This window comes from Propionispora hippei DSM 15287 (genome assembly GCF_900141835.1).
GTDB lineage: Bacteria > Bacillota > Negativicutes > Propionisporales > Propionisporaceae > Propionispora > Propionispora hippei.
This window is the reverse complement of the sequence record NZ_FQZD01000033.1, coordinates 1-41,093: the sequence shown is the minus strand read 5'-3', so window position 1 is coordinate 41,093 and position 41,093 is coordinate 1. Positions and strand designations below refer to the sequence as shown.

General features: G+C 49.0%; 37 protein-coding genes. 7 read left to right on the top strand and 30 right to left on the bottom strand.

Features of this window, described 5'->3' with window-relative positions; genetic code table 11:
- The 7 genes from F3H20_RS15295 to F3H20_RS15265 all read right to left on the bottom strand — a co-directional run.
- Positions 1–234, bottom strand: a 234-nt coding sequence (locus F3H20_RS15295) for a transposase (RefSeq protein ID WP_149733300.1), incomplete at its 3' end; no start/stop codon positions are given.
- Positions 235–481: 247 nt separating this feature from the next.
- On the bottom strand, positions 482–1,372 hold the full coding sequence (locus tag F3H20_RS15290) for an ABC transporter substrate-binding protein (RefSeq protein ID WP_149735775.1): 891 nt from the start codon (positions 1,370–1,372) through the stop codon (positions 482–484).
- 21 nt (positions 1,373–1,393) lie between these two features.
- Positions 1,394–2,035 carry an ABC transporter permease gene (locus F3H20_RS15285; protein ID WP_149735774.1) on the bottom strand — a complete coding sequence of 214 codons (642 nt, stop codon included), beginning with the start codon at positions 2,033–2,035 and terminating at the stop codon, positions 1,394–1,396.
- Between the two features lie 16 nt (positions 2,036–2,051).
- Entirely contained in the window at positions 2,052–3,161 is a 1,110-nt protein-coding gene (locus F3H20_RS15280; RefSeq protein WP_149735773.1) for an ABC transporter ATP-binding protein, read from the bottom strand.
- Positions 3,162–3,346: 185 nt separating this feature from the next.
- Positions 3,347–4,924: a ClC family H(+)/Cl(-) exchange transporter gene (locus tag F3H20_RS15275; protein WP_149735772.1), complete on the bottom strand. Its 1,578-nt coding sequence runs from the start codon at positions 4,922–4,924 to the stop codon at positions 3,347–3,349.
- 109 nt (positions 4,925–5,033) lie between these two features.
- On the bottom strand, positions 5,034–6,626 hold the full coding sequence (locus tag F3H20_RS15270; protein ID WP_149735771.1) for a nitrite/sulfite reductase: 1,593 nt from the start codon (positions 6,624–6,626) through the stop codon (positions 5,034–5,036).
- A 470-nt stretch (positions 6,627–7,096) separates the two neighbouring features.
- On the bottom strand, positions 7,097–8,383 hold the full coding sequence (locus F3H20_RS15265) for a globin-coupled sensor protein (RefSeq protein ID WP_149735770.1): 1,287 nt from the start codon (positions 8,381–8,383) through the stop codon (positions 7,097–7,099).
- A 292-nt stretch (positions 8,384–8,675) separates the two neighbouring features.
- Between F3H20_RS15265 and F3H20_RS15260 the strand changes: the two genes are divergently transcribed.
- Entirely contained in the window at positions 8,676–9,176 is a 501-nt protein-coding gene (locus F3H20_RS15260; RefSeq protein WP_149735769.1) for an HD domain-containing protein, read from the top strand.
- A gap of 54 nt (positions 9,177–9,230) precedes the next feature.
- On the opposite strand, the gene F3H20_RS15255 is transcribed toward F3H20_RS15260, so the two are convergent.
- Positions 9,231–9,410, bottom strand: coding sequence for a hypothetical protein (locus F3H20_RS15255; protein WP_149735768.1), 180 nt, complete (start codon positions 9,408–9,410; stop codon positions 9,231–9,233).
- 330 nt (positions 9,411–9,740) lie between these two features.
- Here F3H20_RS15255 and F3H20_RS15250 point away from each other — a divergent pair, with 330 nt between their 5' ends.
- Positions 9,741–11,513: a PAS domain-containing sensor histidine kinase gene (locus tag F3H20_RS15250; RefSeq protein ID WP_149735767.1), complete on the top strand. Its 1,773-nt coding sequence runs from the start codon at positions 9,741–9,743 to the stop codon at positions 11,511–11,513.
- A gap of 57 nt (positions 11,514–11,570) precedes the next feature.
- Here F3H20_RS15250 and F3H20_RS15245 read toward each other — a convergent pair whose 3' ends face one another.
- From F3H20_RS15245 to F3H20_RS15225, 5 genes are all read right to left on the bottom strand, one after another.
- Positions 11,571–12,557, bottom strand: coding sequence for a LacI family DNA-binding transcriptional regulator (locus F3H20_RS15245; RefSeq protein WP_149735766.1), 987 nt, complete (start codon positions 12,555–12,557; stop codon positions 11,571–11,573).
- A gap of 79 nt (positions 12,558–12,636) precedes the next feature.
- Entirely contained in the window at positions 12,637–13,686 is a 1,050-nt protein-coding gene (locus tag F3H20_RS15240) for an aldose epimerase family protein (RefSeq protein WP_149735765.1), read from the bottom strand.
- 2 nt (positions 13,687–13,688) lie between these two features.
- A complete protein-coding gene (gene galT / locus F3H20_RS15235; protein WP_149735764.1) occupies positions 13,689–15,188 on the bottom strand; it encodes a UDP-glucose--hexose-1-phosphate uridylyltransferase in 1,500 nt (499 codons plus the stop codon).
- A 23-nt stretch (positions 15,189–15,211) separates the two neighbouring features.
- Positions 15,212–16,201 (bottom strand): UDP-glucose 4-epimerase GalE, encoded by a 990-nt coding sequence (gene galE / locus F3H20_RS15230; protein WP_149735763.1) that lies wholly within the window; start codon positions 16,199–16,201, stop codon positions 15,212–15,214.
- Complete coding sequence (locus F3H20_RS15225) at positions 16,198–17,382, bottom strand: galactokinase (protein ID WP_149735762.1); 1,185 nt, start codon at positions 17,380–17,382, stop codon at positions 16,198–16,200. The genes galE and F3H20_RS15225 overlap by 4 nt, the downstream gene beginning before the upstream one ends.
- Positions 17,383–17,736: 354 nt before the next feature.
- On the opposite strand from F3H20_RS15225, the gene F3H20_RS15220 reads away from it, so the two are divergent.
- Positions 17,737–17,892 (top strand): DUF1540 domain-containing protein, encoded by a 156-nt coding sequence (locus tag F3H20_RS15220; protein WP_149735761.1) that lies wholly within the window; start codon positions 17,737–17,739, stop codon positions 17,890–17,892.
- A gap of 48 nt (positions 17,893–17,940) precedes the next feature.
- Here F3H20_RS15220 and F3H20_RS15215 read toward each other — a convergent pair whose 3' ends face one another.
- The 8 genes from F3H20_RS15215 to F3H20_RS15180 form a co-directional block, all read right to left on the bottom strand.
- Positions 17,941–18,645 (bottom strand): polysaccharide deacetylase family protein, encoded by a 705-nt coding sequence (locus F3H20_RS15215; protein WP_223191794.1) that lies wholly within the window; start codon positions 18,643–18,645, stop codon positions 17,941–17,943.
- Between the two features lie 147 nt (positions 18,646–18,792).
- Positions 18,793–21,909: an efflux RND transporter permease subunit gene (locus F3H20_RS15210; protein ID WP_149735760.1), complete on the bottom strand. Its 3,117-nt coding sequence runs from the start codon at positions 21,907–21,909 to the stop codon at positions 18,793–18,795.
- 19 nt (positions 21,910–21,928) lie between these two features.
- The gene (locus F3H20_RS15205; RefSeq protein ID WP_149735759.1) at positions 21,929–23,023 is read right to left on the bottom strand and encodes an efflux RND transporter periplasmic adaptor subunit; all 1,095 of its coding nucleotides are present in this window, start codon (positions 23,021–23,023) and stop codon (positions 21,929–21,931) included.
- 115 nt (positions 23,024–23,138) lie between these two features.
- Positions 23,139–23,723, bottom strand: coding sequence for a TetR/AcrR family transcriptional regulator (locus tag F3H20_RS15200; protein WP_188128361.1), 585 nt, complete (start codon positions 23,721–23,723; stop codon positions 23,139–23,141).
- A 330-nt stretch (positions 23,724–24,053) separates the two neighbouring features.
- Positions 24,054–25,247: an HD domain-containing protein gene (locus F3H20_RS15195; protein WP_149735757.1), complete on the bottom strand. Its 1,194-nt coding sequence runs from the start codon at positions 25,245–25,247 to the stop codon at positions 24,054–24,056.
- 27 nt (positions 25,248–25,274) lie between these two features.
- Positions 25,275–25,772 carry a peptide-methionine (S)-S-oxide reductase MsrA gene (msrA, locus tag F3H20_RS15190; protein WP_149735756.1) on the bottom strand — a complete coding sequence of 166 codons (498 nt, stop codon included), beginning with the start codon at positions 25,770–25,772 and terminating at the stop codon, positions 25,275–25,277.
- Between the two features lie 21 nt (positions 25,773–25,793).
- Positions 25,794–26,855: a histidinol-phosphate transaminase gene (gene hisC, locus F3H20_RS15185; RefSeq protein WP_223191793.1), complete on the bottom strand. Its 1,062-nt coding sequence runs from the start codon at positions 26,853–26,855 to the stop codon at positions 25,794–25,796.
- A 106-nt stretch (positions 26,856–26,961) separates the two neighbouring features.
- Positions 26,962–27,489, bottom strand: a complete 528-nt coding sequence (locus F3H20_RS15180; protein WP_149735755.1) for a hypothetical protein — start codon at positions 27,487–27,489, stop codon at positions 26,962–26,964.
- Positions 27,490–27,690: 201 nt separating this feature from the next.
- Between F3H20_RS15180 and F3H20_RS15175 the strand changes: the two genes are divergently transcribed.
- Positions 27,691–28,653, top strand: a complete 963-nt coding sequence (locus F3H20_RS15175; protein ID WP_149735754.1) for a permease — start codon at positions 27,691–27,693, stop codon at positions 28,651–28,653.
- Between the two features lie 16 nt (positions 28,654–28,669).
- Entirely contained in the window at positions 28,670–29,446 is a 777-nt protein-coding gene (locus F3H20_RS15170) for a TIGR03943 family putative permease subunit (protein ID WP_149735753.1), read from the top strand.
- Position 29,447: 1 nt separating this feature from the next.
- On the opposite strand, the gene F3H20_RS15165 is transcribed toward F3H20_RS15170, so the two are convergent.
- The 8 genes from F3H20_RS15165 to F3H20_RS15130 form a co-directional block, all read right to left on the bottom strand.
- Positions 29,448–30,575 carry a YibE/F family protein gene (locus F3H20_RS15165; protein WP_223191792.1) on the bottom strand — a complete coding sequence of 376 codons (1,128 nt, stop codon included), beginning with the start codon at positions 30,573–30,575 and terminating at the stop codon, positions 29,448–29,450.
- Between the two features lie 208 nt (positions 30,576–30,783).
- Positions 30,784–31,062, bottom strand: coding sequence for a hypothetical protein (locus tag F3H20_RS15160; protein WP_149735752.1), 279 nt, complete (start codon positions 31,060–31,062; stop codon positions 30,784–30,786).
- Between the two features lie 153 nt (positions 31,063–31,215).
- Entirely contained in the window at positions 31,216–32,385 is a 1,170-nt protein-coding gene (locus F3H20_RS15155; protein ID WP_223191791.1) for a sensor histidine kinase, read from the bottom strand.
- Complete coding sequence (locus F3H20_RS15150; RefSeq protein WP_149735750.1) at positions 32,375–33,073, bottom strand: response regulator transcription factor; 699 nt, start codon at positions 33,071–33,073, stop codon at positions 32,375–32,377. Before F3H20_RS15150 ends, F3H20_RS15155 begins: the two co-directional genes overlap by 11 nt.
- A gap of 37 nt (positions 33,074–33,110) precedes the next feature.
- Positions 33,111–33,785, bottom strand: a complete 675-nt coding sequence (locus tag F3H20_RS15145) for a TVP38/TMEM64 family protein (protein ID WP_149735749.1) — start codon at positions 33,783–33,785, stop codon at positions 33,111–33,113.
- Between the two features lie 354 nt (positions 33,786–34,139).
- Entirely contained in the window at positions 34,140–35,189 is a 1,050-nt protein-coding gene (locus F3H20_RS15140; RefSeq protein WP_149735748.1) for a galactitol-1-phosphate 5-dehydrogenase, read from the bottom strand.
- A gap of 389 nt (positions 35,190–35,578) precedes the next feature.
- Positions 35,579–36,199, bottom strand: coding sequence for a TrkA C-terminal domain-containing protein (locus F3H20_RS15135; RefSeq protein ID WP_223191790.1), 621 nt, complete (start codon positions 36,197–36,199; stop codon positions 35,579–35,581).
- A 535-nt stretch (positions 36,200–36,734) separates the two neighbouring features.
- Positions 36,735–37,328 (bottom strand): class I SAM-dependent methyltransferase, encoded by a 594-nt coding sequence (locus F3H20_RS15130; RefSeq protein ID WP_223191789.1) that lies wholly within the window; start codon positions 37,326–37,328, stop codon positions 36,735–36,737.
- A 208-nt stretch (positions 37,329–37,536) separates the two neighbouring features.
- On the opposite strand from F3H20_RS15130, the gene F3H20_RS15125 reads away from it, so the two are divergent.
- Positions 37,537–39,423 carry an exosporium glycoprotein BclB-related protein gene (locus F3H20_RS15125; protein WP_149735746.1) on the top strand — a complete coding sequence of 629 codons (1,887 nt, stop codon included), beginning with the start codon at positions 37,537–37,539 and terminating at the stop codon, positions 39,421–39,423.
- A gap of 195 nt (positions 39,424–39,618) precedes the next feature.
- Positions 39,619–40,737, top strand: a complete 1,119-nt coding sequence (locus F3H20_RS15120; RefSeq protein ID WP_223191788.1) for a tetratricopeptide repeat-containing glycosyltransferase family 2 protein — start codon at positions 39,619–39,621, stop codon at positions 40,735–40,737.
- A gap of 171 nt (positions 40,738–40,908) precedes the next feature.
- Here F3H20_RS15120 and F3H20_RS15115 read toward each other — a convergent pair.
- Positions 40,909–41,093: transposase (locus F3H20_RS15115; protein WP_149735745.1), on the bottom strand; the 185-nt coding region annotated here is incomplete at its 5' end.

Here is a 41,093-nt window from a genome sequence, read left to right as displayed (position 1 = left end):
CTGTCGCTCGGAACGGATGCCATAAAGATAGCCAATAAAGATCATTTTGAAAAGGACAATCGGATCTACGGGTGGTCGTCCATTATCTTGACAATAGTAGGGGGTGGTCTTCTCGTATATAAACGAAAAATCTATGTATTTATCTATCTTTCTAAGCAGGTGATCTTCAGGAACTAATTGATCAATACAAACTAATTCGAATTTCATCTGCTGAGGTGCTCGTTCTTTAAGCATACTCTACCTCCTAACAAAATTAGGTCCATGCAGAATTAATTCTACATGGACCCTCAAAAACCATTTTCATACTATATACTTTTTCAACAAGCTGAGGGGGTATCTCAATAGAAATTGAGATACCCCCTTGGGGGCCCGCTATATAACGATTGAAGCCTGTCCCCGTAGTTTCAAACCGGACTGAAAAAATAAAAACAGGAGCAGCCGGCCAGGCCAGGCTCCTCCTATCTCCTGTAAAGAATGCTGATTATTTGATTAGCCCTTTTTCTTTAAGCCAGGTTTTCGCAACGTCTTTGGCATCCTGTTTGTCCAGATCTACTTTTGCATTTAAAGCAGCCATATCCTTGTCGGTCAGGGTGTCACCCAGCAGGTTAAGCGCCTCGGCCACTTCCGGATGTTTATCCAGTAAATCCTTTCGGACAACAGGTGCCGCATAGTAAGGCGGGAAGAAATGTTTATCGTCCTTCAATATTTTCAGGCCAAAAGCCGGAATCCTCCCATCGGTGGAAAAGCCGTCAATCACATCGACTTTTCCGTCCCGGACGGCCGCATACGTAAGTCCCGGATCCATTCCATTCACGCTCTTAAAGTCTATATGATAGGCTTTCTGCAACCCTTTATAACCGTCTTCCCTTTCGGCAAACTCCTGGGTGCAGCCTAATTGCAATTCAGCTGCTTTGGCAACCAAATCACTGAAGGTGTGTACGCCTAGCTGCTCGGCTCTGTCGGCTCGCATGGTCAACGTATAGGTATTATTAAAGCCAAAAGGCTTGAGCCAAATCAGATTTTTTTCATCCTTATATATTTGTTTCACCTTATCGTAAGCACCCTGTGGATCGTTGATGAGAGGCTGACCGAGAATATTAATCAATGCCGTTCCCGTATATTCGGGATATATATCAATATCCCCCCGCTCGATGGCTTGAGCCACAACGTTAGTTCCTCCCAGGAAGGGTTTGGTTTCTACTGTAAGTTTGGTTTTATCTTCGATGATATATTTCATCATATACACCAGAATATCTTGCTCAGTGAAATTTTTCCCGGCAATTACCACCCGGTCACCTCTTCCAGTGCCGAAAAGTGAACATCCGGCCAGCATGACTGTTACCAAGCCCAGAAGAATTACCTTTTTCCACATATCCCCACTTCCTTTCAACCGTTATTTTTGTACTCCTTTGGGTTGTACCCATATTTCCAGTTTCTTTAATACATAATCAAAAACCAGCGCCAGCAAAGCTGCCGGCAAGGCACCTGCCAGAATCAGTTCGGAGTTTGCCATGGCAATCCCCCTAAAAATAAGATCGCCCAATCCGCCGGCACCGATCAGAGCCGCCAGCGTCGCAACCCCAATCAATAATACCGTGGCAGTACGTATTCCCGCCATAATGACCGGCAGGGCCATGGGCAGTTCAACCATCCGTAACACCTGCAGAGAAGTCATTCCCATACCGATGCCTGCTTCCACCACTGAAGCTGACACACCAAGTATGCCTGTGTAGGTATTACGCATAATTGGCAGCAATCCGTAGATAGTCAATGCTACAATGGCCGGCACCGTCCCTATTCCCAGCAGTGGGATCATAAACCCCAGCAAGGCCAGACTGGGAATGGTCTGAAATACGGCGGTAATGCCGATAACCAGTTCTGCCCAGCGCCGGTAACGGGTTAGAATAATCCCTGCCGGTATAGCAATTAAATTGGCAAGCAGCAGAGAAATGATGGTTAATTCAATATGCTGTGATGCTGCCAGTACAATATCTTCCCAGCGGCTTTGCATAATGCCCCAGAAATTGTAGAACATACCATCCCCTCACTTTCTAAAACTGTTCAGCCATAATATCCACCAGGCTGGCACGGGTAATAACCCCAAGTAAAATATTCTGCCGGTCAACCACCGGCAAATAGGCAATCCGGTGTTTACTGATCAATTGGATGGCTTCCGACAAAGGCTGTTCAACATGGACAACGTATTGCGCCTGTTGCATGACATCCTGTAAGGTTATGTTTTCCTCCTGGTAGCGGCTTTGGATATCCCACACGCTTGATTTACCGATAAGCCGGCCCACACTATCCACAATCAGCAGGGTGTCGACCTTTTTAATCCGCATGAGACGAATAGCGGCAGCTAATCCCCGCTCCGGATTCGAAACAATCGGTCTAACCATAACATCGGCAATCTCCGGATACGGTTCCGCCCGGCTTAACCGGTTTTCACCAATAAAATTTTTGACAAACTCATTGGCCGGATGACGGAGAATACGCTCGGGAGTATCGAATTGGACAATCCGCCCGCCGTTTAAAATACAAATCCGGTTTCCAATCTTAAGCGCTTCATCAATATCATGGGTTACAAATACAATGGTTTTGCGAATGGTCTCCTGTAAACGCACCAGCTCATCCTGAAGTTGTTCCCGACTAATCGGATCTAAGGCACTAAAAGGCTCATCCATCAGAATAATCGGAGGATCGGCGGCCATCGCCCGGATTACGCCAATTCGCTGTTGCTGCCCGCCGCTGAGTTCGGCGGGATAGCGGCCGCCATACACCTCAGGATCAAGATGTACTATTCTCATCAATTCACTGACTCGTGCCATATAACGTTCAGGCTCCCATTTTTTCAGTCTGGGCACAAGTGCCACATTTTCAGCAATGGTCATATGCGGCAAAAGCCCGATATTCTGGATGACATAACCAATGTTGCGTCGCAATTCTACAGGATTTTTTTCGCCGATATCCTGTCCATTGATATACACATGGCCACTACTTGGCGTTACCAGACGGTTAATCATTTTCATGGTAGTCGTTTTGCCACAGCCGCTGGGACCGATCAAAACAACCAGCTCGCCCTGCTCAATCTGCAGATCGATGTCCTGTAATACCCTTTGCCCGGTCCCATAGTCTTTGGAAACATGCTCAAAACATATCATCCAACTCCTCCTCTCAGGCGTTTACTAACAACTTTATTTAATTATAAAAGTTGTTAGTAGGTTTGTAAACCCCTTACAGTATATTTTTCCCGTTAACCAAATATGCCGCTTTTTTATAAAAAATAAAACAGAGCCCCTTTAGGGGCTCTATTCGTCGAAAACAAACGCTTTTTTAAATCCTTCAATTAAACTTCTGTTTTTTCTGAGGCCAATTCTTCCAAATACTCCCTCTGGGCCGTCTCGGTCAAAACATAAATATAGTCGCCAACGGCCAGCCGGGTATCTCCCCGGGGAATCAGTTCCATATCTCCCCGTTTAATGCTAACCAGCAGGGAATGCTCCGGCCAGGAAATTTGTTTGATTTGTTTCTTATCCAGCACAGATCCCATGCAAACCACCAATTCAATAATTTGGCGGTTTGTCCCGTTCAAGTCTGCAACCTCCTTGCCCTGCTTTCGCAAAGCCCGCTCCAGCAAAGCTTCATAAACCGGCTTGGATTTTCCCAGGTCGGCCACCAGATAGGCAATCATCGAAACAAGAGTGAGCGGTAGCAGATGGCTAAACGAGCCGGTCATTTCCATGATCAGCACACTGCCGGTAACCGGTGCCTTGACGACAGCCGAAAAATAGGCCGCCATTGCCAGGACGACAATATTCATCGTATATTGCGGCTCCAATTGCCCCAGATAAAGCATAGTCTGACTGACAAAGCTACCGGCCAACGCCCCTAATACAAGCATGGGCAAAAATATGCCCCCTGGTACTCCTGATCCATAGCTTAACATGGTAAAAAAGAATTTGCCGAAAAAAAGCAATAATAGCAACGAGAACCCTAAAGGTTTGCTTGCCAGTTGATTAACCAGATCATTGCCTCCGCCGAGAATGTCAGGCATAAAAAAGCCAAGTATTCCGGCCGTTATTAATGGCAAAGCAGCCTTTGCCGCACCGGACAATCTGGTTTGGTTTTCATAGAGATTCAGGGTTTTTAGTAAGCCGCGGTTAAATAAGTTTCCCAGCAAACCTACAACAATCCCGGTTATCAGCACAATACCGTAATATCGTACAGGCAGGCTGTACAACGTGGAAAACTGAAATATTGGACCATAGCCGAAGAAGCACTGCGTAACCACATCAGCGGTCACCGCCGCGGCAAGAGCCGACATTAATACGGCCGGCGAAAAATTCTTATGCAATTCCTCCAGCGCAAATACCACACCCGATAACGGTGCGTTAAAGGCTGCCGCCAGACCGGCGCTGGCACCGCTGGTCAACAGGTATTTCTCTTCCATTCTGGTCCGGCCTAAAAGCCGGCTGAGTCCTTGCCCCACAACAGCCCCCAGTTGCACCGAGGGGCCTTCCCGCCCCAAAGACAATCCGGCACCGATGGCCAGTATGCCGCCTAAAAATTTAGTCAGCAAAATACGGAGCCATTTCATTTTCATAGTCCCTAAAATGGCTCCTTTTACTTGCGGAATGCCACTCCCCCCGGCCATGGGTTCGATTTTAACAAGCCAATTCAAAATAAAGGCAGTGCCGATCAATCCAATAAACCAGAGAAAAACGAATTCACCCCGGCCCGCCTGAAACTCGTGATAGATCAGCCGCCGCAGCACTTCCGCCCGTTCCAGCGCAAAACGAAAAGCCACAATAATCAGACCGCCAATCAGACCGATCAGTATTCCTTCAACAAACAATTTAAGCCGGAAATCGTGCCAATTGGCCAGATAGGTATATACTTTACTAACTTTTTTATTCTTCTCCATAAAATCCCTTCTTAAAATACTGCAAATAACTATCGAGAATCTAAGTTAAAAACACACAGGGATGGGCTGTCGCCATGTCTGTGTGTTTTCTTAATTATTCGTGTCGGCCTTACTTACTCCATTCATTTACCGCTTTATCCAACAATCCGGTCCGCTTTACAAACTGTCCAAACGGTTCTTCCGGCAACCGCTCATCCCGGTACAGGGAAAGCAGGTGAGTCAGCGTAGCAGCCGCTTGATCCACAGGAACCTTGCCCGCTATTTTCCTTCCCAGCTCCCCCTGCTGATCTAAAGTTCCGCCGAGCCAGACTTCCGCCGCCTCTTTGGCTACCCCATCACTCATGACCATCGTACCCTGCAGCCCGATATCGGCAATCTGCGGCTGGGCGCAGGCATGGACACAGCCGCTTACATGAATGCGCAGCGGCAGTTTTTCCGGAAACGCTTCATCCAGCTGTGCCAGTAAGCCGGCAGCAAAAGCTTTGGTCTCAATAATGGCAAAAGGACAAAATTCCTTACCGGTGCAGGTAATCGCCTGCACCGTCATCGTTCCCTGCAGTTTATGCTGGTCTTTCACCAAGGGTTCCTGCTTGAGCGACGGCAAAACCGTTTCTGCTATTCCTGGAATGAGGATATCCTGCGAATTGGTTGTCCGCAGAGTTCCATCGCCGTAGCGCTCCGCCAGACCGGCCAGCTCCTGCAGTTTATCCGCTGTTAAACGGCCGCAGGGAATGGCCAGGCCCAGATAGTAAAAACCTGCCTGTTTCTGGGGATGGATGCCAAAAAACTTACCCCCATTCCAGGTTTCGGCAATTCTCTTGCCGCCCGACAGCAGCGAACCGGTACGGCTCAGCAGCTCTTGGGTAAATTTTTCCACGCCCCAGTCATTGAGCAAGAATTTCAGCCTGGCATGATTTCGCTTTTCCCGGTAACCATGATCACGGAAGATAGCGGCAACAGCCGCCGCCACGGCGACCACCTGCTCCGGCAGGACAAACAAATCCAGTTCGGTTGCCAACTGTGGCTGGCTGGACAAGCCGCCCCCCACCAATACATGAAAACCATACAGAATTTTTCCAGTTTCCCGCTTTTCGGCAGGCACGAAAGAAATATCATTCAGTTCGGCCTGAATGGAGTTGTGGGGCGCACCGGTAATGGCAATTTTAAATTTGCGCGGCAAATTGGAAAAATCCCGGTTGTTTTGGAAAAATTGGTACAAGGCCTCTCCCCAGGGAGCCGCATCCAGACATTCCTCAGCGTCAATACCGGCCAAAGGATTGACGACAATACCGCGGGGACAGTCGCCGGCCGCCTGCAGTGTGGTCAAGCCTGCCTGAGTCAGTCTCTCAAAAATATCCGGCAGCCTTTCCAGCCGGATCCAGTGAAATTGCAGCGAATGTCTGGTCGTTATATCCAGACTGTTTTTGCCGTAATCCCGGGAAAGCTCCGCGATGACCCTGGCCTGTGCAGCCGTCAGCAAACCGCCCGGCAGTTTAATCCGCAGCATAAAATTACCGTCTTCTTTGGGACGCTGCAAATAAAGGCCGACCCATTTCAGGCGTTCTATATCACCGGGTGTCAGGGCAGTCACACCTTGTTCGGCAAAACGGGCGATATCCTGCACCACATCAAGTCCGTCTTTCTCCAGTTTGGCCTGTTCGGCCGCATTCAGTCCTTGAGTCTTCTCTTTCTGTTCTCCCATAGGGTAACCTCCTTAGCCATGCGCGTGGACCACCAACTCTAAGATTACAATAACTTTACAGATCTTTTTCCGCAGGGCTTCGGTTTTGTTGACCTGCCCATTCCGACAGGCGCACCGCACCTTGTCTTATGAAAAAATCTCCACAAAATCAATTTGCACTTTCACAGATGGCGGAGCACTTGCCATTGTCTTGATATTGCACTTAGTCAATTCACTTGTTAGGTTCTTCACATAATCGACATATTCCTTTTTCCGGTTAAGAAATTGTCCGGCAAATTAACAGTCATCCCCTGCGCAGGAAATTGTTCCACTTAACAACAAAAGACCCGGCATGTATGCCAAGTCTTTCAGACAATAACCGGTCCGGGCTGTTCTCGCTTTGACAAAGTGAGCTCAGACCGCTTACCGAAAAAACCTATGCAATCCGTTTCCTTATTCGAAGCGCTTTTCTACCACCGTCTCACTACTTATCAGGACTGATTGTTTTCTACCATGGCAGTCAGCTCGGTTGCCGAACGGGCCACTTCATTGGATGCCCGTTCAATTTCCTGTGAAGTGACGGCCAGACTGGTCACGGATTCAGAGATATGATCCATATGCTCAAAATTACTTTCGATAGCAGCCATGATCATGGACATACGGGAAGAAGTCTCCTCTACTGCCTTACTAACCGTGTCAAGTACGGCCGCCTGCTCATTCATACCACCGACAACCTCTTTGGTTGAGGCGGTATTATCCTTGATCAGCTCAACAATCTCATTGGCGGCAGTCCGGCTTTGCTCCGCCAGCTTACGAACCTCGTCGGCCACAACGGCAAAGCCCCGGCCGGCCTCCCCGGCCCGTGCCGCTTCAATGGCAGCGTTTAGCGCCAGCAAGTTAGTCTGGCTGGCAATACCGGTAATGGTTTCCACGATCCGGGCTACCGAATCGGACGTTGTTTCCAAGGAATTAACCCGCACCTGTGTTTCCTGGTTGGTCCTAATCATAGCTGCCACCTGGCGGAGCATCTGCGTCGTCGCCTCTTCGCCCTCAGCGGCTGTGCCTTTAGCCACTTCGGCCTCTTGCTTGGCTGCAGTGGAAGCATCCTTGATACTTTCGGCGGCATGGGCCATCTGGGAAGCCGAGGCTGAAGTTTCCTGGGCGGTTGCCGCTAGGGTCTGACTGGATTCCTGGACCTGCGCCACCAGAGCCGCTTGCTCCCGCATGACCAGTTCCAGCGCATCCTTACGATCTACTTCTTTGAGCAAAGCGTCAATGAAGGCCTGATTGGTATGCGCTTCTACCAGCTGAATCATTTGTTCGGTTGCCGCAATCACCTTTTGCACATAGGCCAAATCTGAACCGTATTCCTGGAAAATATACGGAAACAACTCCAGCTTCAGGGCGCCCATGGCCAGGACAAACCATTTGGCCGGCAATTTAATCCGGTTGTGAATATGGCCGACCTGCTCCACATGCGCCAGGACTGCTTCATCCAAAGTAGTCCGGCAAAGAACATTTAAAAACTCACGGAAAGTTTTCTTTAACTGAGCCACGCTGGAATGCTGCCTGATAAACTGTTCCACTTCCGGCACCTGGGTTAAACGGGCATAAAAATTGGTGGTAATCACATCACCATGCTTGTCCACAATGGGCTGTAAACATTGCAAATATCCGATTGTTTCCTGATTCAGCCCTAAAAAAGCTTTTTCTACCTTTACAGCTACCTGAATCACTCCTGCCGACGGCTGTGCAAACGATTTGCTTTTACCGAACATGCTGACTCCTCCTAGTTTTATGTTGTACTAAATAATTGACGGTATATTTTCCGACTGCTCTGCTGCCTGTTCTTCTCCGGCGGTTTTATAAAACTCCGCATAAAGAAAGGTTGCTAGCCGATAAAAGTAATCTGTATCGCTGTCAACCGTTGTCAGACCGGAAAATGAAACCAACAAAAAATTACTCTAACGGACAATATTCGCCAGAATTATGACAAATCCTGTTATCTATGTCATAATAAAGAAAGAATATGCATTAGCCCCAACTCAATAGACAGGAGGAAGATGTTATATGGCGCAGTACACAGGCATCGCTATCCAAAAAATGATTACCTATTTTGACGGAGATACCAGGCGAATCAATCACGCTTTAAAGGTTTACGGCTTTGCCAAGTGCATTGCCGAAAACGAAGGGCTGCCTGCTCCTTCCCTGGAGATTGTAGAGCTGTCGGCGATAATGCACGATATCGGCATCAAAGTCAGCGAGGCCAAATATAACTCCAGCGCCGGGCCATATCAGGAAAAAGAAGGCCCTGCCGTAGCCGGCGAGCTGTTGGCTGACCTCAAGCTGCCTCAGCCCGTTTGGAAAAGAATTGCTTATTTAATCGGCCATCATCATACCTATTCCGCGATTGACGGCCAGGATTTCCAGATATTGATTGAAGCGGACTTCCTGGTAAATATTGAGGAAGATCGCCTGACCAAGCCACAAATCGAAAGTATTTACCATAAGTATTTCAAAACCTCAACCGGCCGTACTTTACTAAACAGTATGTTTTCTTTTTCTGCGTAACTGAATTTTAACTATTGCCTAACACCACTGCTATTATTATGCGGTGTCCTGGGATCAAAGCTGTTTTTTTAAAGCGGCAGCCATATTTCTCTTTATTTCATCAAAATATTGCTCATAAATCAACTCCAGCCGTTGGTATAATTGTTGTTTCTCCCCTGTGGGAATATCCTCGGAATTTATTTGATCACAAATACACTGTATTTCGTCAATTACTTCCTGAGAAAATTTGCCCATACCTCCAACCCTCCTCATCTCACATATCACTTTTTTGTCATATGAGCAGTTTTCTTCTGTCGATTTTTCACAAAACCTTATAATACGACAGTATTCTACCTTGCCCAAGCTTTACCAATAGAATTTCGTCAAAATACATTTTTTTCCTTGTTTAATTTTAACTTATACATTAAAAAATTCCATTTTTGTAAAATTAATCTTGCTGAGTAAAGTAATTTTTTTATAGCCTCAGGCAGCAGCATTTTCCTGAGTAACAAAGGATATCTGAAAAAGGACCACGAAGTGGTTACCATAATTGCTTTTGATTCTGACAAGAGGTGACAATACAGCATGAAGCCAGAGAGCCAATTCACTCCTATTCCGCTTTATAAATTGTTATTTGACCGTTATCCGGACGGCGTTCTGCTAATGTCTCCCACCGGACAACTTATGGATGCAAATCCGGCCATTTACGCTTTACTCGGTTACACCCAGGAGGAATTATCCTGGCTAGCAGCCGGTTCACCGGCTGCCGACTTTCATGCTTCCTTGCTTGCCGTTCTTACTCAACGGGATCAGGACGGGTCCTTTCAGGGAGAATGCCTTCTCAGCCACAAGAACGGTGCCCTCATTCCCTGTGAAATACATTGTGAGTCCCTGCCTGACGCCGGCACTCCCGCTCCGGTTATGATTCGGCTCCGCAAAATAGCTGAGCAAAAACAGTTGGAAGATCAACTGCAACATTGCAGACAAAACTATCAGACACTGGTTGAGAGCTGTCCTTATGTCGTTGCCCGTTTGAACCGTGAACTCCGTCTGATTTATTTGAATCGTCCCCTTGCCCAGACACCGGTAGACGAGCTTTTAGGAAAAACCTGGTCAGAACTTCATTCTCATTTTGAAAATTACGAGTCCGGCCGGGACCAGTTGCTGGATATCTTTCATACCGGTAAAGCAACCACTTTGGAAGGTCGTTACCGTGACAGCCGCGGAATTATCCGCTATTTTCATTTTAAAATTTGCCCGGAATACGGGGATAATCAGACGGTAACAAGCCTGCTAATTATTATCCATGAGACAACGAAGGAAAAACAGTTGGAGGAAAGATTCTGCAAGGCCTTTCGCAAAAACCCCAGTATGATGGCGATTATCTCCTTAACCAACCGGAATTTTATTGACGTAAATGAAAGTTTTATAAAAACAGTCAATCTGCCTTACGGCGAAATTATCGGCAAACAGCCTCACGACATCGGCCTGCGGTATGACAAAAAAAAAGCCGTCTATCTGCAAACAAGCCTGGAAGCAGGCAAAAAGATCCATAACTATCAACTGCAAATTACCACAAAAGAAGCCAGGACGTTTACCGTCTTAATTTCAGCCGAAATCATTACCTTAGGCCTTCACAAATGCGCTCTAACAACGTTTACCGATATAACGGAAATCAAAGAGCTGAAGTTTCAGGTCGCCCGGCTGGACATCCTCAATATTATTGGTAAAATGGCCGCCAGTATCGGTCACGAAGTACGCAATCCCCTGACTACCGTCCGGGGTTATCTGCAAATGTTTCACGGCAAGGATTATTTCCGCCAGTATCATGATCAGCTTGCCACTATGATTTCTGAACTGGACCGGGCCAATCAGATTATTACGGAATACTTATCGTTGGCCAAGGCTCCGACATTCACGCTGCAGCGCGGCAATCTGAATCAAATACTTCATAGTTTGCAGCCCTTGCTGCAAACCGACGCATTGCAGTCGGGGCACGATTTAGAAATTATCACCGAGCCGGTACCCGACATTCTTTGCAACGAAAAAGAAATACGCCAATTGCTCTTAAACCTGGTAAAAAACGGCCTGGAGGCTATGGCGGTCAAAGGCAGCCTGACCATCCGGACATATACCGTTGACGCAAGGGCCCTGCTATCCATTCAAGACCAGGGAACCGGTATCGATCCGTATGTGCTGGATAATCTGGGCACCCCCTTCCTTACTACCAAAGAAGAGGGAACCGGATTAGGCTTGTCGGTTTGCTATCACATTGCCGAAAAGCACCGTGCCTCGATTGATATTCACAGCACGCCTGACGGCACCACCTTTTTCATTTCCTTTCCGGTGCTGGAGTGATAAACAAATAAAACTGGCTTGCGGCATTCCTGCCCGCAAGCCAGTTTTATTTGTTTATCACAAGCTGCTCTGCCGGATCAGCAGTTCGGTGCCTAAAGTGACTTTCTTAGCCACCTGCCTGCCGCTTAACTGTTCCAGCAGCAAATCAACCGCCGTCTCCCCCATCAGCTCAGTGTCGATCCGAACCGTGCTTAGCGAAGGAGAAAGATATTTGGCAATACTGATATCGTTGACGCCGATAACGGAAACCCGTTCCGGCACGGCGATCTTGCCTTCGCCCAGTGCTTTCAGGCAGCCGATAGCCATCGAATCATTGCCGATAAAAAAGGCTGTCGGCAAATTATCTCCATGCTCCTCGATCGCCCTTTTCATCAAACTGTAGCCATCATTAACTGAAAACCGGCCGCCATAGACATAGGAATCGTCATACATTTTCTTGCCTTTCAAATACGCCTTATAGGCCGCCTCGCGAGGATCTTCAATTTCCGCCGTCCGGTCTTTAAAAAGCTCCCGGCCGCCGATATAGCCGATCCTTTGATGGCCTTTAGCTAAAAAATAATCCAAAGCCTTGCGGGTTGCCAAATCAAAATCAATGCCTACGGCATCGAACCGGTCCCCGGCAGGCAGAAAATCCACAAAAACCAAATGGGCGGTAATGTCTTGCAGAACGGCAATTTCACTTTGACTGAACTTTCCTACCGCGATGATCCCCTGAACATTCTCCCTGGCCAAATCGGCCGGGTCCTGCAACGGTCGGACTATCGTCACGTTCTGCTGCTTGCACCGCCGCTCAATGCCCAGACGAATCGACATATAGTAGACATCGTCTAATTCCTCTTCCTCGGTATACCAATGAATTAAGGCTATTTTAGTAACGCCGGACTTCCGGGGCGTCCGCTTTTCATAGGAAAGCTCCTCCGCTGCCTCAAATACCCGTTTTTTAGTCTCGTCACTGACCGACAAGGTCATATCATAATTCAATACCCGGGATACAGTGGCAATGGATACACCTGCTTTGTCCGCTATATCTTTAATGGTTGCCATCGTATCTCCTTTCTTTCCCTGTCAGTCGCTGTTCCGGCTGACTTTCTCTCTTTCCGGCAAATTAATACGCCCGGCGCGATTACCGGCTAAGGCGGAAGGCATAGGTAGTCGTCGACCGGAATAACTGTCCGGCCGGCAGCACAACGGAAGGAAACTGCGGGTGATGAATGGCGTCGGGAAATCCCTGTGTTTCCAGACAAACTCCCAGGTAACGCCGTGAATGGCCTTCCGTAAAGACAAGCGTATCAGACAGTTGATTGCCGGTATACACTACCACACAGGGGGCGTCGGTGCGTACCTGCAGAATTCGCCCGCTGGCGGCATCATAGAGTTCCATTTGAGCCGCAGTCCCGCCGTCTAAAGCAAAAGCATGGTCATAGCCATTCTTCACCAACCGGCTTTGTGGATGGTCCGCCACAGTTCCGTCGGCCAATACACGTCCCTGACGAAAATCAAATACGGTGCCTGTTACCTCCAGCAGGCGGCCGGTCGGCAGCGAATCAGCGTCCAATTCGGTGAAACGGCTGCTATTTAACCGCAGCGTATGCTGCAAAATATCCCGTTTCAGGCCGCCGCTTAAATTAAAATACATATGATTGGTGGGAACAAACAGCGTATCTTTATCGGACTGCGCCTGGTACTCAATGATCAATTCATCGGTGTCGATCAGGGTATAGGTCACCTGAGCGGCAAGTGTCCCCGGATATCCCGCTTCTCCATCGGGACTGGTATAGGCAAAACGAACGCCGCAGCGGTCTTGCTGCAGGAACGGCTCACTTTGCCACACAACATGACTGAAGCCGGGATGACCGCCATGCAGATGATGAGGACCGCTATTTGCCGTCACCTGATAAGTCGTTCCTGCCAATTCAAAAGCAGCTTCCCTGATCCGCCCGGCCACCCGGCCGACCACGACACCAGAGCAGGGAACATTCTCCTGATATCCGGCCAAATCGGCAAAACCGAGAATAACGTTTTCATAGTTTCCCTGCCGGTCTGGTGTGAAGAGGCTGGTAATGGCACAGCCATAGTTCAGGCAGGTCATTTTCATTCCGTTTCGATTGCTCAGGAGGTAGCGATATACCGTTTGGCCGTCCACTAAACCGTAGTCCTCTCTCTTGATCTGCATAATCAGCATCCCTCCGTTCCCAAGGTGGCAATAAATTGCTTGAACGCCGCCATTCCTGCCTCATTCCGTTTGAATACCCCGGCATCCTCCAAAACACGCAAGAATTTAGCCGCCACTTCCCGGCGAACAATGGCTTCGGCATTGTCCGGAGTCACTGTCCCCTTATACCGCTGCGCCAGTTCTTCAGCCCAGGCAAGATGGTAATCCGCCACCCGATGCTCCCGCCCCAGCAAAAAATGTTCCACTTCTTTCAGTTCCCACTCCAGCCGGGCCGGCAGTACAGCCAACCCCATAACTTCAATTAAGCCGATGTTTTCTTTCTTTATGTGCTGCACATCCTCATGGGGATGAAAAATTCCCATTGGATGCTCTTCGGTCGTCCGGTTATTCCGTAGCACCAGGTCAAGTTCCCACATTTTCCCTCTTTTTCTGGCAATCGGAGTGATAGTATTGTGGGGAGTATCCTGGGTATAGGCCCGAATATGAGCAGCCTCATCACTGTAAGCGCGCCATTTCGCCAGAATATGATCGGCAGCGCTCACTATATCCGCCATGTGCTCGCCACGCAGACGGATAACCGACATGGGCCATTTTACAATAGCGCTTTCCAGCAGGGGAAAGTCCCTCAGCATAAACCGGTATTCGTCCGCCGCTTTAGCCATGGCAAATTCATAACGGCCGCCCTGATAATGGTCATGGGACAGAATGGAGCCGCCCACAATCGGCAGATCGGCGTTAGAGCCGACAAAATAGTGCGGCATGAAGTCAACAAACAACAATAACCGCTCCATGGTCTGCCGGTCAATTTTCATATCCCGGTGTTCGCCGGCCAGAACGATACAATGTTCATTGTAATATACATAGGGAGAATACTGGAAATACCAGGGCTCACCGCCAAGCCGTAATCTGATCAGACGGTGATTGGCCCTGGCCGGGTGACCGGCCCGTCCTGCGTAGCCCTCATTTTCCACACATAACAGGCAGCGTGGATAGTTCGAACTCTTCATCAGTTTTTCCCTGGCAATATCCTTGGGGTTCTTTTCCGGCTTGGACAAATTAATGGTAATATCCAATTCCCCATATTCGGTCGCCGCTTTATAATTGATATTCCGGGCAATCTGCCTGGTCTGAATATAATTGCTATATTGGCTGAGTGCATAAAAGTAATCGGTAGCTTCCTGGGGGTTGCGGGAAAACTTAGCATAAAACCGCTCATTAATGACGGAGGGCAGGGTAATAAAACAATCCATAATCTGACTGGACAAAATATCCCGCTGGTCAAAAACATCCTCGATTAATTTATGGTCACAGGCATAACCGACAAGAAAATCCAGCAGTTCCGGAATGCTCCCTTCGCTGTCAGTACCCTCCGTTTCCTGAAAATCATCAATTTTTAACAGATGAAGAATTCGGTTGCGGGCATAGACAGTATCCTCCCGGGTGATGAGCTGCACGGCCACCGCACGGGCTACCAGCTCGTTTACAGCCTGATAGATATTCATGATATTACCTCCACACTACGTGCTTATTCATTGAATCCGGCCGGATGCTGCTTATGCCAGTTCCAGGCGTCGGCCACAATCCGGTCAATACTGGTGCGCTGCGGCTTCCAGCCAAGCAGTTGTTTCGCCTTAGATGAAGAAGCGATTAATTTACTGGGATCGCCGGCCCGGCGGCTGCCAATCTTAGCCGGAATGGTGTGGCCGGTTACCTTTCGGGCGGTGTCAATAATCTCTTTAACCGAAAATCCCTTGCTACTGCCTAAATTGATAATAGTACTTTCTCCCTGGTTTTTCAGGTAATTCATGGCTAACACATGGGCCTCTATCAAATCTTCCACGTGAATATAATCGCGAATGCAGGTTCCATCGGCCGTATCATAATCGTCGCCAAAAATCGTGATATAGTCACGCTTGCCTAACGCCACCTGCAGAACCAGAGGAATCAGATGGGTCTCTGTGGCATGGTCTTCGCCAATTTTGGCGTCCTGCCGCGCTCCGGCTACATTGAAATAGCGAAGCGACACAAACTTGATGCCATATGCGACATCACACCACTTCATCATTTTTTCCATCGCCAGTTTGGTCTCACCGTAAGCATTGGTTGGCAATGGTGGCATATCCTCGGTGATGGGGACAGCCTGCGGTTCTCCGTAGGTAGCGGCAGTGGAAGAAAACACGATATGCTTCACCTGGTATTCATTCATCACTTCCAGCAGCACTTGTGTGCCATAGACGTTATTGTCAAAATAGGCCAGCGGCTTCTCCATCGATTCGCCGACAATCGAATTGGCGGCAAAATGAAGCACCGCATCAATCTTCTCTCTGGCAAATACCTCTCGCAAAAAGTGCCTGTTCCGTATATCGCCTTGATGAAAAATCGCCTCTTGATGGATGGCTCCCCGATGACCGGTCTGCAGGTTATCCACCACTACTACGGTATGTCCCAGTTCGATGAGCTGGTAAACGGCATGGGAGCCGATATAACCGGCTCCGCCCAGCACTAATACGTTCATTGTTTATCCTCCTCCGTAATTTCCCTTGCTCCGTCGCCAATATTGGCCATATAAAAAGTGGCTTCATAGCCGATACGCTCGCTATATTCCTTGCCTACGGCGCTGACAAAAGCTTCGCTCCGGTTCTTTTCCACCAGGGCAATGGCACAGCCGCCAAACCCGGCGCCGGTCATCCGGGCACCTAACACGCCAGGCTGCCGCCAGGCCGCCTCGACCAGCGTATCCAGTTCCTTGCCCGTTACCTCATAATCATCGCGCAGCGATATGTGCGACTGATTGACCAATCGGCCAAACTCCGTCAGATTGCCCTTTTGCAGTTCTTCCAGCGCCCGGACGGTACGGGCGTTCTCATATACGGCGTGATTAGCCCGTTTGATCCAGATGTCATTGCCAATGAGCTGCTTATGCTTTTCAAACTCGCTCTCCGACAGCTCACCCAACGACTTCACCGGCATCACCGTCTGCAGCCTGGCCAAAGCGGCCTCGCATTCACTGCGGCGCTCATTGTACTTGGAGTCGGCCAGTTCCCGCCGCTTGTTGGTATTCATAATCATGATCACATGCTCGGTCAGGCTAAGCGGCGCGTAGGAATAGTCCAGGGTATCGCAGTCAAGCAAAATACCGCAGCCGGCTTTACCCATTCCAATGGCAAACTGATCCATGATCCCGCTGTTCACACCAATAAATTCATTTTCTACCTTCTTGCCCAGCTTCACCATGGCAATCCGGTCAATAGCAAGCTGGAATAAACCCTCCAGCACAACACCGGTGAGCATTTCGATGGAAGCGGAAGAAGAAAGGCCGGCTCCGTTAGGAATTTCACCGTAAAAAACAATATCCATACCGGTGGTAATGCCATAGCCTTCCTCCCGGCAAAAGCGGAGCATCCCTTTCGGATAGTTTCCCCAGTTATGGGCTGGTTGGTAAGACAAGTCGTTCAGGCTAAATTCAATAACTCCTTTATCAGGAAAATTCATTGAATACATCCGCACCAGCTCATCATTCCGTTTACGGGCCAGCGCATAGGTGCCAAACGTCAGCGCACAGGGAAATACATGGCCACCATTGTAATCGGTATGCTCCCCAATGAGGTTAATCCGTCCCGGCGCAAAAAACACCCGTTCCCCACCGCCGGGAAACTTTTCCTGAAACACCCGTTTACATTCTGCCAGTTTTTGCATCCTTATTCCTCCTCTTCCTTTTGCAATCTGTATGATCATGCTGCCTACCCGGTAAACACACCGGCTAGTGCCTCACTACGTAAATGACCGCCGCTATTTTACCCGTTTTTTCAATAGTTTCCTGCTGATGATAAGTCGCAGATTTCTTATACTCTAAGAGTAATAATCCTATCCGGAAAAGTCAATATCCCATAAAGTATTTTAGTAAAATATTTTCGTTTTCATCAGTTTTTTTACTAAAATTTATTTTTCTCCATGTGCTGCCTCCGGCCTGCCTTACAAAAAATTGCTCCGGCAAAACATCTTATATTCGCTACAAATCGGGTAATAATAATGCTCGGGAGGTGATCGTAAATGGCACGTGATGTAAAATGCAATGTAAAAAACTGTCACTACTGGGGACAAGGCCACGAATGTACCGCTTCGGCTATTGAAGTAAATGTGGAAGGCGGCGCGGAAAAAGCCAGCTATGTCGCAGAAACCAACTGTCATACGTTCAAGACAAAATAATAGGACAGCAAAAGAGGGACGGCAATTTGCCGTCCCTTTTGCTAACCCCTATTCAATCTGTTTTTTCAGATTGAGCAGTTCGCTTACGGTAACGAAGGAATAACCCTGACCGGCCAGTTGCTCAATAATGCGGCTGACGGCCTCCGGAGTTGCCCGTGCGCAACTCCCTTCGTGCAGCAGAATAATACTGCCTGGTTTCGTCTGCTTTAAAACAAATCTGGTGGTGGCTTCCGCTGTTTTACCTTCCCAGTCCCGTGGGTCTACCGACCATAGAACGGTAGTATATCCCCGCTTTTGCAGTTCCTCTACCAGCTTATCGTTATAACCGCCGCCGGGAGGACGAAATAAAACAGGTTTTGGCGCCACCTTACTGATGGCCGCTTCCGCCCGTCCTACCTGTTCCAGGAATTCCGCCAGGCTCACCCGGTTTAAAAAAACATGACTGTAATTATGGCTGCCGACTTCATGCCCCTGGCGGGTTATGTTAGCAGCCAGTTCAGGATAGGCTTCCACCTGGGAACCTAACAAAAAAAAAGTGGCTTTTACCTGCTTTTTCGCCAGTACCTCCAGCAAGGCCTGCGTGGTGACTGGGTCGGGCCCATCGTCAAAGGTAAGGGCGACGATCTTTTTTACCGTATCCACCTGCCCGACGATAGCAACGCGAGTCGGCAGAAATTCCGCCAAAACCAGTAAAGCAATGCCTGCACACAAGAATAAAGACAGCCAGCGAATCCGTACATATTGGATAACCATTTCCTGCTCCTCCTGTTTTACACCTTTACAGTTGCTACTCTATATTCTACTGGACCGGCAAAAAACACATGCCACTTTTGTATAAAAATAAAAATCCCGTCGGCAAAACGGCTATACCGCTTGCAGACGGGATTTTTCACTGCGTTCCTATTGCATGTTTTCAGCGTCACGTTTTCTGTGTTTTAGAAAACCCAGGGAAGGCAACGAAAACTTTACTGCCACCCGGCCTCTTTTCACATCGTCCAACAGGGTATACACCACAGGCACCACCACCAGCGTTAAAATAGTGGAGGTAATCAGACCGCCGATAATGGCATGCGCCATAGGCGCCCTGGTTTCAGCGCCTGGTCCGATGCCTAGGGCCAGCGGCACCATACCGAAAATCATGGCCATAGTAGTCATCATAATCGGACGCATCCGGACGGTAGCCGCATCAACCAGTGCCTGATTACGTGCCACCCCTTTTTCCATCGACTGCTTGGCAAAGTCGATCAGCAGAATGGCGTTCTTCGTCACCAGACCCATCAGCATAATTACCCCGATTAGCGACATCATGCTGATTGTACTGCCGGCAGCCAGTAAGCCAAGGATGGCGCCAATAATGGCTAATGGCAGCGCCAGCATGATCGCAAAGGGATCGATATAGCTTTCAAACTGAGCGGCCAGAACAAAGAAGATAAACAGCACGGCCAAGGCCAAAGCCATCACAATGCCGGTAAAAGCATCCTTCATCTGCTGCGACTGCCCGGTGGCCACAAACTGATAGCCCTCCGGCAAAGCAACGTTACTTAACTGCTTGTTCAGTGCCGTATTGAAATCGCCTAACGTTACCCCTTTGAGGTTAGCGGAAATGGTAACCTGATCCTGCCGGTCATATCGCTTAATCTGGGTAGGACTTGTGGCATAGACAGTTTGCGTCACCTGCGACAGCGGTACCATTACTGTCTGTCCGTCCTTGTCCCGGTTGGAACCGGCCAGATAAATGTTGTTTACGTCGGACAGGCTTTTCCGGTCACCCGGTGCCAGAATCAGACGGATATCATAGGCGTCATCGTCCTCTTTAAACTGAGACACCACGGTGCCATTAAACATAGTCTGCAGCGTACTGGCAATATTGGACGTAGATACGCCCAAATCAGAAGCTTGATCACGGTTAACTACAATCTGTACGTCCGGCTTGCCGGCTTCATAGCTGGAAGTAACATCGACGGCGCCCGGCGTGGACGCCACAATCTGTTCAACCTGTTCTGCCAGCTCGGACAACTTATCCAGTGAAGGTCCCTGAATGACCAATGATACCGGCTTGCCGCTGGACATGCCGGATTTCTTGGAAACACTGACCTGTACTCCGGTCATGCCGTCCAGCTTTTGCCGCAGGTCGACAATAATATCATTGTCACTGCGTTTGCGCTGCCCTTTATCAGTAAGCTTGGTCAAAATATTGATGCTACTGTTATCGGAATTGGCATAGGTCATTGTGACCTCCGGCAGAGACCGGATGGTATCGGCCATTTGATCGGCAATAACCCCGACAGCTTCCGGCGTCATTCCCGGGTCGACATCGGCGCTTACCGTAAGCTCGCCGCTATCGGAGTCGGGAATAAAACTCGAGCCCAAAAGGGGAGTTAAAACAAGGCTGCCGATAAACAGGGCCGCGGCGATCAGCATGACTTTTCCCCTGTGTTCCAACGCATAGGAAAGAAAGGTGCCGTAGCGCTCAGTGGCCCGGTCAAACTTACCATTCCAGTGTTCCCAGAACCGTCCCAGACGGCTGGTAGCCGCTTCCCCATGGCTATTGTTTAAATATTTTGCCGACAGCATCGGCGTCAACGTAAAGGCAACAAACAGTGATACCAGCACGCTGACGGCAACGGTAATCCCGAACTGCTTAAAGAACTGCCCGACAATGCCTGTCATCATCCCCACCGGCAGGAATACGGCCACTAAAGTCAGCGTAGTTGCCGTAACTGCCAGACCGATTTCGGCCGTACCTTCGGAAGCAGCCTTAAACTTATCCTTACCCATCTCTAAATGGCGCACGATATTCTCAATGACAACAATGGCATCGTCAATGAGAAGGCCGACTGCCAGCGACAGCGCCAGCAAAGACATGGTATTAAGTGTGAAGTTCAACGCCTTCATGGCCAGGAACGAAGTAATAATTGAAGTTGGTATGGCAATAGCGGCAATCATGGTGCTTCGCCAGTTACCCAAAAACAGGAATACGATCCCGACAGCCAATACCCCGCCGAAAATCAGGTTAAACAGCACATCGTGAATGGAATCGTTGATATTTTTAGAGTTGTCCCGCACCAGAGAAATTTCCACACCGGGAGGCAAATCTTTTTTGATCGTTTCCAGTTCTTTTTTGACGTTAGTTACCACTTCCACTGTATTGCTGCCCGACTGCTTCATGATATCTAGGCCGACAGCCGGGCTGCCGTTTAGCTTGGTAATGGAAGTAACACTCTTAGTGGTATCCGCCACGGAAGCAATATTTTTAACAAATAGTTGCACACCGTCCCGCCGGGCCACTGGCAGGTCCAGAATAGCCTGAGGCGAGGTTAAGCTGCCCATGGTCCGCAGGCTGGTTTCCCTGTTTCCGTCGGTAACCTTCCCGCCGGGAGTTTCCATATTCTCATTGCGCAGGCTATTTGTCACCTCTGGAATGGTCAGCCCATAGGCCGCCAGCTTGTTGCTATCCAGATTAATCTGAATCTCCCGGTCCAGACCGCCCTGTACATTGACGGCAGCCACGCCATTTACGGCTTCCAGTCGTTCTGCCACCGTATCCTGAGCTAGAATAGTCAGCTCACGCTGGCTGGCTTTACCGGTCAGCGCAATGGATGCAACCGGGGTTTCCGAAGGATCAAAGCGGGTAACCACCGGCGCTTCGGCATCATCGGGCAGCACGCCCTGCAAACGTCCCACTTTATCGCGGACATCCTGTGCTGCCGTGGCCGCTGAGGTTTCCATAGTAAACTGGATGACCGTTACCGAACTGCCTTCCTTTACAGTCGAAGTAATATGGTCAACACCCGGTACAACACTGACCGTCTCCTCCACCTTTTGGGTAACCTTTGATTTAACTTGTTCCGGTGAAGCGCCCGGATAGCTGACGGTAACTGCTACGACAGGAATCTCCACATCAGGATATTCATCTACATTTAACGAGATGTAGCTGAATAAGCCTAAAACGACAAGAGCTAAGATGGTTACTGTCGCGAACACCGGACGCTTTAAGCTTATATCAGTAATTTTCATTGTCTATCTCCCTTTACCTTTACTCCGTTACTTTTACCGCTTCATTATCCTTTAGCTGATTTACACCGCTGACAACCACCTTGTCTCCCTGCTGTAAACCGCTTTTAATCTGGATACTGTCCTGATCGGCCTTGCCGATTTCGATTTGATGCCGCACGGCCTTGCCGTCTTCCGCGGTAAATACATAATACAGCCCTTGTTTCTGGATGACTGCAGCCTGCGGCACGGTAAGCACTGCTACCGGGTCGCCGGTAGCCAGCTCAATTTTGGCGAACATGCCGGCCTTCAAGGCTTCGTCGGCATTATCCAGCTTAATTTTAGTTCTGAACATCCGGCTGGCCGAGCCTGCCTCGGGATTCATGCCATCCACGGTTCCCTCAAACACCCTGTCGCCATAGGCATCCACCCGCACTTGCGCCTTCTGCCCCACTTTGACCTGTCCCAGGTCCTTTTGCTCAATATTTACCACAGCCTGGACCTGGCTGATGTCCTGTACTATCATTAAAGCCGCACCAGGCGATACCACCTGGCCGACAGTGGCCGTTTTATTGGCAACAACTCCGTCTACCGGTGCTGTAATCACGCCATAACCCAGTTGCTGCGTTGCGTTGTTGCGGCCAGCCACGGCACTGGATAAATCAGCCTGTGCACTCTTTAGTTTGGCCGTTGCCGTATCCAATTGCTGTTGTGAAACGGCTCCTTTATCATACAAGGTTTGATAGCGGTTGTAATCGGCTGCAGCCAGATCATAGCTCACCTGGGCTTTGGTCACTGCATCCTCAGCCGTCCGCACCGAATTGGTCAATTCCACGCTTTCCAGCCGGACTAATGGATCACCGGCCTTTACCGGCTGACCTTCCTCAACCAGCACTTCTTCAATTCGTCCCGCAATCTTAGCACTGATTGTCGCTGAAGTTCTGCCCTCGATGGACCCATTTAAAGAGAGTCCCGGCACCACCTTTGTATATTGTACGTCCGCTACCCGTACGGCTACTCCGCTATCCGCCTGAGGCTGTACCTTTTCCTTGGAAAACGCGCCGCTGCGGAAAACCAGCGTCAAACCGACGACCAGCAAAACCGGCACCAACCAGTATTTGAGCTTAAACCCTTTCATCTTGCCTGCCTCCTTGTATTCTATATGGAAATTCCTGATCTGCCGCACACATACCTACCAGTCGGTATGTATGCGGCAGAAAAATAACCTCGCTCTAACAGGAGGCCTATTTCTTTCAAGCACAAATCAAACGCCACAGATTTTCTGTCATCAACTTGCGTATTTCCGGGCTGTTCAGCTTTTCGCCCAGGGATATCTGTCCGTTAAGCATGGCCAGAATCATGACCGCCAACGCGTGCGTATCGGCCTGGGGGCGGATTTCACCCTGCCCCATCGCGGCCTGCAGCTTTGCTCCAATAGCCTGGCAAACCGTCATATGGCTGCGATCAATCCGTTCTTGCATTTTGGGGAAATGATTCATAACTTCTAAAATAAAGCTAGCGTGATTTTCCCGGTAATCTCCTTGCTCCATACCCAACAAACTGCGGGCATACACCTCAAGCTCCCGCTCGACCAGCATAGAGTAGAGCGCCTGTTGCAAGCTGCCGTCCCGGCTGAATACATCAATGTACTTAGCTTCTATACGATCAAATAAGTAATGCACCGCAGTATACAACAGGTCTTCCTTGCTGGAAAAGTAGTGATAGATACCACCTTTAGTAATCCCCGCTTCAGCGGCCACGTCCACCAAAGACACATATTTGTAGCCTCGCTGTAAAAATAACCGCAGCGCTACATGGATGATATTGTCCTTTGTCACAGCATCGTCTCCTCGCACACCGACCTACCGGACGGTATGTGCTTATTATCATATAATTTTTGCTAACTGTCAATAAAAAAACCACTGATTTATTCGCGCTGTCTGTCCTGACAGATCTTCTTTTCGTCCGGCGTCTTCAGCAAAACCCCGCAAGAGTGCGGCTAACCTCCGGGTTTTGTGTTTTTGACCAATAAGAAAGACTTGGCTCGTGCCAAGTCCTGCCTGACGCAGCCGGCGTCATTCTCTTATACGCATCTTTTGACCTTGCAAATCTTCCGCCAGGCTAACAGTCCCATTAACCCGGTGGTTGACCGGAAAAATTCTGTTCTTTTATTTGAAGTAATCGAATAATTGGCCGAAATCCACACCGGCAATCTTCTTGTTTTGATAGACCGCATATAGCGTTTCCAGACCGTCACGCAAATGGCGCGACATGATGCCATGCGACCGGGATAAGCTCGCCTCCATATAGGCGGCCAAATGATCGCAGGCCTTGATAATCTCTCCGTCTATCGGTGCATATCGGTCCTCATTATACTGCCGGGAAATCTCCTCAGATGTGACCTTTTTGATCTGGCCCTGCAGCATAATTTTGCTGGCAAACTCGTCCTGCATAAAGTATTCCAGTTCTTTTTGCCAGGCTGTGGGAATCAAGGGGTACAACTTGGCCCTCACCTGGCTGTTTTCAATTTCTTTAATGAGCTCATCCAAGCCGGCAACCGAACGTTTGACCGGTGAGACAATATCCCGTGTGAGCACCTCCGGCAAATCATGGAACAGCCCGGCGAAGAAGTTGTTGACCGCCCGCTGATTGCAAGCCTTCAGTTCAATAACCGAAACCATATATGACAGCAAAGCCACAATCAGCATATGTCCCATAACCGAGGTCTCCGGCACCCGTGGCGACTGGGCCCAGCGTTGCTGAAAGCGAAGCTGGCCGACCAATTCGATAAAATGGTTGGCCTTTTTATGCAAAGCTATTTTCTGCACTCCGATCAGATCATAGTGCTCCTCGATCTCATTGGCAATGCGGGCTTCGGTTTCTTCCAGCCCGTATATGTTGGAATTCAGCTTGCGTATAATCTGAAACTCCCACTGCGTTGCCAGGAAGTGAGCGGCCTTTAAGATTTTCTTTTCCAGCAGGCAGCAGTCCGGTTCGGTAAAGTAGTCTTCCATCCTCCGGTAAAAATCACTGCCCAGGCAATCCACGCGGGGTTTTAGCTCAGCCAGCACCCAGGTATTGATCTGCTTGCCATGGCGCGCCATCAGTTCGTAATATACCGGCGGTTTTATATCGGTTAAAACAATCCGGTGCAAAAACTCAAATAAACCGCCCTCAATAATCGCCTGCCAGCTAACCGGTCCAGTACTTTCCTCCGTCTGAAAGCGGGCCAGCACATAGGCAATAACCATCTTTTGCGCCTGTTTATCCAGTTCGGTAAACCCCTTAGGACGGATATGGTCGTTCCAGCGTTGCATATGAGCGCTTTCATGGATAAACTCCAGCAATACCTTGCGAATCATCTTCTTCCACCTCTCCCTGCTTGCCGGTTATTTCCGTTCTTCTGGCCTGGCCACAGACAGATTGACATGGCAGTAGCCGTGCGGATTTTTATCTAAATAAGCCTGGTGGTATTCCTCGGCGGGATAGAAATTCCTCAGTTCCTCCACTTCCACAACAATAGGCCGGTTGTAATGCAGTTGCTGGCTGTAAAGAAAACCGGCAATGACCGGCTGATCGGCAGGATCGGTAAAATATACTCCCGTCCGGTACTGTGTCCCCTGATCGTGCCCCTGATAGTTCAGTGTGGTCGGATCAATGATGCGGAAATAGTGCTCCAATAGTTTGACCAATGGCAACACATTCTCATCATAAACCACTTCGCAAATTTCGGCATGGCCGGTCTGACCGGAGCAAACCGCCTCATAGGAAGGTGCCTCCGTCTTTCCCTGTCCATAGCCCACCATCGTGGAGATGACACCCTTCAACTGCTGATAATAGGCCTCAACACCCCAGAAGCAGCCACCAGCCAGCCAGATTTTTTTCATAATATTTCCTCCCTGTTACTGTTATTTTACGATATCCCGCAGGGCTGTCAAAAAGCAATCCATTTCTTCATCGGAACCGATACTGACCCGCAGAAAATTGTCAATCCGAGGCTTCTTAAAATATCGCACCAGCACGCCCCGCTCACGCAGTTCCCGGAAAATCCGTTCGGCCGGCACAATCGGATGACTGATAAAAATCAGATTGGCCGTCGACGGCACAACCTCAAAACCCAGTTTTTCCACACTGACCACCACCCGCTGCCTGGTAGCCATAATTTTTTGTCTGGTTTCTTCAAAATGGACTTCGTCCTTAAAGGCTTCCACTGCACCGGCCAAAGCAATGCGGTCCAGGGTATAGGAATTGATCGAATTTTTCACCCTGTCCAGCGCCTCAATCAGTTCGACGCTGCCCAGAGCAAAACCGACCCGCAGTCCGGCTAATGAACGTGACTTGGAAAGGGTCTGAATGATCAGCAGGTTGTCATAGTTTCGGAGAAGCTTTACGGCCGACTCACCGCCAAAATCAATATAGGCTTCGTCGACAATGACCACCTGATCCCGGTTTTTTCGCAAAATAGTTTCAATGGCGGCCAACGATAAGTAACGCCCGGTAGGGGCATTGGGATTAGGGAAAATAATACCGCCGTTAGGTTGCCAGAAGCCTTCCACCGGAATGGAAAAATCCTCATTAAGCGTGACCAGTTGGTAATCAATGTGAAATAGTGCCGCGTAAACCGGATAAAAGCTGTAAGTAATATCGGGAAACAGGATCGGTGAGCCGGGATCAAAGAATGCCATAAAACTAAAGGCCAATACCTCATCCGAACCGTTTCCGACAAATACCTGTTCCTTTTTCAGTCCGTAATACGCACCAATCGTATCCCTAAGCTCATCACAGGCGGGTGGAGGATATAATCTAAGCTTGTCGTCGGCCGCCGCCTGCATAGCCTGAACCGCCTTCGGCGAAGGCGGATACGGATTTTCATTAGTATTTAATTTTACATAAACTTTATCCTTCGGCTGTTCACCGGGAATATAGGGATCCAGTCCCTGCACTGCTTTACTCCAATATTTGCTCATCATCTACGACTCCCTTTACTATTGGTTACACGCTTATCTTTATTGTCTCTCGCGACACACTGTCTTAACCGCCGGCCAGTCATATTCGCCCGGACCGTGGCCCGCTGTCTTACAAATTAGTAGCTACAATGAACAGTCCCAAGCCGGCCAACTGATCTTTGCGCTTCTTGTTATCTGCCTTGGGTTTAACGGCGGCCCGCAGCTCTTTGTCATGAGCCTGGGCGTATTTCAACACAGCCGAATAATAACTTTCCTCCGCCGTTTCCGGCACCGGCGCCGTCCACAGGGCCGGATTATAATCCTTGGTGATTCGCGACAGGACACCGCCGCTTCTACTATAGTCAACCTGATCAAGCAGCATGATCTCCCGTTTTGTCACGCGGAACAGATAATGCTGCAATTGATAAGAATCTAACATATTGTCCGGCGTCGTCTTAAGCCAAACATTGACCAGCAATTCATCCCGGTAAGGATCCTTTTCATAAGCCAGTGTCTGTGTATCAAATTGTGCAATCACCGAACCGTCCTGTTCAACTGCCGCAAACCGCGCCGGCTCCATTGTAGCCTGCGCCGTACCCAGCAACAGCAAACTCATCGCCAGCACCAGGCTCTTGATCATTCGTTTATATCCATCCATGGAAGCACCATCCCTGCCTATTCCGTTTGTGCTAATTGCGCCGCATTTTCCCCTGCCCGATTAGCCTGTTATAGGTGTAATTCACCAAACTTTGCAAAGACCCTTTTTTCACCAGGAAGATACTCTTGGGGCCACATTAGAAATGCATATTTTTTATGCTGCTGAATAGTCATATAAAAGTTACCTGTTAGGAGGGAGATTATGCTGGACAACTTGGCATTTGCCGTGCAATACGGTTTGAGAAATTTTGATTTACAAAACCTGATTAATTTTAAAATCATCCTGCTAAGCATCGTCATCGAGGCTTTTCCCTTTGTCTTGCTTAGTGTGCTGATCTCCGCCGGAATGAATCACTTCCTGTCCGAGAACACCATACAAAAATGCATCCCCAAAAACACCTTATTCTCCTTGCTGATGGCCGCCCTCCTGGGTATGTTGTTTCCTGTATGCGATTGCGGTATGGTCCCCATCGTGCGCCGTCTGCTTTTGAAAGGGGTGCCGCTTCGCTTCGCCATTACCTTTATGCTGGCCGCCCCGATTATCAATCCCGTAGTTGCCACAGCGACCTGGTTCGCCTTTAACGGCAACAGCCTGATGCTTTTATATCGCCTAGCAGCGGCTTTTGCCATTGCCTGCTGTGCCGGTCTGACGGTAGATCTTCTTTTTGGCGACAAAGCGCTGCGGCAAACTTCCCATGAATCCCAGGAAACAGCCTGTTCCTGCGGCTGTCACGCCTCCCCGGTCCAGCCTAATGCCTCTTTTGCTGAAAAAATTATGTATACTTTCCGTGACGCCGGCGCTGAATTCTTTGACATGGGGAAATATTTGCTGCTGGGAGCCATGCTGGGGGCAGCCCTGCAACTCCTGCTGCCCCGGCAACTATTGTTAGGACTGGGGAAGGACCCACTGTACTCCGTTATCGTCATGCTGCTGTTTGCCTTCAGCGTTTCCGTCTGTTCCTCGGCCGACGCTTTTATTGCCGCCTCGTTCAGCAGCAGTTTTACGCCCGGTTCGCTGATCGCCTTTATGGTTTTCGGCCCTATGATTGATGCCAAGAACCTGCTCATGCTGCTCCATGTATTTAAAACCCGCTTTGTAGCCACGCTCACGGTTACTGTCATTTTACTCTGCGGCGGCCTGGCCTATTTGTTAAATGTTTTATAAGAAGGAGGGGCTTTGCATGAAGCCGAGAAAACGTCCTGCCACAGCATTTCACTGGGAAGCGCTTGTGCGCTTTCTGCTCTTGACAGGGTTGATCAGCCTGTTTGTCTGGCTGGATATGACCGACCAGTTTTCCTACTATATCAATCCGCGGTTCTCCCCGCTTGTCCGCTACGCTTACTGGCTGCTGCTTCCCTTACTGGTCATTCAGTTCTTTGATCTGCTGCTTCCCTCACCATGCCATACACATCATCACTATGGAAAGTACCTGCCTTTTTGCATTATTCTCCTCTTAGCCGTCCTGTTACCCGACCAGATGCTCAATGCCAGTCTTGTTGCCAGTAAAGGCTTAAACAGCCAGACATCTGTCCTGGCAACGGCCGTTGCCAGCCAGCCTCGCCCACTGAAGGAAGCGCTGCAGCAAGCGGAAACCATCGTGGCAGACAGTAACAACTATACGGAAGTCATGAGTGAAATCAACGATTTCCCCCAGGACTATATCGGCAAAAAGGTTACCATGACCGGCTTTGTTTTCCGGAGCCCCGGTTTGGAAGACCGCCAGTTATCGCTAGTCCGCTATGTCATGGTTTGCTGCGCCGCCGACGCCCTGCCTTACGGTGTCATGTGCGAAGTCACCGATGCAAAAAAATACCCGGACGGCACGTGGCTATCCGGGACAGGTGTGATTGCGATGGGACGCTACAAAGATCAAGACACACCGGTTATTCAATTAACCTCGGTGGAAAAAGTCGCCGCACCGGAAAAGCCTTATGTATTTCCCTACACCAATGAATAAGTTATCTATTTTTGCTTAAAAAGAACGCCGTAGCCAGTGCGGCCAGCGGAATGGAGCAGATAAGGCCAATACTGCCGGTAATCGTCCGGGCCACTTCCGTGGTAATCAGATTGAGGTTGACAATCCGCAGCAGCGGTACGTGTTCCTGGGCGGAAAGCAAAAGTAAGAGCGGCAACGAACTGCCCAGGTAAGCCAGCACCAGCGTATTGGACATGGTGCCCATAACATCCCGCCCCACATTGATTCCGGCCTTATACAACTCTTTAAAACCGTATTGCGGACAGGAGCTCTTGATTTCATATTGAGCGGAGGCGATGGATATGGCCACATCCATCACGGCCCCCAGCGCTCCCATCACAATGCCGGCAAATAGCACTTCCTGAAAATCAATATCCGCCAGATAAGTCACCTTTAACATGATAGCTTCCTCATTATCAAGGCCGGTCAAATGCATGGTTTGGATCGAAAGAACAGCCAGCAGGCCGGCCACAGCCACCCCGCCGACTGTACCGGCAATGGCTCCCCAGGTTTTTGCGTTCCAGCCGCTTACCGTAATCTGAGTTACTATGGCGATCAGCGCACTGGTCAGCCATGTCGCCAAAATCAAATTCAAATGTCTGCCCAAAATGAGCGGTATCATTCCCTGAAGAATGGTAAAAATAGCAAAACAGACAACAAACAGCGATTTGATTCCTACTTTTCCGCCAACAGCGATCAGCGTAAGCGCAAAAGCTCCCAGTAAAACATACACATAAGGCATCCTATCATAATCGGCTAAATGATATGTTTTTCCACCAGCATCCTGCGAAACGGCAACAATGACTTTGTCACCGGCTGCAGGATGCAAGTCAAAGCCAGGCCTGTCCATTTTATAATTGGTGACTTTAATTTCTTTGCCGGTCTCCTCGCCTGCCGTCAGGCGGATATCCACAAGCTCGGCCCCGCTCATCCCCTGTACCTTTTTCAATTGAGACAAAGGCTGTACCTTTAAGACCACACCCTGCAAATAATCAATTTGCGGAAGCTGCTTTCCCGCCTCGTCTTGGGTCGCTGCCAGTGCCTGCACCGACATAAAACCCAATAATCCTATCAGCATCACTATACATCGAATAACCCCTCTTATTTTCATGAACATCCTCCCATCAAGGTTCAGCCTGCTCTGCTTGCGGCAACTTTCTGCACTGTCCTTGCAGTTTTTTCTCTGCCGCTGAAGCCACCAAAGCTTCTTTAACAGAATGATATTCCATACCGACCGCCAGAGTCCTTTCCCGTTTTATCAAGCAGCAAAAGAAACAGCGTCAACACCTTTCGCCGCTGACGCTGTCCTACTTTTGCTGTTAGTTTACTGTTGCATCACTGCAGTGCTCAGGCGTTGCTCCATGGTGCGGCTCTTTCATCTGTTCATGCATTTGCGGTCGCGTCTGTTGCATAAGCGCATTCATTCTGCCGGCCTGCTCGGAGTTTATGATGCCCTGCTCTACCGCTTGCCGCATCATCCGGTCATGCCAGCCACAAGCCTCGGCAGCGGGGGCTTCCGCAGCCTGCGAGGTAATGGCAAACAACGACAGGGCAACTAATGCCGCCAGTGCCACTACAATCACGATTTTTTTATTCATAGGACTGCCTCCTTATATATATTCACAAGTATCTGCTTGTTATTTTTTAATCATAACAAAGAAATATGAATATCTTATGGAGAAAATATAAATTTTTATTGCTAGGACGTGTCTTCAATGCGCTCCGCGGGTCATCCAGTTGGAGGAGCACTACTACCCCGGCTCATTACCGCCAGTCTTGTCCAGCGGCAAAGACACCTGAAACAGACTGCCCTTTCCCGCCTCGCTCCGGACGGCAACCCACCCGCCATGGATTTCAACCAGTTGCTTGACAATAGCCAGTCCCAGGCCCGACCCGCCGCTTTTGCGGTCTCTGGATTTTTCCCCCCGGTAAAAGTGATCAAAAATCGAATCGATATCCTCAGGTTTGATGCCTGGACCATGATCCTGAAAGGAAAGGCACAGCCAGTGCTTTTCCTTATCCTCATTTAGTTCCGCCGTTATCTTCACTTGTCCTTCGTTTAGCGAATAACGGATAGCATTAACCAGGATGTTATAAAAAACCTGGCTTATCCGGTCATGATCGACTACGATGGGCGGCAGTTGCTCAGGCAGCTCCAGCACAATGTCCAGCCTTTTTTTATCGGCTAACGGCTTTAGTAATAAAACCACTCGCGCCAGTAGCAGCTTTACATCCCCTGTCTTCAATTCCAGCCCCAATTGGCGAACTTCCGCCAGCGATAAATCCCGTAAATCGGTAATGAGCCGATTCAAACGGATGGCCTCTTCATGCAAAGATGTTAACTGTTCTTTGCCAGGCTCGATAACCCCGTCAATCATTCCCTCCAAATGGCCCTGGATAACGGCCAGCGGTGTACGCAACTCATGAGCGATATTAGCCAGCAATTGCCGTCGCAGGTTGGAGTTCATCTGCAGCGCCTCGGACATACGATTAAAAATAGCCGCCAATTGCCCTATTTCATCCTTGCTCTCCACACACACCCTTTGATTGAAATTTCCCCGCTCAATCTGCTCGGCAGCTTGACTTAAATTGCGCAACGGTACGGTAATACTGCGGGCCAGCATGTAACTGGCCACCGAACCGGCCGCTAAAATAGCCAGTCCCACCCAAATAAGAGATTTGTGAACCGAGGCCAGGAAAGATTGCTCCAGCGGCCCCATGGTAAACGACACCTCATAGGCACCCTGGTGGTCCCGGTCCGGCCCCATCCGGTGATCGGTCACCCGGTGCTGAACTACCAGATATTCCTTAAATTGCTCCGTCATCTGCAAATTAGCCAGATAAATCAACAAAAAGACGGTTAACGCGACTGCCAAGAATACCAAACCTGTAATGCGATAGATAATGCTGTTATGATTCATACGTATCACCGGCAAACTTATAGCCCACGCCATAGACGGTTTGAATATATTGCAAAGCAGGGCAATGCACGGCGAGCTTGCGGCGCAGGTTTTTCACATGAGCATCCACCGTTCGTTCATACCCTTCAAAAGAATAGCCCTGAGTCCGCTCCACAATCTGCAGCCGGTTGAACACCTGGCCGGCATTAGCCGCCAATAGCTCCAGTATTTTAAACTCTGTTGGAGTCAGCTCCACCGGCATTCCTTCGTAAAGCACCTCATGGCGCAATAAATCAATCGTAAGTTTTCCTGCTATTACTTTTTCCGAAGCCTCTTTGTTCGGATAAACCCGCCTGAATATAACTTTGGCCCGTGCCACAACCTCCTTGGGACTGAACGGCTTGGTAACATAATCATCCGCCCCGATTTCCAGACCGATCAGGCGGTCACTCTCCTCATCCCGGGCAGTCAGCATGATAATCGGAGTATCCCGTTCTTTTCTAATCTGGCGGCATACCGTCCAACCGTCCAGACCGGGCAGCATCAGGTCCAGCACGATAATATCCGGATTCTTCTCCCGTACCGCGCTTAGGCATTCCAAGCCGTCATGAGCCAGATAAGTAAGGAAGCCTTCCTTCTTAAAATAGGTTTCCAGCAAAGCAGCCAGTTTCAAGTCATCATCAACAATCAATACCGAATGCTGAGCCATAGTCATCCTCCTGTCTCGCAGTTGAAATTACCATTCTTCAGTCATTTCCCTGCAGCCGCTTCCGTTTTTTATACCACAGTGTGCCATATATTACAACAATCACGCCGACAATCACCACAATACGCACCATATTATCCTCAGCTAAAGCCAAGTCATGCCCCAGTATAACCTTCACGACAACCGGCGGCAGTTTGCCCCAAAAAGTAGCCCAGAAAAAATCGGCAAAGCCCAGCCGGCTAACCGCGGCAATGGCCGTGATAATGCCGGACGGTGCCAGGGGCAGCAGGCGCGCCAACAGCAAAGCCTTAAAACCATTTGTCGCGCTATATTCATCTATTTTTACCAGATAGCGGCTCTGGGCAATCCAGAGAGTCACCATTTGCCTGAATAAGTAGCGCACCACGACAAACATGACTACCGAACCGGCCACTTCCCCCAGCCAAGAAATCAGCGTTCCCCAAAACAGCCCGTAAATCAGTCCGACCGCGCCGGACAACAACATAAACGGAAAAACAATCGTAAACGTCATAATGACGAAAAGGAGCAGGATCACGGCGATCGACCAGCCGCCAAAAGAGCGTAGATACTCTGTCAGAGCCAGAATGTCTCCTTGCCGGAGCAACTGATACACGTGCAGAAAAACCTCCGGTTGCCACAGGTATAATAACCCAATTCCCGTAAAAATAAGCAGCCAGCCCCATAGTTTATTCATGTCCGCTCTTCCTCTTCCTTATAGTTTTCAATACACCTGCATCCTTTAAGGAACCGCTGATCTCATGAGAGTGTCGGCTCTGCCAGACCCATTATACCGTAGGAATATGAATTTCTTATGGAGATTTCCTTTTATCCTACATTTCGCAACCAGTAAATGAAGTTCCTTTATTATATGCATACGGTCAAAAGAAATCAGTCAGCTTCTCTACCCTATGTCAGATTGATCCAGGGAACTACAAAATGCAGTCAACGGGCCATTAGAAAATTACTCCTTTCAGCTCGGCAATTAGCCATATGAAAAAAAGCCCCTCCGGTCAGTTCGCTACTGTCCAGAGAGGCTTTAACATACTTATTATTTTTCCGGATAAAATAAAACCTTACCGAAATGGCCGTCACGGTTTATGATTTTTTCAAACGTTGCCGGTCCTTCTTTTAAGCTGAGATGATGCGTGATCATCGGCGTTACGTTCAGTTTGCCTTCTTTCATGAAATGAACGGTAGTCTGCCACTCTTTGCCGGGGAACGGCGCTGAAATAGCATTCCAGGAACCGTATACGCTCAACTCATTACGCACAATCCGTTCAAAATAGAACCGTTTTACCATTACATCGCCGTAAGGGATGCCCATGAATACGACCTTGCCGCCTTTACGAGCCAGCGAAAAAGCTTGAGCAGAGGTAATCGGGCTGCCGGCTGATTCCACAACAATATCGACTCCCCGGTTGCCGGTCATTTCAAATAATTTTTCATGAGGCTCAATATCCTTGGTGTTAATCCCAAAATCAGCGCCAAGCTGTTTGGCCAGTTCCAGCTTGCTGTCATCGATATCAAGGGCATATACATGTCTGGCGCCAAAGATTTTAGCCCATTGCACCGCCAACAAGCCGATCGTTCCGCAACCGATGATAGCTACATCATCACCGGCTTCCATGCTGGTTTTATAAATGCCATGGACAACCACGCTGGAAGGCTCAACCAGACTGGCTACATCATAACCAACTTCATCGGGAAGTTTTACAACATTTTCTGCCGGCATTTTAACATATTCAGCAAAAGCGCCAGGATTCAGCGCCCCTATTACACTTAAATGCTCGCAGCGGGCAAATTCGCCTTTATTACAATATTCGCAAGTTCCGCAATAAAGCGCCGGACAGGCTGTTACACGGTCACCAACTTTGACATTGGTCACAGCTTTGCCCACCTCGGCAACTTCGCCGGAAAATTCATGACCCCAGGTCATTCCCTTAATGTAGGGTCCCAATTTGGCATAGCGGTGAATGTCGGAGCCGCAAATTCCCGCTACCTTTACTTTAATAATTACGTCGGTATCATGTTCCAATACCGGATTAGGTGCATCCTCAAAACGCAAATCTCTGGGTCCGTATAAATTTAATGCCTTCATGTCTAACCCTATCCCTTCTATTTTCTCTGATTTACTATGACAGTCACTGGACTGTAAAACAGTTCATTTCTGAATAGTTTTTTTACATTTTTTCAAAGGCAGTTACATTTTTCACAAATTACAGTATTATATGAAGTGAAATTCCTGCATTTTCTACATTTTACACCCTAAAAGCAGCACTGTCAAATCAAATCAAGGAAACCAATTTTTACATTTGTTCTTATACTTTTCATATATAAATCATATTTATCTTTCTTTTATTGGTATAACCCAAACAGATCAATTATATGTCCGGCACCAAAGCAGCCAATAAAGCTTCCTATCCATAACGTCAGGCCATAAAATAACCAGGGCGGCATTCCTCACCGAAACGCCGCCCTGGTTATTTTTCAATTTTCCTTATTAATAAAATTAGTTACTTTCTGCCATACATCGCCGGCCCCTACCACCACGATCCGGTCATCTGCCTGTAAAACGGCATGGGGTCCAGGGGAAACAATGATCTCCGTACCCCGCCTGACGGCGACAATCGTCGCTCCGGTATTTTGCCACATGCGAAGGTCCTGCAGCGGCTTTCCTATAACGAAAGAATGGTTTGCTACGCGAATGTCGACCGGGTTATAAGGAGAAAGATTTTTAAGCCGGTCCGAATAACGCATGATTTCGCCTACTATTTTGCGAAACTGTTTGTCATTTTCTTCTTTTTCGGCCATCAGTGCTTCCAGTTCCTGACTTAGAGAATAAGCCGATACCATTTCTTCATGATGTCTAACATAATAGCAAGCCTGCTGCGAAGACAGCACGATAATCTCTTTTCCCTGAGAAACGGATACAATATTTGACTCTTTCAAAATAGCTATTGCCTTGCGTATGGTCTCCGGTGAAACACTATACTGACTGGCCAGCACCGTCCGGCCCGATATCTTGGAGCCTACCGGAAATTCCCCATTCATAATTCGTTTCGCCAAATCCAAAGCAATTGACTGGTAAGATGCCATAGACGCTTTCACAAATCCACCCCGCATTTTTCTAAGGAATCGCTGATTTAGTGAACATAAGCCCGGGATTCTCCGCCTGTCAAAAAAATTACATTATGACTAATTCAATCAAAAAATTCCCCGGCTTAACGCACACTGTGAACCAATCAGCCTTTCCCAGGAGCCCCAAAATCTATCTATATACTATGTATCATACAACAAAATACCATGATAATACACTAAGAAAATACTTAAAGAACTTATCAAGCTTAATCCAGTGATATTGATGGTCTATTTTCAACACACCTTCGTTTCATCAGCCATCATACCACCCTATCAGTATTCCGTCCTCCCCGCCTTGTACTGCAAGAAAATAGCTTCGCCATTTAAGACTGACAAAGTACTGGGGCCTGTTTGTAAAATAACGGACCTGTAGCGAGTAATTTTTGCGTCAAACGGACCATGCTGCAGGAATAGTAGCCCTATTTCAAAACATGGTAGCGAAGTATGGCACAAAAATCACCGTCAGGGGCGTTTCGAGTATATTACAAACAAACCCTAGCCCACTTCAAACAAACCGATACCGGATCTCGGGAGCCTGCTGCAATTCCAGTTTTGCCTCCCTTGCCGGCTTCACCGCCCGCAGCTCCACCGTCATTTCCAGCACCACATTACGCAGCGTCATAATATCCGCCATAATATCCTCAGCTAATTCTCCCGTGTATTGTTCGGCGGAAATAGCCAAAATAATTTGTTCCGGCTGCCAATCGCCACGATAACCGTAATCGGCGCGCCAATAAAAAGGCTGAGAAAAATATCCGAAGGAATTCAAAAAATACTGCCGGACATGGGTCGGGTCTTCAAAAGCATCATCATTAGCACCATAGGGTACGGCAAATACTGCTTTTGCGTCAGGTCGAGCCACCCGGTGCAACTCCTGCAGCAGTGGCAGGGGATTTTTTATATGTTCCAATACATGGCTGGCTAATATCATATCAAAACTATCATCCCGGAAAGGGAGCCCATTCTCTGCGCAAGCATCCAAATCAAAAACCACATCCACTCCGGGCAAAGCTACGCAATCAAGATTTATCCACTCGGGAAGAATATTCCTGCCGCACCCTATATGTAATTTGGTCGACTGTTTCGAGATAATGTCCACCTCCTGGCAATCTGTAAATCTCTTACTACTTTATTCCTCCATAACTGAAATGTTCCATTAAAGAGCACAAATACAAAAACAGCAATTACATCGGTACAAACCGCAAATGTTCTGATGGGTTTGTTCCCTTTGGTGCCGGATATACATAGTATATTATGTAATGACTCAAAAAAATTGAACTGTCATCTGCCCAAAAGGAGGAAATGGAATGGATAAAAAAGATCCCTTAGAAGACCTGAAAGCAAGAAAAAGACATCGTCGCCGTTACCATCATCACCATCATTATAAAATCAAACATATTCAACATACACCCCCTCCCCCGTGTTGTCCCGATTATGATCATTGTAAAAAAAGCAGCGATTCCTGCAGTTCTTCCGATACAAGCGACAACTGTTGCTTCCCGTGTTTCCCCATTTGCACTCCCGGAATAACCGGACCTACCGGCCCCATCGGCCCTACCGGTATCACAGGTACTACCGGTGCCACTGGCGGTACCGGGTTGACTGGTCCGACAGGTCCGACAGGTCCGACAGGCTCTGTTGGACCAACCGGTATCACAGGCCAGACCGGGGCCACAGGGGCCTCAGGAACAACCGGCGCTACGGGCGCTACCGGACCAGCCGGAGGACCAACAGGCCCAACGGGAGCTACGGGCGCTACGGGCGCTACGGGCGATCCAGGGAGCACAGGTGCTACAGGGGCAACGGGCGCTACCGGCGCTACAGGAGCAACCGGTGATCCTGGCACTACAGGAGCCACTGGTGCTACTGGAGCTACCGGTGTTACTGGTGTAACCGGTGATACCGGGGCTGCTGGGGCTGCCGGCGCGACAGGCGCCACTGGCGCTACCGGCGCTACCGGCACGACAGGAGCAACCGGGGCAACCGGTGATCCTGGCACTACAGGAGCCACTGGGACTACCGGCGCTACCGGCATTACGGGAGCTACTGGTGTTACCGGCGATATTGGGACTACAGGCGCTACCGGGGCCACTGGCGTTACTGGCGCGACCGGCATTACGGGAGCTACTGGCGTTACCGGCGATATTGGGACTACAGGCGCGACTGGTGCTACCGGGGCCACTGGCGTTACTGGCGTTACGGGAGCTACTGGTGTTACCGGCGATATTGGGGCTACAGGTGCTACAGGCACGACTGGCGCTACCGGTGCTACCGGCATTACGGGAGCTACTGGTGTTACCGGCGATATTGGGGCTACAGGCGCTACTGGTGTTACCGGTGTTACTGGCGCTACCGGCGTTACGGGAGCTACTGGTGTTACCGGCGATATTGGGGCTACAGGCGCGACTGGCGCTACCGGTGCCACTGGCGTTACTGGCGTTACGGGAGCTACTGGCGCTACCGGCGATATTGGGGCTACAGGCGCGACTGGCGCTACCGGTGCCACTGGCGATATTGGGGCTACAGGCGCTACTGGTGTTACCGGTGTTACTGGCGCTACCGGCGTTACGGGAGCTACTGGTGTTACCGGCGATATTGGGGCTACAGGCGCGACTGGCGCTACCGGTGCCACTGGCGATATTGGGGCTACAGGCGCTACTGGTGTTACCGGTGTTACTGGCGCGGGGGCCATTATCCCCTTTGCTTCCGGCTTACCTGTTGTTCTCAGTACAATTGCCGGAGGCTTGGCAGGCACAGTCGCCCTTGTCGGTTTTGGCAACTCTGATAACTCTCTTACTATTGTCGGCGGAACTATTGACATTTCCGGAAGCGGCGGACTTCTCAACTTTGCTTTTTCCGCTCCCCGCGATGGAATAATTACCTCCATTGCCGGGTATTTTAGCACCGCAGCAGCTCTGTCACTCGTCGGTTCAACCATTACCATTACTGCCGAGCTATTTTCTTCACCGACACCAAATGATATCTTTACGTCGACAGGTGCTATAGTAACACTGTCACCGGCCTTGTCAGGCGTCCTTGCGATTGGTACTACAAGCAGTGGCATTACTACAGGCTTAGCCATTCCGGTAACTGCAGGAACACGTCTATTATTAGTATTTTCTGCAACAGCTGCAGGCTTAACCCTTCTTAATACAGTCCTGGGGTACGCCAGTGCCGGTATTGCTATTGAATAAATTCTAAAATAAATATCACTTGCAACAAGAAGGATTCCTCTTCGGGAAACGAAGAGGAATCCTTCTTGTTGCCACTATACTGCACAAACAATTCACGAGCTTTATTAATAGCTTATTCTGCTTTTCCTGTCACTCCCCCCGCTCAGGCAGCATAACATATGTAGTAATACAACACGACTTCAGGAGGTTAAGTACGTGGAAGGAGCAAAAGAAGCACTTCAATCACCAATCCTCATCAGTCTTTGCATGATTGTTAAAAATGAGGAGAAGGTGTTAGGCCGTTGCCTTGAATCGGTAGCCGGCATTGTCGACGAAATCATTATTGTCGACACCGGTTCCACCGACTGCACCAAAGAAATTGCCAGTCAATTTACCGAGTGCATCCATCACTTCCAATGGATTAACGATTTTGCCGCTGCCCGGAACTTTGCGTTCAGCCTAGCTACCAAGGACTACATTCTATGGCTGGATGCAGACGATATCCTGTTGCCGGAAGACCGGAATAAATTTTTGCACTTAAAACAAGTTCAACTAACGCCGGATATTGATACCGTCACCATGCTGTATAACCTATCCCGCGATCAATATGGCAAAGTAACCTCCCAACTCCGCCGTAATCGCCTGGTAAAAAGGTCCAATAATTTCCAATGGGTTGGTGCCGTCCATGAGTATTTGGCAGTTGCCGGCCGGGCTTTCCACAGTGATATAGCTGTTACACACAGTCCCTTGGAGCATGATGCGGACCGTAATCTTCACATCTACGAGCAACGGCAGAAAAACGGGGAAACCTTTTCACCCCGCGACTTATATTATTTTGCCAATGAACTGCTTGATCATCAATTATATAACCGCGCCATCGAATATTATCAGCGCTTTTTAGCCACCAAGCAAGGCTGGATTGAGGATAACATCGGGGCCTGCGGCAAACTGGCCGACTGCTTCTATCACTTGTCGGATTCGGAAAACCAACTTAAATATATTTTTACTTCCTTTACTTACGATACACCCAGAGCTGACTTCTGCTGCCGCCTAGGCTTTCACTTCCTGCAGGCCAACCAATTGCCGCAGGCTATCTTCTGGTACAAAACAGCTACGCAGTTGGAACAGCCCGCTGAAACCTGGGGCCTGGTTAATTATAGCTGCAGGACTTGGCTGCCCCATCTCCAACTATGTGTATGTTATTCCCGAATCGGCAAATACCAGTTGGCTTATGAGCACAATGAGCAGGCAGCCAAATACATGCCCGATGATCCCAGAATCGCTCATAACCGGAAATTTTTACAGAGCTTTATTGAACCTGGAACGTCTAATTAATCGGCCACGCCATACACGGCACTATAAAAAGACTGTCAACAAATATGTTGACAGTCAGGCTGTTGAAGAACCCCATGGTTTGGGAAAGATCTAAGCCATGGGGGTTTCTATTAGACAAAACAAAAGGAAAACCATCACTAAGTAGACTCAAAAAGAAAAGATTGCCGATACCTACGCCAGTCTGGCGAGGTGATTGGCAATCTTTTTCATGTTTTGACAAGCAGCCGTTAGTAACGCCTGCTCTTGTACATGCTCTCTACCCCTAAACCGGCAATAGCGAAGTCCGTGCAGTTGCTTAGCGTCTGCAAAACTCCGCTCAATGGTTTGACTTCTCTTCCTATATAGCATTTTTCCTG

Bases quoted from the DNA above. Each gene is read 5' to 3' on its own strand.
- F3H20_RS15240 (WP_149735765.1), bottom strand. From the start codon at position 13,686: ATGCAGATCAAGAGAGAGGACTACGGTTTAGTGGACGGCCAAACGGTA.
- F3H20_RS15290 (WP_149735775.1), bottom strand. From the start codon at position 1,372: ATGTGGAAAAAGGTAATTCTTCTGGGCTTGGTAACAGTCATGCTGGCC.
- F3H20_RS15250 (WP_149735767.1), top strand. From the start codon at position 9,741: ATGAAGCCAGAGAGCCAATTCACTCCTATTCCGCTTTATAAATTGTTA.
- F3H20_RS15265 (WP_149735770.1), bottom strand. From the start codon at position 8,383: ATGTTCGGTAAAAGCAAATCGTTTGCACAGCCGTCGGCAGGAGTGATT.
- F3H20_RS15220 (WP_149735761.1), top strand. From the start codon at position 17,737: ATGGCACGTGATGTAAAATGCAATGTAAAAAACTGTCACTACTGGGGA.
- F3H20_RS15145 (WP_149735749.1), bottom strand. From the start codon at position 33,785: ATGAATAAACTATGGGGCTGGCTGCTTATTTTTACGGGAATTGGGTTA.
- F3H20_RS15195 (WP_149735757.1), bottom strand. From the start codon at position 25,247: ATGATTCGCAAGGTATTGCTGGAGTTTATCCATGAAAGCGCTCATATG.
- F3H20_RS15215 (WP_223191794.1), bottom strand. From the start codon at position 18,645: ATGGTTATCCAATATGTACGGATTCGCTGGCTGTCTTTATTCTTGTGT.
- F3H20_RS15155 (WP_223191791.1), bottom strand. From the start codon at position 32,385: ATGAATCATAACAGCATTATCTATCGCATTACAGGTTTGGTATTCTTG.
- F3H20_RS15170 (WP_149735753.1), top strand. From the start codon at position 28,670: ATGAAGCCGAGAAAACGTCCTGCCACAGCATTTCACTGGGAAGCGCTT.
- F3H20_RS15175 (WP_149735754.1), top strand. From the start codon at position 27,691: ATGCTGGACAACTTGGCATTTGCCGTGCAATACGGTTTGAGAAATTTT.
- F3H20_RS15210 (WP_149735760.1), bottom strand. From the start codon at position 21,909: ATGAAAATTACTGATATAAGCTTAAAGCGTCCGGTGTTCGCGACAGTA.
- F3H20_RS15125 (WP_149735746.1), top strand. From the start codon at position 37,537: ATGGATAAAAAAGATCCCTTAGAAGACCTGAAAGCAAGAAAAAGACAT.
- F3H20_RS15150 (WP_149735750.1), bottom strand. From the start codon at position 33,073: ATGGCTCAGCATTCGGTATTGATTGTTGATGATGACTTGAAACTGGCT.
- hisC (WP_223191793.1), bottom strand. From the start codon at position 26,855: ATGATGAGCAAATATTGGAGTAAAGCAGTGCAGGGACTGGATCCCTAT.
- F3H20_RS15160 (WP_149735752.1), bottom strand. From the start codon at position 31,062: ATGAATAAAAAAATCGTGATTGTAGTGGCACTGGCGGCATTAGTTGCC.
- galT (WP_149735764.1), bottom strand. From the start codon at position 15,188: ATGAATATCTATCAGGCTGTAAACGAGCTGGTAGCCCGTGCGGTGGCC.
- F3H20_RS15180 (WP_149735755.1), bottom strand. From the start codon at position 27,489: ATGGATGGATATAAACGAATGATCAAGAGCCTGGTGCTGGCGATGAGT.
- F3H20_RS15140 (WP_149735748.1), bottom strand. From the start codon at position 35,189: ATGAAGGCATTAAATTTATACGGACCCAGAGATTTGCGTTTTGAGGAT.
- F3H20_RS15275 (WP_149735772.1), bottom strand. From the start codon at position 4,924: ATGGAGAAGAATAAAAAAGTTAGTAAAGTATATACCTATCTGGCCAAT.
- F3H20_RS15280 (WP_149735773.1), bottom strand. From the start codon at position 3,161: ATGATATGTTTTGAGCATGTTTCCAAAGACTATGGGACCGGGCAAAGG.
- msrA (WP_149735756.1), bottom strand. From the start codon at position 25,772: ATGAAAAAAATCTGGCTGGCTGGTGGCTGCTTCTGGGGTGTTGAGGCC.
- F3H20_RS15225 (WP_149735762.1), bottom strand. From the start codon at position 17,382: ATGCAAAAACTGGCAGAATGTAAACGGGTGTTTCAGGAAAAGTTTCCC.
- F3H20_RS15245 (WP_149735766.1), bottom strand. From the start codon at position 12,557: ATGGCAACCATTAAAGATATAGCGGACAAAGCAGGTGTATCCATTGCC.
- F3H20_RS15165 (WP_223191792.1), bottom strand. From the start codon at position 30,575: ATGAAAATAAGAGGGGTTATTCGATGTATAGTGATGCTGATAGGATTA.
- F3H20_RS15260 (WP_149735769.1), top strand. From the start codon at position 8,676: ATGGCGCAGTACACAGGCATCGCTATCCAAAAAATGATTACCTATTTT.
- F3H20_RS15270 (WP_149735771.1), bottom strand. From the start codon at position 6,626: ATGGGAGAACAGAAAGAGAAGACTCAAGGACTGAATGCGGCCGAACAG.
- F3H20_RS15205 (WP_149735759.1), bottom strand. From the start codon at position 23,023: ATGAAAGGGTTTAAGCTCAAATACTGGTTGGTGCCGGTTTTGCTGGTC.
- F3H20_RS15255 (WP_149735768.1), bottom strand. From the start codon at position 9,410: ATGGGCAAATTTTCTCAGGAAGTAATTGACGAAATACAGTGTATTTGT.
- F3H20_RS15285 (WP_149735774.1), bottom strand. From the start codon at position 2,035: ATGTTCTACAATTTCTGGGGCATTATGCAAAGCCGCTGGGAAGATATT.
- galE (WP_149735763.1), bottom strand. From the start codon at position 16,201: ATGAACGTATTAGTGCTGGGCGGAGCCGGTTATATCGGCTCCCATGCC.